The following is a 57671-nucleotide window of genomic DNA, read 5'->3' on the forward strand; positions in this document are numbered from 1 at the left end:
GTCAGTCCTTATCGGATTGAATTGGCAGTGATGGAGTTCCGGGAAATAGCTCCTCCATATAGACCGTACCCCAAACCGACACAGGTGGACAGGTAGAGTATACCAAGGCGCTTGAGAGAACTACGTTGAAGGAACTCGGCAAATTGCACGCGTAACTTCGGAAGAAGCGTGACCCTTTCGCGGGTAACCGTGGGAGGGTGGCACAGACCAGGGGGTAGCGACTGTTTACCAAAAACACAGGGCTCTGCGAAGCCGCAAGGCGACGTATAGGGTCTGACGCCTGCCCGGTGCTGGAAGGTTAAAAGGAGAGGTGCAAGCCTTGAATTGAAGCCCCAGTAAACGGCGGCCGTAACTATAACGGTCCTAAGGTAGCGAAATTCCTTGTCGGGTAAGTTCCGACCTGCACGAATGGCGTAACGACTTCCCCGCTGTCTCCAACGTAGACTCAGTGAAATTGAATTCCCCGTGAAGATGCGGGGTTCCTGCGGTTAGACGGAAAGACCCCGTGCACCTTTACTATAGCTTCACACTGGTATTCGCCAAGGCATGTGTAGGATAGGTGGTAGACTTTGAAGCGTGGGCGCCAGCTCGCGTGGAGTCATCCTTGAAATACCACCCTTATCTTCGTGGATATCTAACCGCGACCCGTTATCCGGGTCCGGGACAGTGTGTGGTGGGTAGTTTGACTGGGGCGGTCGCCTCCTAAAGAGTAACGGAGGCGCGCGATGGTGGGCTCAGAACGGTCGGAAATCGTTCGCTGAGTGCAATGGCATAAGCCTGCCTGACTGCGAGACTGACAAGTCGAGCAGAGACGAAAGTCGGTCATAGTGATCCGGTGGTCCCGTGTGGAAGGGCCATCGCTCAACGGATAAAAGGTACGCCGGGGATAACAGGCTGATGACCCCCAAGAGTCCATATCGACGGGGTTGTTTGGCACCTCGATGTCGACTCATCGCATCCTGGGGCTGGAGCAGGTCCCAAGGGTATGGCTGTTCGCCATTTAAAGCGGTACGTGAGTTGGGTTCAGAACGTCGTGAGACAGTTCGGTCCCTATCTGCCGTGGGTGTAGGAATATTGAGAGGATCTGTCCCTAGTACGAGAGGACCGGGATGGACGTATCACTGGTGGACCTGTTGTCGTGCCAACGGCATAGCAGGGTAGCTATATACGGAACGGATAACCGCTGAAGGCATCTAAGCGGGAAACCGACCTCGAAACGAGTATTCCCTGAGAGTCGTGGAAGACGACCACGTTGATAGGCCGGGTGTGGAAGCGCAGTAATGTGTGAAGCTTACCGGTACTAATAGCTCGATCGGCTTGATCGTTCTCATTGCTTGTGTCCATGGATAACGCCATGGCGCCAATTCCAGCTTCTTGTTTGTTTGTGCTTCGCCGACCTGGTGGTTCTGGCGGGGTGGCTGCACCCGATCCCATTCCGAACTCGGCCGTGAAACACCCCAGCGCCGATGGTACTTCGTCTTAAGACGCGGGAGAGTAGGTCGCTGCCAGGTCTGCAAAGCACAAGCAAGTTTCTTCTCTTTTCGAACCCTTTCTCGACCGTCCGCACAGGCGGTTTTCTCAACGGCCGAGTAAAATAATGGCGCGGGGTGGAGCAGCCCGGTAGCTCGTCAGGCTCATAACCTGAAGGTCGCAGGTTCAAATCCTGCCCCCGCAACCAAGATCAACCCGTTGTCCGCTTGGGCAGCGGGTTTTTTTGTGCCCAGATTCCGAGCCGGCGTCCCGCAGTCGCTCCGCATGGTTCACGAGCCAGACACTCGGCGAGGCATTGTCCGGGCGATATCGGCGGGAGTGGTTTGTGCCGTACGATCGACTAATGTAATCGGGCAGCGTGGAAACGGGCGCGGTTGGAATGGGAAAAGGCAAGACGGAACTCGTCATCTTCGATTGCGACGGCGTTCTGATCGACAGTGAAATCATCAGTGCGCGTATCCTGATCCGGCAGTTGGGCCGTGTCGGGGTGCATCTCGACTTTCCCTATGTGCAAAAGAATTTCCTCGGACGCTCCTGGACGAAGGTCGCGGCCGAAGTGCGCGTGAATTACGGGCTGGATCTCGATTCGGATTTCGAGGAAAGCTACCGTAGCGAGTTGCTTGCGGCCTTCGAAACGGAGCTGCAGACGGTCTCCGGTATCGAAACCGTACTCGAGGAACTCGACACGGCGGCTTGCGTCGCCACGAGCAGTACGCCGAAGCGGGCCAGCCGCTCGCTTCATTTGTCCGGACTTTCCCGCTATTTCGGCGATCGCCTCTTCACCGCATCACAGGTTGCCAACGGCAAACCCGCGCCGGACCTCTTCCTGTTTGCGGCAGCCACGATGGGCGTTGCGCCGGAGAATTGTCTGGTCATCGAGGACTCGACGCCTGGGCTTGCCGCCGCGCGGGCAGCCGGGATGGAGGTCTGGCGGTTTTGCGGCGGAAGCCATTTGCGCGACCTGTCGATGGAGGAACTCGTCGGTGATGGCGGCTACAGGCTCTTTGACAAATGGAGCGAGTTCTTTGAAATGGCTCCAAATCTGAGAAAACCAGCGAAAGTGACGGCTTACCGAGATGTCCAGCAAGATCGACAGTGAGAACAGCCGTCTCGATGACGCCGCGCGTGCCGGTTGGCTCTATTATGTCGCCGGCAACACGCAGGACGAGATAGCGCGCAAGCTCGGCGTTTCGCGGCAATCGGCGCAACGGCTTGTTTCGCTGGCGGTCAGCGAGCGGCTGGTCAAGGTGCGGCTCGATCACCCGATCGCCCATTGCATGGAATTGAGCGCCCGGCTCAAGGACGCTTTCGACTTGAAGATCTGCGAGATCGTCCCGAGCGATCCGGATGCGCCGTCCTCTATTATCGGAACCGCCCATGCCGGTGCGGCCGAGATGGAACGGCATCTGAAATCCCGACATCCCAAGATCATCGCGATCGGGACCGGCCGTGCACTGAGGGCCTGTGTCGAGCAATTGTCGCCGATGGACTGCCCGCAGCATTCCATCGTCTCCCTGCTCGGCAACATGATGTCGGACGGGTCGGCGACAGCCTACAACGTGGTCATCCGCATGGCGGAACGGGTCAACGCGAAGCACTACCCCATGCCGCTTCCTGTCTATGCCCGGTCCGAGGAAGAAAAACGCATCCTCCACAACCAGGAGCCGGTTCACAATATTCTCGAACTGATCCGCCAGGCCGATGTCACCTTCGTCGGCATCGGCAACATGGACGCGACTGCGCCGCTGCTCGTCGACGGCTTCCTGACGCGGGACGACATTCGGGCCTTCGATCGCGCTGGTGCGGCGGGCGAGATCACCAGTTGGGTCTATGATCGGCAGGGGCGTGTCATCGAGGGGCTCAGCAACGACCGGGTCAACAGCGCGCCGCTGGTCGTGGATTCGCCCAATCCGGTCATCGGAATCGCCGCGGGCGAAGTGAAGGTCAAGGCTATTCGTGCTGCGATGGAAGGCAAATTGATCAACGGCCTGATCACCAACGAGCACACAGCGGAGCAATTGCTCAAGGAGTGAGCAATTGTACACATACACCAAGTACCTGATATAAAAGAGATATATCGTTCCGGAAGGACGGCGCGCCCGAAATTCATGAATCGGGCTTGACTTGATATCGCGCCGATGTGAGTATTTGCTCGTAATCGTAGCAAATGCCCGTATTGGGCATTGGGAGGAAAATCATGAAAATTTTTGTTCGCGCCCTTCTGGGTGCGTCTGCGCTGTCGTTTGCCGTGTCGGGTGTTTCCGCTGAAACGCTGACGATCGCGACGGTCAACAATGGCGACATGATCCGCATGCAGGGTTTGACCGACGACTTCACCGAGAAGACCGGTCACACCGTCGAGTGGGTCACGCTGGAAGAGAATGTTCTGCGCCAGCGCGTCACCACCGACATCACCACCAAGGGTGGTGCATTCGACATCATGACCATCGGCATGTACGAAACCCCGATCTGGGGTGCGAACGGCTGGCTGGTTCCGCTCGACGACCTCAGCGAAGACTATGATGTCGAAGACATCCTGCCGGCCATGGCCGGAGGCCTGAGCCATGACGGCACGCTCTACGCGGCTCCGTTCTATGGCGAATCCTCGATGATCATGTATCGCACCGACCTGATGGAAAAGGCGGGCATGAGCATGCCGGAAGCCCCGACCTGGGACTTCATCCGGGAAGCCGCCGCGGCGATGACCGATCGTGACAACGACATCAACGGCATCTGCCTTCGCGGCAAGGCCGGCTGGGGCGAAGGTGGAGCCTTCATCACCGCGATGTCGAATTCGTTCGGTGCCCGCTGGTTCGACATGGACTGGAATGCCCAGTTCGACACCCAGCCCTGGAAGGACACGCTTGAGTTCTTCGTCGGCATGATGAACGAGTCCGGACCGGCCGGCTACGCGACCAACGGCTTCAACGAGAACCTGTCGCTGTTCCAGCAGGGCAAGTGCGGCATGTGGATCGATGCGACTGTCGCGGCGTCCTTCGTGACCAATCCGGATGAGTCGACCGTCGCCGACAGTGTCGGTTTCGCGCTCGCACCGGACAATGGCCTCGGCAAGCGCTCCAACTGGCTCTGGGCCTGGGCGCTGGGCATTCCTGCCGGCACGCAGAAGGCCGATGCAGCCAAGGAGTTCATCGAGTGGGCAACCTCGAAGGACTACATCCAGCTGGTCGCCGAGAATGAAGGCTGGGCCAATGTGCCGCCCGGCGCACGCACCTCGCTCTACGAGAATCCGAACTACAAGGATATACCGTTCGCGAAGATGACGCTCAAGTCGATCCTGACGGCCGATCCGAACGACTCCACCGTCGAACCGAGCCCCTATGTGGGCGTCCAGTTCGCGGCCATCCCGGAGTTCGCCGGTATCGCGACCGAAGTCAGCCAGGAATTCTCCGCTGTCTATGCCGGTCAGCAGACCGTCGATGAAGCGCTGGCAAAGGCGCAGGCCATCACCAACGACGCGATGGAAGCCGCAGGCTACCGTTAAGTCGCCTCCCGGACCGGAGGGCGGTTTCGACCGTCCTCCGGAGCCAAACGCGAATATCCTTTCCGTGCACCGTTGCCGACGGCAGGTCCCGTCAACAGAGGAGGTGTGTCCATGGCTACCCAGCACTCCCGTTCCGCAGCTCGCCTGATGATGGCGCCGGCGGTGATCCTGCTTCTGGGATGGATGCTCGTCCCGCTGACGATGACGCTCTTCTTCTCGTTCAAGAAATATCTCCCGCTCAGGGGCGATTCCCTGGGCAACGGGCTTGATTGGGTCGGTTTCGAGAACTACGTCCGCTTCGTTTCGGCAAGTTCCTTCTGGCCGAGCGTCATGACCACCTTGCTGATCGTCGGCGGCGTACTCGTGATCACCGTCGTCCTCGGCATCTTCCTGGCGATCTTGCTGGATCAGCCGATGTGGGGCCAGGGCATCGTGCGCATTCTGGTCATCGCCCCTTTCTTCGTCATGCCGACCGTCTCCGCGCTGGTGTGGAAGAACCTCTTCATGGACCCGGGCAACGGCTTTCTCGCCCATGTCTACCGTTTTTTCGGCGCAACACCCGTGGAATGGCTGAGCCAGGCCTCGCTGCAGTCGATCATCATGATCGTCAGCTGGCAGTGGCTGCCATTCGCGACGCTCATCCTTCTGACCGCGATCCAGTCGCTCGACAGCGAACAGCTTGAAGCCGCCGAAATGGATGGCGCGCCGATCCCGTCGCGGTTCATCTATATCGTGCTGCCGCACCTCGCCCGTGCGATCACGATCGTGATCCTGATCCAGACGATCTTCCTGCTGTCGATCTTCGCCGAGATCTTCGTGACCACCGGCGGCGCATTCGGCACCCGGACGCTGACCTATCTGATCTATCAGCGGGTGCTCGAGAGCCAGAATGTCGGGCTCGGCTCCGCCGGGGGCGTCTACGCAATCATCCTTGCCAATATCGTTGCCATCTTCCTGATGCGCATCGTCGGCAAGAACCTCGACGCGTGAGGAGGACAGACCATGGCCCGCGCAGTCACTACGCAACGCAAGACGATCAACACGATCATCGCCTGGACGATCGGCCTGCTGATCTTCTTCCCGATCCTCTGGATCATCATCCTGTCCTTCAAGGCGGAAGGTGATGCGATCAAGACACCGATCGCGGTTCTAACCTCCGGCTGGACGCTGGAAAATTACGGCGTGGTGCAGGAACGCTCGGACTACGCCAAGCACTTCTTCAACTCGGTGATCCTCGCCCTCGGCTCGACGATCCTCGGATTGATCATCGCAGTGCCGGCGGCATGGTCGATGGCATTCGTGCCATCCAAGCGCACCAAGGACATCCTGCTGTGGATGCTGTCGACCAAAATGCTGCCCGCGGTCGGCGTGCTCTACCCCATGTATCTGATCTTTATCGAGCTGGGTTTGCTCGATACCCGGATCGGTCTGGTTGTCGTCCTGATGCTGATCAATCTGCCGATCATCGTATGGATGCTCTACACCTATTTCAGGGAAATCCCGGGCGAGATCCTTGAAGCGTCGCGCATGGACGGGGCGAGCCTGCGCGAGGAAATCCTCTATGTGCTGACGCCGATGGCGATCCCCGGCATGGCCTCGACGGTGCTCCTGAACGTGATCCTCGCCTGGAACGAGGCTTTCTGGACCCTCAACCTGACGGCCGCCAAGGCGGCTCCGCTCACGGCTTTCATTGCCAGCTATTCCAGCCCCGAGGGGTTGTTCTACGCGAAGCTGTCAGCGGCTTCGACCATGGCGATCGCGCCAATCCTGATCATGGGCTGGTTCAGCCAGAAACAACTCGTCCGGGGCCTGACCTTCGGCGCGGTGAAGTGAGGAGCGAGAGATGGGACGCATTCAACTCAAGCAGGTCAAGAAGTCTTTCGGCGAAGTCACCGTCATCCCGCCTCTGGACCTGGAAATCAACGATGGCGAGTTCGTCGTCTTCGTCGGTCCTTCCGGTTGCGGCAAGTCCACGCTCCTGCGCCTGATCGCCGGGCTGGAGGACGTGTCGGGAGGCGTGATCGAAATCGACGGCTCCGACGCCACATCCATTCCGCCGGCCAAACGCGGTCTGGCGATGGTGTTCCAGTCCTATGCGCTCTATCCGCATATGACGGTGCGAAAGAACATCGCCTTTCCCCTGAGGATGGCCAAGATCTCCACCGAAGAGCAGGAAAAACGCATATCGAATGCGGCCGAGGTGCTCAATCTGACGCCCTATCTCGACCGCCGGCCGGGCCAGCTTTCGGGCGGCCAGCGCCAGCGCGTCGCAATCGGTCGCGCCATCGTCCGCGAGCCGGCGGCCTTCCTTTTCGACGAACCCCTGTCGAACCTGGATGCCGCATTGCGTGTTGGCATGCGGCTGGAGATATCGGAGCTCCACAAACGCCTGAAGACGACGATGATCTACGTCACCCACGACCAGGTGGAAGCCATGACCATGGCCGACAAGATCGTGGTGTTGCAAGCCGGCGTGATCGAGCAGGTCGGTTCGCCGCTCGAACTTTATCACACGCCGCGCAATCTCTTCGTTGCTGGCTTCATCGGCTCGCCGAAAATGAACCTCATCGGAGGTGCCGAGGCGGAAAAACACAACGCGCACACGATCGGCGTCAGGCCTGAGCATATCGAGGTCTCCGACCATGAAGGACCATGGCGCGGCACGGTTGGCGTGTCGGAGCATCTCGGCTCGGACACCTTCTTCCACATCAATGGAACCGGTCTTGCCGACGCCCTGACTGTCAGGGCGAGCGGCGAAGTCGGCCTCAATCGCGGCGACACGATCTTCCTGACGCCGCAGGCCGACAAGATCCATCGCTTCGATCAGCAGGGCCTGAGGATCGGATGAAACGGCTGGCGGGGAAGTCGGCGCTGATCACGGGCGCCGCTCGCGGAATAGGCAGGGCATTCGCCGAAGCCTATGTCCGCGAAGGCGCCCGTGTCGCGATCGCGGATATCGACATCGCGCGTGCGCACGAGACAGCCGCGGAAATCGGTGACGCCGCGATCGCCGTGGAGATGGACGTGACGCGCCAGGAGAGCATCGACGCCGCCGTGGCGAAGACCGTCGACATGCTCGGACGTATCGACATCCTCATCAACAACGCGGCTCTTTTCACCGCCTCGCCGATCGCGGAAATCCGCCGCGAGGACTATCAGCGTGTGTTCGACATCAATGTCGGCGGAACGCTCTTTACCCTGCAGGCGGTCGCGCGACACATGATCGAACGCGGCGGTGGCGGCAGGATCATCAACATGGCGAGCCAGGCCGGACGCCGCGGCGAGCCGCTCGTCGCCATCTATTGCGCCACAAAGGCGGCCGTCATCAGCCTGACCCAGTCGGCCGGCCTGAACCTGATCGAACACGGTATCAACGTGAACGCGATTTCACCGGGCGTGGTGGATGGCGAACACTGGGACGGGGTCGATGCGTTCTTCGCCAAATACGAGCACAAGGCGCCCGGCCAGAAGAAGAAGGAAGTCGGTGATTCCGTGCCATTCGGACGCATGGGAAAGGCCGAAGACCTCACCGGAATGGCCGTTTTCCTGGCCTCTGACGAAGCCGATTACATCGTCTCGCAAACCTACAATGTCGATGGCGGACAATGGATGAGTTGAAGCCATGACCAAGCTTTCTATCGCAAATCTTCCCGCCATCGATGCGGGTGTCGCCAAGCCTTCCTACAGGCGCGATGATCTTACGCCGGGCATTGTTCATGTCGGGGTGGGGAATTTTCACCGCGCGCACCAGGCAATCTATCTGCACCGGTTGTTCGAGACCGGGCGGGACCTGGACTGGGCCATCATAGGCGGGGGCGTCAAACCCTACGACGCGGCCATGCGTTCGAAACTGAAAGCGCAGGACTGGCTCACCACTGTCGTGGAACTCGATCCCGACGGATTTTCGGCCGGTATCTGCGGGTCCATGGTCGACTTCGCCGAGGTGGATCCGAAGGCGCTGATCGGCACCATGACCGGCCCGGAAATCCGCATCGTCTCGCTGACGGTGACGGAGGGCGGCTACTATGTCGATGCCAAGACGGGCGGGTTCGATGCTTCGCATCCGGACATCGTCGCGGACAGTGCCGACCCGACCCATCCGAAGACGGTTTTCGGTATCATCATCGAAGCGTTGATGTGCCGCCGTGAAATCGGGCTCCCGCCCTTTACCGTCATGTCCTGCGACAATCTGCCGGAAAACGGGCATGTCGCGCGTAACGCGGTGCTCGGTCTGGCGAAGTGTCGGGACGATGACGCCCATGACTGGATCGCCAGGAATGTCGCCTTTCCCTGCGGGATGGTCGATTGCATTACGCCGGCGACCGGGCCGCGAGAAATCGCGATCGTACACGACCAGTTCGGCATCGAGGATGCCGCGCCGGTGGTCTGCGAACCGTTCCGGCAATGGGTGCTGGAGGATCATTTTCCGCAGGGGAGACCCGCTCTCGAGACTGTCGGGGTGGAGTTCGTCGATGACGTCGCGCCCTATGAACTGATGAAGCTGCGCATCCTTAACGGCGGCCATGCGACCATTGCCTATCCGGCGGGGCTGCTCGGCATTCATTTCGTTCACGAGGCGATGCGCAACCCGCTGGTTACGGGCTTCCTCGCGAAGCTCGAACATGACGAGATCATTCCGACCGTGCCGGAAATTCCGGGGGTCAGCCTGACCGGATATTATGAGAAGATCGTCGAGCGGTTTTCCAACGCGGCCGTCGGCGACACGATCCCGCGGCTGTGCCTCGACGGGTCGAACCGGCAGCCGAAATTTATCCTGCCGACGATCGCCGCCCGCCTTGCCGCCGGCCAATCCGTCGATGGGCTGGCGTTGGAGGTAGCGTTGTGGTGCCGTTACTGCGCCGGGATCGACGAGGACGGCAAGCCGATCAAGATCGACGATATCGCGGCCGAACGGCTCAACAGGCAGGCGCTTGCCGCGCGCGACGAGCCGGGCGCATGGCTGTCGATGCACGACATTTTCGGCGATCTGTCCGGCGATCCGGTCTTTGCGGCCGCCTTCGGCAAGGCGCTGGCATCGCTCTGGTCGAACGGGGTCGCTGCTACGCTGCAAGCCTATATCAAATCCTAGGGCATCCGGTTTCGAACCACCTTCGGCCGGCGCCTTCCCGAGGGAGGCCGCCGGCCGATTGATTCATGTCATGGCTTGTCGGAGCCCTGCGCGCGATCCTGTATCCAGTAAATCAGTGTTCTGGACGAGGGAAACGCACAGTGCAGATGGAACAGGTGCCGACAGACCGGCTGGAGAACTTCCCGGTGACGTTTTTCGCTGTCGTGATGGGCATGCTCGGCCTGACCTTGGCGACGCATGCCGCCGAAACGGCGTTCGGCACCGGCGGCGTCATCTCGATGATCGTGCTGGCGGTTTCCGTCGCCATCATGGCTGCGGTGGCGATGCTCTATACAGCCAAGGTCTTCAGGCACCGTCCTGCCGTGGTCGAGGAGTGGAGCCATCCGGTCAAGGTCGCCTTCTTTCCGACGATCTCGATCTCGACCCTGCTTCTGGCAGTCGCGATCCTTCCCTACAGCATCGGAGCGGCGCATGTTCTCTGGATCGTCGGGACGATCGCACAGGGTATATTGACGCTCAGCGTCATCGCGAACTGGATCGGCCACCGGACTTTCCAGCAGATGCATCTCGGCCCGGCATGGTTCATTCCGGCCGTCGGCAACGTGATCGTGCCGGTCGCCGGAGCGATGCTCGGTTACCAGGAGATTTCCTGGCTGTTCTTCTCCGCCGGGCTGATGTTCTGGATCATCCTGCTGACGCTGGTGATGAACCGGCTGATCTTTCACGATCCGCTGCCGGCGCGGTTGCTGCCGACGCTCGTCATCCTCATCGCTCCGCCGGCGGTGGCCTTCATCGCCTATTTTCGCATGACCGGCGAAATCGATGCGTTCTCACGGATCCTGTTGAATTCCGGCTACGTCTTTGCCGCTGTCGTCGCGACACAGGCGCGCAAATTCTCAGGTCTTCCCTTCGCCCTGTCCTGGTGGGCGCTTTCCTTTCCGGTCGCGGCGCTGACGATTGCCTCCTTCCTCTATGCGGGGCAGGCCAGTTCACCGGCGCATGAGTTCGTCGCCGGTTTCCTGCTGGCGGCGCTCGTCGCGATTGTTGCGATGTTGCTGGTGAGGACCGCGCGCGCAATCGCGTCACGTAGGATCTGCCTGCCGGAATAGTCGCCGCGCAGGCGACATAGTGATTGTGCCGCACGCCGCCACGGGAGTAATCCGGGTGTTGAGGGCGTGCAGTTTTCAGGGAGGAAACCATGAGTACCGAAACCGATCGACCGATCAGCCGCTTTCCCGTGCCCAGGCTGGAAGACCTGCCCGAAGACATCCGCCTGCGGGTCGAGGCGGTGCAGGAGAAATCGGGTTTCGTTCCGAATGTGTTTCTTGCGCTTGCGCACCGGCCCGACGAGTTCCGAGCCTTTTTCGCCTATCACGATGCGCTGATGGAAAAGCCGGGAAATCTCTCCAAGGCGGAGCGCGAGATGATCGTGGTGGCGACGTCGAGCGCCAACCAGTGCCAGTATTGCGTGGTTGCCCATGGGGCCATCCTGCGTATCCGGGCAAAAAACCCGCTGATCGCAGACCAGATCGCCGCGAACTATCGCAAGGCGGATATTACGCCGCGCCAGAAGGCGATGCTCGATTTTGCGATGAAAGTCTCCGCGCGCAGCCATGACGTTGAAGAAGCGGATTTCGCGTTGCTTCAACAGCACGGCCTGACGGAAGACGACGCCTGGGACATCGCGGCGATTTCCGCGTTTTTCGGCATGTCGAACCGCATCGCCAATGTCACCTCCATGCGGCCGAACGACGAGTTCTACGCGCTCGGGCGCTGAGGCTTGCCCGAGCCCCGCCGCTCGCATTCGTCTTGTCGGGCGGGGGCCACGTGGCGTATCGGATGGACATGAACAGAGCGGATCGCAAAGAACGCCCCGAATTCCAGGGCTTGAAGCCTCGCCCGGCGAAGCCATCCGACCGCTCGCCCGAACGCTCGATGGAGTGGCTGGTTTCCGGCCTGAATCTGCTCGAGCAGGGCATCACGATCTTCGACGCCGATTTGCGGCTGATTCACGCCAACCGCACATTCCTGCGCCTTTACGATCTGCCGGACGAATATTCGGCGCCCGGGACGACATTCGAGGCGATCAACCGTTTCCTGGCCGAAAAGGGCGATTTCGGTCCCGGCGATGTCGACGAGCTGGTGCGCGAGCGTGTTGAACGTGCCGAGGCATTCGAGGATCATTATCTCGAACGCGTTCGTCCGAACGGGATGGTCATCGCGGTCGAGGGCCATGCGCTGGCCGATGGCGGCTGGGTCGCGGTCTATACCGACATCACCTCGAAGAAGAACTCAGAAGCGCTGCTGCGCGAGCGCGCCGACCGGCTGTCTCACAGCCTGCTGGAGCGCTCGGAACAACTCGAAGCAACGAACCGCGAGCTCAATGCGGCCAACCGGGCGCTTGAGGAGGTGAGCAGCCGCCTTGCGGAATCGGAAAGCCGCATGCGGACGATCACGCATTCCGTGCCGGCCCATATCGCTTACATCGATCGGGACCTCGTCTACCTCTTTTCCAACAACAAGCTGGCCGACATGCTGGGGTTCGACGATCTGCATTTCCAGGGCCGCCGGGTTTCCGAACTGTTCGATCCCGAAGACCTCGAAGTGCTGATGCCGGCCATCAATGGCGCGCTGGACGGGCGACCCTGTTCGGTCGATTTCCACCCGCGCGACGCCAATGGCGAGCACCGCCATCTTCGGTCCTCGCTGGTGCCGGAAAGGGACGCGAACGGCAAGGTGACCGGCGCCCATATCCTGTCCATCGATGTGACCGAGGAAAAGCGCGCGATGGATCTGATCGTGCATTCCAAACGCATGGAAGCGGCAATCGCGCTCACATCGGGGGTCGTGCACGATTTCTCCAACATCATGACGATCATTCTCGGCAATCTGAACAGGTTGTCGGACCCCGCGCTGGCGGGAGGGGAACGCGAGCGGATATTGCAGGCGACACGCCGCGCGGTCGAACGCGGCGGGCGGGTCACCGACCAGCTGATGAGCTTCTCGCGCAACGAGGATCTCGTACCGACCCTGTGCAACCTGAACCGGATCACCGAGGATCTGGTGCGCCTTTTCGCGGCTTCGCTCGACCCGTCGACGACGATCACCGTGACCGACACGGAGGGCGCGCTCGGCGTCTGCATGGACGAACGCGCCTACCAGGACGCGCTGCTCAACCTGCTGCTCAATGCGCGAGACGCCATCGGACATGCCGGATCGATATCCGTGGAGATCGCACGGACAGAAACCGGTGACGGCCCGGCGGTCACGGTGACCGTTCGCGACGACGGGTGCGGTTTTCCGGACGGGACGATCGACAGGGCCTGCGAGGCCTTCTTTTCGACCAAGCAGGGCGGGCGCGGGCGCGGGCTCGGCCTGTCCATGGTTCGCCGTTTCCTGCGGCGTTCCGGCGGGGGGCTGGAGATCGAGAGCGCGCCGGGCGAGGGCGCGGCGATCACGATGACGCTGCCGCTTGCCGGCGATGTGGCCCCGGAGATTGCCGCCCCGCGCGATACCAAGCGGATCGGCGCGCGGCCGGGCGGGCTCGCGGTGGTTCTCGACGACGAGGCGGAAATTCGCGAACTCGTCCGCGGATATCTGCTGAAGGCGAATTTCCAGGTCATCGAGGCATCGACAGGCGGCGAAGCGCTCGAGCTTCTCGCCAATCTGCCGAAGGTAGCGCTGCTGGTGAGCGACATCATGATGCCGGGATCGACGACCGGGATCGATGTCGCACGCGAAGCGCGGACGCTTCGTCCGGACTTGCCGTGCCTCCTGATCAGCGGGCTGGCGACGACGCATCCGGCGCTTGGCGAGGCGGAGAGGGAGTTCCACCTGCTCAAGAAGCCGTTCGGTGAAACGGACTTCATCGCCGCGCTCGACGCCCTGTTCGCCGAAGCTCTTCCGGTCAGCGCGGTCGGCGCATGACGGAAGCCGGGCACTATATCGCCGTCATCGAGGATGACCGGGATATCGCCGATATCCTGGAGGCGGCGCTGCAGCGCGCCGGATACGAGACGGAATCCTTCGACAGCGGCGCGTCGTTCATCCGCGCACTGGCGCGGCGGGAACCCGATCTTTGCCTGATCGACCTGTCGCTACCGGACCGCGACGGGCTTTCGATCGTAGCCGAGTTGCGCGACCGGCCCCGGATCGCTTCCATCATCGTCAGCGGGCGCGATGAGATCGGCACCAAGCTGATCGGTCTCGAACTCGGCGCGGACGATTACATCGTCAAACCCTTCGACGACAAGGAAATCGTCGCGCGCGTGCGATCCGTTCTGCGCCGGCTCAAGGGGATTTCGGGCCAGGACACGAAACGCCGCGTGGCGCGCTTTGCGGGTTGGACGGCGGATTTCGGGACCTTCGAACTGATCTCTCCAGCCGGCGAGCGAAGCAGTCTTTCGGGCGGTGAAGCCGGCGTTTTGCGGGTTTTTCTGGAATCCGCAAATCGGCTTCTGAACCGCGCGGACCTGATGGACCGTCTCGGTATCGACGCCGACACGAATTTCGACCGGTCGATCGACGTGCGGATTTCCCGGCTTCGCGCCAAGCTGGAGGAAGACCCGCGAAATCCGCGTTTTATCAAGACCGTCTATGGCGCGGGCTACCTCATGGTCGCCCAGGTGGAGTGGTCCTGACGCCGCGATTCCTGTCGCGCCGCAGCATTCCTGAAACAATTCGCAACATTCAGGCAAAAATCCCGCAACGATCGGGTGCTAGCTAAAGTCTCGGTTGAACGAGACCAAGTCTTGGACTTGACTGATACCGGCCGACCGGCGGGCGTTGAGGAGCGCAATGCGTCGGCAGGCTATTTTCGGGAGCGCTGGAGGGCGCGACCGGAAAAAGGGAGGAAGATAAGCATATGCCGTCCACGGTGCAGGCCGGGGCGAACGCCCCCGAGACCTTTCCGCAATATTTGCTGCTGAACGCGGAGCGTCATGCTTCGCGAACCGCCATGCGGCACAAGGACAACGGCATCTGGAAGAGCTGGACCTGGGCCGAAATGGCCGACGAGATCCGGGCTTTCTCCATGGGACTGGCCGCGATCGGCCTGAAGAAGGGCGACAAGGTCGCGATCGTCGGACACAACCGTCCGCGTCTCTACTGGGCATTCGCCGCTGTCCAGGCGCTGGGCGCGGTGCCCGTTCCCGTCTATGCGGATTCGGTCGCCGAGGAGATGACCTATGTCCTCGATCATGCGGGCGTGCACTTCGCGGTTTGCCAGGACCAGGAGCAGGTCGACAAGCTTCTGTCGATTACCGACAAGCTCAAGGATCTGCATCAAATCGTCTATGACGAGACGCGCGGCTTGCGCGATTACGACCACACCAACCTGCATTCGATCGACGCGATCGAGCAGGCCGGCCGCGATCTGGTCGCCGAGAAGGGCGATGCCGACTGGAAGAAGGGCATCGCCGACACCAGGGGCGATGACATCGCCGTCATGCTCTACACGTCCGGCACGACCGGGAAGCCAAAGGGCGTCATGCTGTCCTTCGACAACCTCGTGATCTCGGCGCGCAACGGCAACACATTCGACAATCTGACGAAGGACGACACGGTTCTCGCCTATCTGCCGCTTGCCTGGGTTGGAGACCATGTCTTCACCTACGCGCAGGCCTATGTGGCGGGCTACAGCGTCTGCTGCCCGGAAAGCCCGGAGACGGTGGACAGCGACCGTCGCGAGATCGCGCCGTCCTATTTCTTCGCGCCGCCGCGCGTTTTCGAAAACCTGCTGACCGCCGTGCTGGTGCGCATGGAGGATGCGGGCAAGACCAAGAAGCGCATGTTCGACTACTTCATGGCGCATGCGCGCCGGGTCGGCGAGCCGATCCTCAACGGCGAGACCGTCTCCTTTGCGGACCGGTTTAAATACTGGCTCGGGGAGTTGCTCGTCTACGGGCCGCTGAAGAACCGGATGGGCTTCACCCGGATGCGGGTTGGCTATACGGCCGGAGAGGCGATCGGCCCGGAGATCTTCCGCTTCTACCGATCGCTCGGCCTCAATCTGAAACAGCTCTACGGACAGACCGAGGCCTCGGTCTACATCACCGCGCAGCCGGATGGCGAAATCCGCGCCGATACGGTCGGCAGGCCGTCGCCCGACGTGGAAATCCGCATCGAGGAAAGCGGCGAGGTGATGTACCGGTCTCCCGGCGTGTTCGTCGGCTATTACCGTAACGACGAGGCGACGCGCGAGACGAAGACCAACGACAACTGGGTCCATACGGGCGATGCCGGGTTCTTCGACCATGAAGGCCATCTGAAGATCATCGACCGGGCCAAGGATGTCGGCAAGCTGAACGATGGCAGCCTGTTCGCGCCGAAATATATCGAGAACAAGCTGAAATTCTTTCCGAACGTCAAGGAGGCGGTGGCCTTCGGCGACGGGCGGGATTTCTGCGCCGTCTTCCTCAATATCGACCTGACCTCGGTGGGCAGCTGGGCCGAGCGCAACAACGTTTCCTATGCATCCTACCAGGAGCTGGCGCAGCACGCCCAGGTCTACGCGATGATGGAGGAGCACGTCCGGCAGGTGAACGAGGACCTCGCATCCGAAGAGATGATGGCCGGTTCGCAGATCGCCCGCTTCCTCGTTCTCCACAAGGAGCTCGACGCCGATGATGGCGAACTGACGCGCACGCAGAAAGTGCGCCGGTCGTTCATCGCGGAGCGCTACGCGCCGTTGATCGATGCGCTCTATGACGGCTCGACTGAGAAGTATGTCGATACCGAAGTGACCTTCGAGGATGGGCGCAAGGGCAAGATTTCCGCGACCGTCCAGATACGCGACATGGAGCGGCTGCCGGTTACCGGCGGGCACAAGGAGGCGGCGGAATGAACGTGCATATGCGTGAGGATATGTCGCTGCATTCCATGCGGGCTGATGACGGCATCGCCAAGGGTGAGGAACTGCTCAAGGTCGATAACATCTCGCTCTCCTTCGGCGGCGTGAAGGCGATCACGGATATCTCCTTCGACATCAGGAAAGGCGAGATTCGCGCCATTATCGGGCCGAATGGCGCCGGCAAGACCTCGATGCTCAACGTCATCAACGGCTTCTACTACCCGCAAGAGGGGACGATCACCTTTCGCGGCAAGAGGCGTCGCCGGGTTCGCCCGCATGAGACAGCTCGGGAAGGCATCGCGCGGACGTTCCAGAACATCGCGTTGTTCAAGGGCATGTCGACGCTCGACAACATCATGACCGGCCGGATCACGCTTCAGAAGCGCAATATGTTCTGGCACGGGCTTTGGACCGGGCCGGCCGAACGCGAGGAGATCGAGCATCGCGAGGCGGTGGAGAGGATAATCGATTTCCTGGAGATCGAGCATATTCGCAAGACCCCGGTCGGCAGGCTGCCTTACGGCTTGCAAAAGCGGGTGGAACTGGGCCGGGCGCTTGCGGCGGAACCGGCCCTGCTTCTCCTCGACGAACCGATGGCGGGCATGAATCTCGAGGAAAAAGAGGACATGAGCCGCTTCATCCTCGACGTGAACCAGCAATACGGCACCACGATCGCGCTGATCGAACACGACATGGGCGTCGTCATGGACCTGTCGGACCGCGTCGTGGTGCTCGATTACGGCAAGAAGATCGGCGACGGCACGCCGGACGAGGTTCGCAACAACCAGGATGTGATCGATGCCTATCTGGGGGTGCCGCATGAAGAAGCGTGACCGCGTGCATGGCGAGGGGAGATTGATCGGTTGAGCCCAGCGATCCTGAATTTCATCGAGACCTGCCTCAACGGGCTGATGGCCGGCGTGATGTATTCGCTCGTCGCGCTCGGCTTCGTCCTGATCTTCAAGGCGTCCGGCATCTTCAATTTCGCGCAGGGCGTCATGGCGCTGTTCGCGGCGCTGACGCTGGTCGGGTTCCAGACCGGGCAGGTTCCGTTCTCGCATCTGATCAACGCGATCTTCGGGACGGATATCCATCACTGGGGCGGCGGCATGCCGACGATCCTCGCCATTGTGCTGGCGATGGGCGTGATGGTGCTGCTCGCCTTCCTGCTCGAACGGTTCGTGCTCAAGTACCTCGTCAACCAGGAGCCGATCATCCTGTTCATGGCGACCATCGGGCTTGCCTATTTCCTCGAAGGGCTGGGCGATCTGATGTGGGGCGCCGACATCAAGCGGATGGATGTCGGGCTGCCGTCGGGAGGCTCGTTCTGGTGGGAGGACCTCACCCGCGCATGGGCTCCGGCGGATGCGGATTATTACGGGATGTATATCGACACGCTCGACGTCTCGGCCGCCATCATCGCGGCGATTCTCGTGACCGGGCTGACGCTGTTTTCGCAATATACGGCGACTGGCCGGGCGCTGCGCGCAGTCGCCGACGATCACCAGGCGGCCTTGTCGGTCGGTATCTCGCTTCGCCGCATCTGGGTCATCGTCTGGTCGCTGGCGGGCTTCGTTGCTCTTGTCGCCGGCATTCTGTGGGGCGCGAAGTCCGGCGTGCAATTCTCGCTGTCGCTGATCGCGCTCAAGGCGCTGCCGGTGCTCATTCTCGGCGGGTTCACCTCCATTCCCGGCGCCATCGTCGGCGGGCTCATCATCGGGGTCGGTGAAAAACTGGCCGAAGCCTATGTCGGGCCTTTGGTGGGCGGAGCCATCGAGAACTGGTTCGCCTACATGCTGGCGCTCGCCTTCCTGCTGTTCAGGCCGCAGGGCCTCTATGGCGAAAAAATCATCGAGAGGATCTGAGCCCAATGCTTTACCGCGAGGCCGGTGATTTCAAGACGACATACCGGGAGGACAACCAGACCTTCCCGATCAAGTCGGAACGCTATCTCTTCTGGGGCGCGATGCTGATCGCGTTCTGCGTGGTGCCCTTCTTCGTCAATTCCTATTGGGAAAAATCGGTCCTGGTGCCGTTGCTCGTCTGGTCGCTGGTGGCGCTCGGGCTCAATATCCTGACGGGGTATTGCGGGCAGGTCTCGCTCGGCACCGGCGCGTTCATGGCCGTGGGCGCGTTTGCCTGTTACAAACTGATGACCGCCTTTCCGGGCATGAGCATCTTTTTCGTGGTGATCCTTTCGGGCGGCGTCACGGCGCTGGTCGGGATGCTGTTCGGCCTGCCGTCGCTCAGGATCAAGGGCTTCTATCTCGCGGTCGCGACCCTTGCCGCGCAGTTCTTCCTGATCTGGGTCTTCAACAAGTTCGCGTGGTTCTACAACTACTCGGCGTCCGGCCAGATTACGGCGCCGGAGCGCACGGTCTTCGGCATCATCGTCACCGGTCCGAACGCGGCGCCATGGGCGACCTACCTGTTCTGCCTGACATTCCTTTTCATCTTCGCGTGGCTGGCGCGAAATCTGACGCGCGGCCGGATCGGCCGGTCATGGATGGCGATCCGCGACATGGATATCGCGGCCGAGATCATCGGCGTCGAGCCGTTGCGGGCCAAGCTGTCGGCTTTCGCCATGTCGTCCTTCTTCATCGGTGTTGGCGGAGCCCTGTTCTTTTCGGTCTATCTGGGGGCCGCCGAAGTCACCGAGGCGTTCGGCATCGACAAGTCGTTCCTCGCCCTTTTCATGGTCATTATCGGCGGGCTCGGCTCGATCCTCGGGTCGTTCCTAGGCGCGGCTTTCCTCGTGCTTATGCCGGTTTTCCTGAAGAACCTGTTCGTCGGATCGCTCGGATGGCCGACCGATGTCGCCGCGCATATCCAGATCATGCTGATCGGCGGACTGATCATCTTTTTCCTCATTGTCGAACCGCACGGGCTCGCTCAGCTCTGGCGGCTGACAAAGGAGAAGCTGCGCCTCTGGCCGTTCCCGTACTGACGGGCGCGATCGCGGCGCAAACCCTTTTTCGGAAGGGAGGAGAATGTCGAAAAACCGGAGGAGTTACGACATGAGACTGACGAAAATCGCAACAGTCGCGGCGGTCGCCGCGATGATGGGTGCGGGACCGGCCCTAGCCGACCTCGTGTTCCCGTCTCTCAGCTACCGCACCGGACCCTATGCGCCGAACGGCATTCCGTTCGCCGACGGTTACGCGGACTATCTGACGCTTATCAACGAACGCGATGGCGGCGTCGGCGGGGTCAAGATCGACAATCCCGAGTGCGAAACCGGCTACAATACCGAAAAGGGTGTCGAGTGCTACGAGTCGACGAAGAATGTCGGCACCGGCGCGCTGATCTACCAGCCGCTCTCGACCGGCATCACCTATCAGCTCATTCCCAAGGTGACGGCCGACGGCATTTCGCTGCACTCCATGGCCTATGGCCGTACATCGGCGATGAACGGCAAGGTGTTCAAGTGGGTGTTCAACTATCCGGCCAATTACTGGGACGGCGCGACCATCGCCGTGCATCATGCGGCCGACATGGAAGGCGGCAGCCTCGAGGGAAAGTCGATCGCGCTCGTCTACCACAACTCCGCCTATGGCAAGGAGCCGATCCGCACACTTGAGGAAATGTCCAAGGAGATGGGCTTCAAGCTGACGCTTATTCCGGTCGACCATCCGGGCCAGGAACAGAAGTCGCAGTGGCTTCAGATCCGCCGCGAACGTCCGGACTATGTCTTCATGTGGGGCTGGGGCGTGATGAACTCCGTGGCCATCCAGGAAGCGGCGAATATCCGCTATCCGATGGATCACTTCATCGGCATCTGGTGGTCCGGTTCCGAGCAGGACGTGCTGCCGGCGGGCGATGGCGCCAATGGCTACAAGTCGCTGAACTTCACGGGCGTCGGCACCGATTACCCGGTCTTCGACGACATCCAGAAATATGTCGTCGATGCGGGCAAGGCAGCCGGTGACGGAACCAATCTCGGTACGGTCCAGTACAACCGCGGCATGTATGCGGCGATGCTTGCCGTCGAAGCGGCCAAGAAGGCCCAGGAGCTTGCGGGCCATGCCGACATCAATGCCGCCGAGATGCGCGACGGCATGGAGGCTCTGGACGTGACCGACGCGACGCTCGAAGCGCTCGGCATGCCGGGCTTCGGCCCGACGGTCAGTGTCGATTGCGCGAACCATGGTGGTTCGGGCGCGGCGCTCGTCCAGCAGTGGGATGCATCGGCCAAGACGTGGAACGCGGTGACGGAGTTCATGCCGTCCGACCGTGAACTCGTCACCAAGCTGGCGATGGAGGATTCGGAGGCCTTTGCCGCCGAAAACAATATCGAACCACGCGCCTGCGAATAGGCCCAGCCTGAAACACCGGGACCGGCGTTTGTCGCCGGTCCCATCCAACCCTTTCCGGACGAACCGCCATGCTGCAAAAGGCCGAAGAAACCGCACCCCTTCTCGCGGTCAACAATATCGAGGTGATCTACAACCACGTGATCCTCGTGCTGAAAGGCGTATCGCTCAGCGTGCCGCGTGGCGGGATCGTCGCGATTCTCGGCGCGAACGGAGCCGGCAAGACGACCACGCTGAAGGCGATCTCCAATCTGTTGCGCGCCGAGCGCGGCGAGGTGACCAAAGGCACGATCATTTTCGACGGGGCGGAGATCCAGGACCAGTCGCCGTCGGATCTCGTGCAGCGCGGATGTATCCAGGTCATGGAAGGCCGCCATTGCTTCGGCCATCTGACCATCGAGGAAAACCTGATGACGGGCGCGTTCACGCGCAAGGACGGGCGCGGCGCGATCGCCGCCGATCTCGAGATGGTCTACGATTATTTTCCGCGGCTGAGGGAGCGCCGCAAGAGCCAGGCCGGCTATACGTCCGGCGGCGAACAGCAGATGTGCGCGATCGGCCGCGCGCTGATGTCCCGGCCGACCACAATTCTCCTGGACGAGCCGTCCATGGGGCTGGCCCCGCAACTGGTGGAAGAGATCTTCGAGATCGTGAGCAATCTCAATACCAAGGAAGGGGTGACCTTCCTGCTTGCCGAGCAGAACACCAACATCGCGCTGCGTTACGCCACCTATGGATACATCCTGGAATCGGGCCGTGTGGTGATGGACGGCGAGGCGAAGGACCTGCGTGAAAACGAGGATGTGAGGGAATTCTATCTCGGCATCGGCGGTGAGGGCCGGAAGTCCTTCCGCGATGTCAAACACTACAAACGACGCAAGCGCTGGCTTGCCTGAGGGCGGCGGCGAAATCGACGGGCAGTACCATGAGCGAGTATTTCGACGAACTGGAAACGCGCGATACCGAAGTGCGCGAGCAGGCGCTGTTCGAACGTCTGCCGCATTTCCTCGCCGCCGCGGTGGCGGTCACGCCGGGATGGCGAAAACGGCTTGCCGACGTCGACTTGAAAGCCGTGTCCTCGCGCGAAGCACTGGCTGCACTTCCGGTCCTGCGAAAGCCGGAGCTGATGGAAGCACAGGCCGCCGAGCCGCCATTTGGCGGGTTCGCCGATCCGACGACGCTTGACGGCAGCCGCGTCTTCATGTCGCCTGGTCCGGTGTGGGAGCCGCAACCGCCCGGGCTCGACCCCTGGCATTGTGCGCGCGCTTTCCATGCCGCGGGTATCCGCAAGGGCGATCTGGTGCACAATGCGCTTTCCTATCACATGACGCCGGGCGGCTTCATCCTCGACTCCGGTGCGCGTGCGTTGGGCGCGCGCGTCTTTCCGGCCGGCGTCGGCAATACCGAGCAACAGGTCGAGGCGGCGGCATTTTTGAAGCCGGATGCCTATGCCGGTACGCCGGACTACCTGAAGGTGATGCTCGACAAGGCTGACGAGACCGGCCACGACCTGTCGTCGATCAGGAAGGCGCTTGTTTCGGGCGGAGCGCTGTTTCCTTCGATGCGTGCGGACTATGCCGAACGCGGCGTTGCAGTCATGCAGGCCTATGCCACCGCCGATCTCGGCGTGATCGCATATGAATCGATGCTCGACGGTCAGCCGTTGCCGGGCATGATCGTCAGCGAGGACATGATCGTCGAGATCGTGCGACCGGGAACGGGCGAACCCGTGCCGGCGGGCGAGGTGGGCGAACTCGTCGTCACATCGTTCAACGCGGCCTATCCGCTGATCCGTTTCGGAACGGGCGACCTGTCGGCCGTTCTGGACGAGCGGTCTCCATGCGGACGCACGAACATGCGTATCAGGGGATGGATGGGGCGCGCCGACCAGCGGACCAAGGTCAAGGGCATGTTCGTCGATCCGAAGCAGGTCGATGCGGTGGTCAAGTCGGTGCCCGGCATCGCGCGGGCCAGGCTCGTGGTCGATCGTGCCGGAGACGGCGACGCCATGACGCTGATGGTCGAGGCCGCGCCGGGCGCGTCGCCCGATGTCGAGGCCTTGAGCAACGCGCTGATTGCCCATACGAAGCTGAAGGGGGCGGTGGAAATCGCTTCCGGGCTGGCCAATGACGGCAAGGTGATCGACGACCGGCGGGACTATTCGAAATAGGACAAGGCGTTCCGGCGCCGCAGTCCCATACCGGCCTTCCGGAGCGGGCAGCGGCTTGCCCGGATACGGGACACAGATCGAAAGGGAGGAAACATGCGCGAGATCGGGCATTTCATCGGCGGCAAACGCGTGGCCGGCACGAGCGGCCGTTTCAGCGACGTCTACAATCCGGCGACCGGCGAGGTCGAGGCGAAGGTCGCGCTGGCCAGCGGCGCTGAACTGAATGCGGCTATCGAAAACGCCAAGGCGGCGCAACCGGACTGGGGGGCGACCAATCCGCAGCGCCGCGCGCGTGTCCTGATGAAATTCGTCGATCTTCTCCATCGCGACATGGACAAGCTTGCGGAAGCTCTGTCGCGCGAGCATGGCAAGACTTTGCCGGACGCCAAGGGAGACGTGATCCGTGGGCTGGAAGTCGCCGAATTCTGCATCGGCGCGCCGCATCTCCTGAAGGGTGAATTCAGCGAGGGCGCGGGCCCCGGCATCGATATTCATTCCGTTCGCCAGCCGCTCGGCGTGGTGGCGGGTATCACGCCGTTCAACTTTCCGGCGATGATCCCGATGTGGAAATTCTGCCCGGCGGTCGCGGCTGGCAATGCATTCATCCTGAAGCCTTCGGAGCGCGATCCGTCCGTGCCGATGATGCTGGCCGAACTGATGCTCGAAGCAGGCCTGCCTGCCGGGATCCTCAATGTCGTCAATGGCGACAAGGAAGCCGTCGATGGCATTCTGGACCATCCGGACATCGAGGCTGTCGGTTTCGTCGGATCGACGGCGATCGCCGAATATGTCTATTCGCGCGGCTGCGCTGCGGGCAAGCGGGTGCAGTGTTTCGGCGGGGCGAAGAACCACATGCTGATCATGCCCGATGCCGATCTCGATCAGGCCGTGGATGCGCTCGTTGGCGCAGGCTATGGCGCGGCGGGCGAGCGTTGCATGGCCGTCTCCGTGGCGGTGCCGGTCGGCGAGGAGACGGCGGACCGGCTGATGGAAAAGCTCACGCCGCGTGTCGAGAACCTCAAGATCGCGCCCTACACCGCCGGCGATGACGCCGATTTCGGGCCGCTGGTCACCAAGGCGGCGCATGACCGGGTCAAGGGCTACGTGGACAAGGGCGTGGAGGAAGGCGCCGATCTCGTCGTCGACGGCCGCGATTTTTCCATGCAGGGCTACGAGGACGGCTTCTTCATCGGCGGCTGTCTCTTCGACAACGTCACCAAGGACATGACGATCTACAAGGAAGAGATCTTCGGTCCGGTGCTTTCCGTCGTGCGCGCCAAGACCTACGAGGAAGGGCTCGATCTCGCGATGAGCCATGAATATGGCAACGGTGTCGCGATCTTCACGCGGGACGGCGATGCGGCCCGCGATTTTGCGGCGCGCATCAATATCGGCATGGTCGGGATCAACGTGCCGATCCCGGTGCCGCTCGCCTACTACACGTTCGGCGGCTGGAAACGCTCGGGCTTTGGCGATCTCAACCAGCATGGGCCTGACGCATTCCGCTTCTATACCAGGACCAAGACGATCACGTCGCGCTGGCCGTCCGGCATCAAGGACGGCGCGGAGTTTGTCATTCCGACGATGGGCTAGGCGATGAATTTCGAGCTGACGGAAGAACAAAGCGCCATCCGGGAGATGGCGCGCGCCTTCGCGGATGACAATCTCGCACCGAAGGCGATCGAATGGGACGAGACGGGGCATTTTCCCGAAGATGTCGTCCGCTCCGTCGGCGAATTGGGGCTTGCCGGCATCTATGTTCGCGAGGATGTCGGTGGCTCCGGCCTTGGCCGGCTCGACGCGGCGCTGATCTTCGAGGCGCTGGCGCATGGCTGCCCCTCAATCGGCTCCTTCATCTCGATCCACAACATGGTCGCCTGGATGATCGACCGTTTCGGCACCGAGGAGCAGCGGCAGGCCTGGTTGCCGAAACTGTGCGCGATGGAGCTGATTGCGTCCTATTGCCTGACCGAGCCGGGCGCCGGGTCCGACGCGGCGTCGCTCAAGACGAAAGCCGAGCGCGACGGCAATGGCTGGCGGCTGAACGGCGCCAAGGCCTTCATCTCGGGCGGTGCGTATTCCGACCTCTATCTGGCCATGGTGCGCACCGGCGGTGACGGGCCCGGCGGCGTTTCGGCGATGCTGGTCGAGGACGGCACGCCCGGTCTCTCCTTCGGCGCGAATGAACGAAAGATGGGTTGGCGCGCGCAGCCGACCGCGCAGGTTCAGTTCGACGACTGCAAGGTGCCGGCGGACCATCTCCTCGGCGAGGAAGGCAAGGGATTTCGATATGCCATGGCGGGCCTCGATGGCGGCCGGCTCAACATCGCGGCAAGCGCGCTCGGCGCGGCGCAATCGGCGCTGGACAAGGCGCTTTCCTATGCGAAGGACCGCAAGGCGTTCGGCAGGCCGATCGCGGATTTCCAGTCGCTGCAGTTCAAGCTTGCGGACATGGAAACCGAATTGCAGGCGGCGCGCATCTTCCTCTACCAGGCGGCGTCGAAGCTCGATGCCGGTGCGCCGGATGCGACGAAGCATTGCGCCATGGCCAAGCGTTTCGTCACCGACACCGCCTTCAATGTTGCCAACGAGGCGCTGCAAATTCATGGCGGTTACGGCTATCTCGCCGATTTCGGCATCGAGAAGATCGTTCGCGATTTGCGCGTGCACCAGATTTTGGAAGGCACCAACGAGATCATGCGCGTGATTGTCGCGCGCCAGATGCTGGCGGAGAACTGAGGTGAGCATCGACGAGGATATCGATATCCGTGAGGCCGGGCGCTGCGGGCGGATCACGCTGACCCGGCCAAAGGCGCTGAATGCCCTGAGCTACGAGATGGCGATGGCGGTCGACGGTGCGCTGGACCGGTGGGGCGATGGCGGCGCGGTCGATCTCATCCTTGTCGATGCGGAGGGCGACCGGGCTTTTTGCGCCGGGGGCGATGTCGCGGAACTCTATCGATGCGGTCTGGACGGCGATTATTCCTACGGTCGAAAGTTCTGGGCGGACGAGTACCGGATGAACGCCAAGATCGGCGAGTGCGCCGTTCCCTATGTCGCGATCATGGACGGAATCGTGATGGGCGGCGGCGCCGGGATTTCGGTGCATGGCACGCATCGCGTCGTCACCGAACGCTCGATGATCGCCATGCCGGAAAGCGCCATTGGCCTGATCCCCGATGTGGGCTGTTCGCTGCCTCTGGCGCAGGCTCCGGGACATCTGGGCGAGTTTCTGGCCATGACCGGGTGGCGGATGAATGGCGCCGACGCGATCCATGCGGGCTTCGCCGATATCGAGGTCGCTTCGGCCGATCTTGCCGAACTGAAGTCGCAACTTGAGAAGACAGCCGATCCGACCGCGATCGGCGCATTCGCGCGCGACGGGAGCGAAGCGACGCTCGCGCCCCATCTCGATGCGATCGACCGGCATTTCGGCCAGGAGACCGCGCTCGACTGCCTGTTGTCGCTGGAGGCCGATCCGTCGGATTTCACCCGGAAGGCGGCGGAGATGATCCGCCGGGGCTGCCCGCTTTCCGTTGCATGCTCATTCGATCTGGTTCGAAACGCGCGGACGCTGGCGAGTGTCCGGCAAGCGCTCGTCCACGAATACCGGTTCACGTTCCGCGCGATGTCGGACGGAGATTTCCTGGAAGGCGTGCGGGCGCAGGTGATCGAGAAGGATCGCGATCCGAAATGGCAGATCCGGCGGCTGGAGGATGTGTCGCGGGCAAAGATCGACGCCACGCTCGCGCCGCTCGGAGATGACGAATTGGAAATCTGAGGGAGGAGACCGCATGAGCAGGATCGCATTCATCGGCCTTGGCAATATGGGACTGCCGATGGCCGTCAATTTGGCGAAGGCCGGTCACGAATTGCATGTCTTCGACACGGTCGCCGCGGCTGTCGAGAGCGCCAGGACGGAAGGCATGATGGCCGCCGCGAGCGCGGCGGACGCGGTTGCCGACGTCGAGATCATCGTCACGATGCTGCCGAACGGTCCGATCGTGTTGAAGGTCTTCGAGGATATCGTACCGGCGGCGCAGAAAGGCGCGGTGATCATCGATTGCTCGACGATCGACGTTGCAAGCGCAAAGAAGGCGCATGCCATGTCCGAAGCCGCCGGCCTTCTGCCCCTCGATGCACCGGTCTCGGGCGGGATCGCGGGTGCTGCAGCCGGGACGCTCACCTTCATGGCGGGGGGCTCGAAGGAGGCTTTCGCCAAGGCCGAACCAGTATTGAGCGTCATGGGCGGCAAGCTGGTCCATTGCGGTGGGGGCGGGGCCGGACAATCGGCCAAGATTTGCAACAACATGCTGCTCGCCGTCTCGATGATCGGGGCCTGCGAATCCTTCGCGCTGGCCGAAAAACTGGGCCTGTCCGCGCAGGCGGCCTACGACGTGATATCGACCTCTTCGGGCTTTTGCTGGTCGGTCAACAAATACTGTCCGGTTCCCGGCATCGGCCCCGAAAGCCCGGCGGATAACGACTACAAGCCGGGCTTCGCGGCCGAACTGATGCTGAAGGATCTCGGTCTTTCGCAACAGGCTGCGGGAGAAACGGGGCAAGCGACCCCGATGGGCGAACACGCCATGCATCTATACGAAACCTTCCTGAAGGAAGGCGGTGCCGGCAAGGATTTCTCGGGTATCATCGAATATCTCAAAACGGCCGCGCGCGGCTGACGGGAAACAGGGAGGAACGCATGAACCTCGGTATGTCCGACAGGGTCAGGCCGCTCGTCGAGCGGGTCCGCGCGATGATCGAGGACGAGATCGCGCCGCTCAGTGACGAATACGAGGCCGAGGTCGGGCAGCATCCTTCGGGAGACAGGTTCGCGCATACGGACCGGCAACTGGAAATCCTCGACGAACTCAAGACGAAAGCCAAGGCGCGTGGTCTGTGGAATTTCTGGCTGACCGACAGCGAGAAGGGCTATGGCCTGACGACCGTCGAATACGCCTATCTTGCCGAAGAGATGGGCAAGGTCGACCTGGCGGCCGAGGTGTTCAACTGCTCGGCTCCCGACACCGGCAACATGGAGGTCCTCGAACGTTACGGCAGCGAGGCTCACAAGGCGCGCTGGTTGGCGCGGTTGCTCGAAGGCGAGATCCGTTCAGCCTATCTGATGACGGAGCCGGGCGAGGCGTCGTCCGATGCGACGCAGATCGCCATGGCGGCGCGGCGCGACGGCGATGCATGGATCCTGAACGGCGAGAAATGGTGGGCGAGCGGGGCCGGCGATCCGCGCTGCGCCGTCTATATCGTGATGGCCTGTACCGATCCGGATGCGGACAAACACAGCCGCCATTCCATGTTCGTCGTGCCCGCCGACACGCCGGGCATCGAGGTGCTGCGGCCGATGCATGTCTTCAATCACGACGACGCGCCGCATGGGCACATGCATATCCGGTTCTCCGATGTGCGTGTTGCCGCGGAAGACCTGATCCTCGGCGAGGGGCGGGGCTTCGAGGTTGCGCAGGGACGGCTCGGGCCGGGACGCATCCATCATTGCATGCGGGCAATCGGACAGGCCGAAAAGGCGCTGGAACTGCTCTGCCGCCGTGCGCTCGGGCGTGAGGCTTTCGGGCGAAGGCTCGCCGATCTCGGCGCGAATTACGACATCATCGCCAATGCGCGCATGGAGATCGAGCAGGCGCGGCTGCTTTGCCTCAAGGCGGCCTGGATGATGGATACCGAAGGAACGCGCGCCGCGCAGCCCTGGATCAGCCAGATCAAGGTCGTCGCTCCGCTGATGGCGCTCAAGGTCATCGACGAGGCCATGCAACTGCATGGCGGCGCCGGGATCAGCCAGGATTTTCCATTGGCCAGGATGTGGACCCGGGTGCGCACGCTCCGCTTCGCCGATGGGCCGGACGCGGTTCACCGACGGCAGGTGGCGCGCATGGAACTGCGCAAATATTCGAACGCCAAGGTCTGAACCGTGCCGCACGCCTCGGCGCAGCTCGACACCGACGCGATCGCCGCCTGGCTGACGGCCAATCTGCCGGGCTTTCGCGGCCCGGTCACGGCCGAGAAGTTTCCGAGCGGCCAGTCCAATCCGACGTTCCGGCTGGAGACGTCCGGCGGGACCTATGTGCTGCGGCGGAAGCCGCCCGGCACGCTGCTGAAATCGGCGCATGCGGTGGACCGGGAGTTCCGTGTCCAGAAAGCGCTGGCACAAACCGACGTACCCGTCGCGCGGATGCATGTGCTTTGCGAGGACGACAGGGTGATCGGGTCGGCCTTCTATGTGATGGAGGAGGTGCATGGACGCAATTTCGACGATCCGCGCCTTCCGGGTGTCGATCGCGCCATGCGCTCCCGCATCTATGACGAGATGAACCGTGTGCTCGCCGCGATCCACCGGGTGGATATCGACGCGGCCGGGCTGGGCGATTTCGGTGCGTCGGGGAATTATTATCGACGCCAGATCGATCGCTGGTCGAGGCAATATCGCGCAAGCGAGACGGAAGAAATCCTCGACATGGAAGCGCTGATGGGATGGCTCGATGCGAACGCGCCGGAAGATGACGGCCGGCGCGCGCTGGTGCATGGCGACTACCGGATCGACAATCTGCTTTTTGCACCCGACGGTCCGGAATGCCTGGCCGTGATCGACTGGGAGCTCTCGACGATCGGCCACCCTTTCGCCGATCTCGCCGCCATGATCATGCAATGGCGCTTGCCCGCCGGCGCGGAGGCGCGGGGCCTTGCAGGCGCCGATCGCGAGGCGCTTGGCCTGCCGTCGGACGAAGCGTTTGTCGAGGCCTATTGCCGGCGAATGGGGATCGCGGCGATCGACAATTTCGGCTTCTATCTCGCCTTCAGCTTTTTCCGCATGGGTGCGATCCTGCAGGGGGTGAAGAAGCGCGCGCTTGATGGCAGCGCGTCCGATCCGAAACGCGGCCTGAGGCTCGGTGCCTATGTTCCGCAATTTGCCGCTTACGGACTGGATGCCGCGCAAAACGCATGATGCGGATGTCGGTTCATGATGCCCGCCGGGTCAGTCGCCTTCAGGCGAAGGCGCAGGAGACGCTACCGAACGGGCCGAAATCCGCGTGGATTTCGCTGCCCTGCGGGCATTCGACCGGTCTTATGAATGAGCCCGACAGAATGATCTGCCCCGGCTCTATCGCCTGTCCATACAAGGCCATGCGATGCGCCAGCCAGACAATGCCTTTGACCGGATCGTTGAGCACGCCGGCGCCAAGGCCGGTTTCCTCCACCTCGCCGTTGCGCGAGACGATGGCGCCGGCCCAGCGCAGATCGAAGGCGTCCACGGCGTGTTTCTCATTGCCGAGCACGATGCCGGCATTGGCGGCATTGTCGGAAATCGTGTCGCAGATCTTGCGCGTCGCACCGGTTTCCGGGTCGGCGCGAAGGATGCGGGTGTCGAGGATTTCGAGCGAGGGCGCGACGTAGTCGGTGGCGGCGATCACGTCGTCTCGCGTGACGTCGGGCCCCGCGAGCGGCGCCTTCATGACGAATGCGATTTCGGCCTCGATGCGCGGCTGGATGTACCGACCGGCGGGCACTGTCGCGCCGGTGTCGAACAGCATGTCGTCGAAGAGGACGCCGCTGTCGGGGATGTCGATGTTCAGAGCGGACTGCATCGCCTTCGAGGTGAGACCGATCTTCCAGCCGATCACCGTACGACCGGCGTCCAGCTTGCGGCGGACCAAAGCGGCCTGAACGGCATAGGCGTCGTTCATCGACATGTCGGGATGGCGTTTGGTCAAAAGCCCGATCTGTGCGCGCGCCTCGTCAGCCAGGAAAAGGTCATTGGCGGCGTTTTCGATCTCGGTTTCGCTGAGGCTCATATCTCGTCCGCCACGCCGTTTGACAGAATACCGATTCCCTCGGCCTCCACTTCGACCACGTCTCCGGGTTTCAGAAACAGGGGCGGATCGAAACGGGCGCCCGCGCCTGTCGGCGTGCCGGTGACGATGATATCGCCGGGAACCAGCGTGGTGAAGGTCGAGATATAGGCGATCTGCCGGGCGACCGGGAAGAGCATCCGGCCGGTCTGGTCGTCCTGTCGCGTCTCGCCATTGACGCGGGTGGTCAGGTGGACATCGACGATCTGGGATGGATCACGGAAAGGCACCAGCCACGGCCCCATCGCGCCGGACGAATCGAAGTTCTTGCCCTGCGTCACGTTGAACTTTGCATGGCGCACCCAGTCGCGCAGCGTCCCCTCGTTGCAGAGCGTCAGCGCGGCGATATGACCGAGCGCCTCGTCCTCGGGAATGTGACGGCCGCCGCGGCCGATGACCACCGCGATTTCACCCTCGTAATCGAGCTTGTCGGACGCTTTCGGCCGGATCAGCGGCCGGTCGTGTCCGGTGAAGGATCGCGGGAAGCGCACGAAGAGCGACATGTTGGGCGGCGCGTCCTGGCCGTCCTTGTACTCGGCGTTGCGGTCCGGGAAGTTGACGCCGACGCAGATAATCTTTTCCGGTGCCGGCACCGGGATCTCGTACCGGAAACTCCCGGCGTCATGCGTCACCGGACGGCCCTTCGCCGCCTCGACAAGCGTTTCGAGCGCTCCCGCCTCGATCACCTCGCGAAGGGTCGGCCATTGCGGGAAGTCCGGCGACAGCGCGATCATGCCGCCATCTGTGACGGCGCCATAGAAGCTCTGGCCACCGGCCGAAACGGTTGCGATGCGATCAGCCATGCGGCATCTCCAGATTGCGGGCGATTTCGACGATGACATCGCCGGCGGTTTTCACGTCCTCCTCGGTTGCAGAGAACGCTCCGACGGTGAAACGGATCACGAGAGCGCCGTCGACGCGGGTCTGTGTCAGGTAGATGCGGCCGTCGTCGTTGATCGCCTGGACCAAAGCGAGGTTGAGTGCATCGGGTTCCGCGCCGTCGCGCATGTAGCGGAAGGAAAACAGTGAGAGGACCGGATCGGTCACGATCTCGAAGTCCGGTTCGGCGCCCAACCGCCTGGCGAGCGCTCCCGACCAGTCGACGTGATTGCGGATCATTTCGCGCAGGCCGTCGAGGCCGTAGGCGCGGACAAGGAACCAGATCTTGAGCGCGCGGAACCTTCTGCCAAGCGGCACCGACCATTCGGAATAGTTGATGATGCCCTCGGCGCCATGGGTCTTCAGATATTCCGGCTGGATCGCCAGCGTGCGCACGAGATCGTCCGGCGAGCGGATGAAGTGTGCCGAACAGTCGAACTGCGCGCCGAGCCATTTGTGCGGATTGAAGACGACGGAATCGGCATCTTCGATACCTTCCCAGTAATGACGGAATTCCGGGCAGATCATTGCCGCGCCGGCCCAGGCCGCGTCGACATGGACGTAAAGGCCGTGTTCGCGCGCCACCGGCATGATCGCGGTCAGGTCGTCCATAGCGCCGACGCCGGTGCCCCCGATACAGGCGATGATGCCCGCCGGCAGGAAACCGTCCGCGATGTCCGCGCGGATGGCTTTGTCGAGCGCGTCGGCGTCCATGCCGCGGTTTGCGCCTGTTGCCGGAATGCGGCGCAGATTTTCCTCGCCGATCCCGGCAACCCATATAGCGCGGTCGATGGAGGTGTGGACCTCGCGGGAGCAATAGACGCGGAGCTGCTTCTGGCCGGCGAGGCCGGACGTATTGCCGGCCCAGCCGAGCGCTCTTTCGCGCATCGTCAACACCGCGGCGAGCGTGGCCGAAGATGCGGAATCCTGGATGACGCCGGCAAAGCCTTCCGGCAGGCCGATCGCCTGACGCAGCCAGTCGAGCACGACCGTTTCCATCTCGGTCGCGGCAGGGGAGGTCTGCCACAGCATGCATTGGGGCGCGACGGTGGAGACGAGATACTCGGCGAGCACCGATGCGGGCGCGGCATTGGCGGGGAAATAGGCAAAGAAGCGCGGATGCTGCCAATGCGTGATGCCGGGCATCACGATTGTCTCGAAATCGGCGAAGATTGTCTCCATCGACTCGGCGGCATCCGGCGGCGATACGGGCAGGGCGGCCGCGACTTCACCTGGCTTCGTCTGCGCGCGGACCGGTCGGTCGCGGAGGCCTTCGTGGTAATTGACGGCCCAGTCGGAGACCCTGCGGCCCCATTGTGCGAAATCGCTCCAGCGCATGATGTCTCCTACGGCGCGACGATGGGTTGGGCGGCGAGGCTCGGCTCGAGCACCTCGGTGCCTTCGAACAGACTGCCTTCCTCGAACCAGGAACGCGGCGCGGGCGCGCCCCACAGTGTCTGGCGCTGCGGATCCTTCAGATCCCACTTGATCGGCTCCAGATCGGGATCGACCGTCTGGTAGTCCGAGCAATAAATCTCGATGCGGTGACCGTCGGGATCGCGAATATAGAGGAAGAAGGCGTTGGAGATGCCGTGGCGCCCCGGACCGCGTTCGATATTGGAGACCCAACCCGTTGTCGCCATCAAGTCGAGCAGGTCGATGATGTTGAGCGGGGTCGGCACCCAGAAGGCGGTGTGGTGCAGGCGCGGGCCGCGGCCATTGGTGAAGGCGATGTCGTGCACGCCGCCCTTGCGGTGCGTCCATGCGGCCCAGAGCCGGCCGGTCTCCTCATCGGCGGTGTATTCGGTCACCCGGAAGCCGATCTCGTTATAGAAGGCGACGGATTCATCGACATTCGGCGTGAAGCAGTTGAAGTGATCGATACGCAGCGGCTTCACGCCCTTGTAGAGCTTGTATTGCTGGTGGATCGGCGGCAGCCGGTCCATACGCGAATAGAATTCCAGCGGGATGCCATGCGGATCGCGGGTGCGGAAGGTGCGCGACTGGTAGGGGCGTTCGACCCACTCGACGGGCAGGCCCTTGCCCTTGAAGAAATGCTCAGCCTTGTCGAGGTCTTCCTCGTCGAAGACCTTGAAGCCGAGATCGCGAGCGACGGCGGTTTCGCCCTTGCGCAGCACGATGCAGTGATGCCCGCGTTCCTCCATGGCGCGCAAATAGATCGTGTCGGCGTCCTCGTCGGTCACCTGCAGGCCGAGCGTATCGACGTAAAAGGCGCGGCTTTTCGCGAGATCCGTAACCGCGAGTTCGACATGCGACAGGCGCACGATGTTGAAGGGCGGATAGAGGACAGGTGCGGGTATCGACATTGATTTTCTCTTCGAATGAACTCGCCGCGTTTCAGGTGACGGGGAAGATCACGTTGGTCTGCCCCGTGCCGGAGCTCGGGAAGTACTCCGTGACAACCTCGCATTTGCCCTTATAGGCGTCCCAGCCGAGCGCGCCATAAAGCATCGCCGTATCGTGCATCGAGCCTTCGCCCGAACAATGGTGCGCGTAGTCGCCGAGCATCTTCAGGAAGGTGGCGTGATCGCCGCGTTTCCACATGTCCAGCACCATGAGGTCGACCTGACGGTTGAACTCGGACGAGATCGTGAAGGTGCCGTTGTTCGGCTCATAGTCCTTGTTCGACCAGATCTTGTGGGAGAGCGAGCCGGAGGCGAGGAGCAGAACTTTGGAGTCGCTGGCATCGACGGCGGCGCGGATCGCTTCGCCGACGGTGCGACTCTCGTCATGGTCGTGGACGGTGCAGAAGGCCGAGACCGAGACCACTTTCATGTCATGCTCGCGGCTCATGAAATGCATCGGAACCAGCGTTCCATATTCGAGATCGAGCGAATCGAGGTGATGGGAAAGCGTGTAGACGCCGAGATCTGTCGCCTTCTGCGCAATGGCGTCGCCCAGTTCGGGGTTGCCCGGATGGTCATAGGGCATGTCGCGGATGAACTGCGGAAACTCGCTGGAGGTCAGCAGGCCCTTGAAGCGGTGATTGGCATTGATGTGGAAGCCGGCATTCACCAGCCAGTGCGTATCGCAGATCACCGCCGTGTCGGCGCCGAGCGCCTTGGCGCGACGGGCGATTTCGAGATGGCCGTCGATTGCCGGCTGGCGTTTGCCCTTGATCGGCCCGTCCTGTTCCGACATCTGCAGCGTCGGCACATGCGTGACCTTGGCGGCCAGTACGATTTCACCCATTTTCGCGCCTCCCCGTTGGGTTTGTTCGGTTGCTAATCACTTACCGAGCTGCGGGATGTGATGCTGGCCGGTGGCGAAGCCGATATGCTTCTGCTCCATGTAGAATTCGAACGACCAGTCCCCGCCGTCGCGGCCGATGCCGCTCGCCTTGACCCCACCGAAGGGAGTCGGCAGATGGCGCACATTCTCCGAATTCACCCAGATCATGCCGGCCTCGAGCTTGTTGGTAAAACGCAGCGCTCGCGTCAGGTCGTTGGTCCAGACATAACCGGTCAGGCCGTAATCGACGCCATTGGCGATCTCCAGCGCTTCGTCCTCGTCGGTGAAGGTGATCGCCGTGAGAACGGGCCCGAAGATCTCTTCCTGCGCGATGCGCATGTCCGGCTTCGCGCCGGTAAACAGCGTCGGCTTGACGAACCAGCCCTTGTCGCCGGTCGCTTCGCCGCCGGCGGCGATGGTGGCCCCGTCGGATTTCGCGATATCGAAGTAGGACGTGACCTTGTCGAGATGGGTCTTGTGGATCAGCGGACCGATTTCGGTTGCGGGATCGAGCGGGTGCCCCACCCTGATGCGGTTGACGCGCTCGACCAGCTTCTTCTGGAAGTCTTCGGCGATGCTTTCCTGCACCAGCAGCCGCGAGGAAGAGGTGCAGCGCTCGCCATTGAGCGAGTAGATCATGAAGATCGCGGCATCGAGTGCGCGGTCGAGATCGGCGTCGTCGAAGACGATGACAGGGTTCTTGCCGCCAAGTTCGAAATGGACCCGTTTCAGGGTGTCGGCACCCTGTTTCATGATCATCGAGCCGGTCTTCGATTCGCCGACGAATGCGATGGCCTTGATGTCGCGATGCTCGGTCAGCGCCTTGCCGGCCTCCTCGCCGAAACCGTTTACGAGGTTCCAGACACCGGCGGGCAGACCGGCCTCCTCGGCGATTTCCATCAGGATGCGGGCGGTGACCGGCGAGAATTCGGCCGGCTTGTGGACGACCGTGCAGCCGGCGGCGAGCGCCGGCGCGATCTTCCATGTCGAGAGCATGAAGGGCGTGTTCCAGGGCGTGATGATGCCGACCGGACCGATCGGAACGCGCGTGGTGACATTCATCAGGGTCGGCGAGGGAAGCGTCTGGCCGTCACGGGCGGATGGTGCGCGGTCGCCGAAAAACCGGAAATTCTCCGCGCCACGCAGGGCTGCCTTGGACATGAAGCGATGCGCCTGGCCGGTATCCCAGCATTCGGCGATGGCAATCTCGTCGGCGCGCGCGACGATGCGGTCGGCGATGCGGTGCATGATCTTCTTGCGGTTCGAGGCATCGAGATCGCGCCAGGCGGGAAAGGCCTCCTTTGCCGCTTTCGCGGCCGCATCGATATCTTCCGCGCCGCCCCGCGCCACCTTGCAGATCAGGCTCTCGTCGACCGGCGAGTGATTGTCGAAAGTCGCGCCGGATGCCGCGGGACGGGCCTCGCCACCGATCTGGTTGAGGATGCCGTCCTGTCTGAAACGGGCAAGATAGGTCTCGAGTTTTTCGAGGTTCTGTTCGAGCGAGGACAAGAGGTCAGCCTTCCTTCAGATGGTCTCTGATCGTGTTCAGTTTCGGACTCAGTTCCGGGTCGATGTCGCGCATCTCCATCGAAAGCGCCATGGGACGCGAGGCGAGCGCAGGCGCGAGGAACTCTCTTGCCGCGGCGAAGAGGCGCTCCGTCGCCATCTTGCGGGCCTCGAAGCTGCGTCCGCCGCGCAGGCGCACCGATATGTCGATATAGCCGTGACGGGGGTCGCCGTCGGCGATCGCCACATGATCGGCACGGAATGCGCGAACCCGAATGCCCGCCATTGGAAAAACGCCGGTCTCGATGCCGGTCTTGCGCAGCAATTCGCACAGGGCGGCGATATCGACTGCTTCTTCGAGATTGCCCGAATAGTCGATGGCGATATGCGGCACGGACCCCTCCCAGGTCGTCAATATAGTTAACTTGTTAACTTCATGGGCGTGACGAGTCAAGTGACCTTGGGTGAAGATGGATATTGCACTTGCGCGCTCCGAAAGGCACAAGGTCTGACATGGACGAACAAGAAAGTGACGGTGTGAAGCGGGTTTCCATTTCGACGGAAAAGTCGCTTCCGATTGCTCTCTTGCGCGCCCGCGAAAGCGTTATGGGTCCGATCCGCTCGATGCTGGCCAATGCGGGTGTCACCGAACAGCAGTGGCGGGTGCTGCGGGTCCTCGACGAAAATACCAGCATGGATCCGACGGAAATCGCCGAGCGGTCCTGCCTGTTGCTTCCGAGCCTGACGCGCATTCTCCAGACCCTTGGCGAAAAAGGCTATGTCGACCGTTCACCGCATCCGACCGACGGGCGGCGGCTGAGGATCACGATCACGCCGTCGGGCCGGAGATTCATCGCGTCCAACATGGCCGAGAGCGAGCGGATCGCCGCGCGCCTGGAAAGCCATCTCGGCAAGGACAAGATGGAGTTGCTGCTCGATCTCCTGAACGAACTTGACGGCTTGCGGCTCTGACATCCGGTTCCGCTTTTTGCGCAGGCGTTATATATATACTAGCCGACGCAGAATATTCAGGACTATCCAATGGCCGGCCAGACGGACACGGTAATCGACGCGATACTGACTGCCATCGATGACGGCGAGATCGGTCCGGGCGAGGTTATCGACGAACAGGCGCTGATCGCGAGGCACGGCGTTTCGCGCACGCCAGTCCGCGAAGCGCTGATCCGGTTGGAGACCGCCGGCCTCGTGCAAAGGCATGCCCGCAGGGGCGCGGTGCTGTTCAAACCGACGCTGGAGGAATTTCTTGGCATCATCGAGGTCCATGCGCGGCTGGAGGCGCAGGCGGCAGGCCTTGCCGCGCGCCGGCTGACGCCCGGTCTCGCCAAGGAGCTGGAAGATATCGTTTCGGCTTGCGAAGCGCATGCGAAGGAATACGGCAGCAGCCGGCCGGAGGACTATTACCGGCTCAATCTTGGCTTTCACGAGGTGCTCGCACGGGCTTCGGGCAATCCCTTCCTGATCGACCTGATCAAGATGAACGCGCGAAAGCTGATGGGCTATTACCGCGCGCGCTACCGCTATCCCGGTTCGGTGGAGGCCTCGGCGAAGGAGCACCGCGATATCGCGGAACTGGTCACCGCGCACAGGCGCGAGGAAGCGGAGGCCGCGATGGAGAGGCATTTCAACTATGACCGGGGAACGGTCATGGACCTGTTGGCCGCTGTCGGTTAGCTGGGGACTAGCCGGATTGTCCGGCCGTCGTCAGTCCTGGCTATGCGCATTTTCCTGCCATTGTCCCGATAGTTCGATCATCGCCAACAGTTTGAGCGTATTGCCGTAATAGTCCTCATCCGCGAGGGGAATGGCGGTGAGCGCGTACCAGAGGGCATCGATCCAGCGTTGATCTGCGTCGTGATCTTCGCTTCCAGCGATCGCTGCGGCGGCGAACATTGCCAGGAAGGCGGCCGAGCCGGTGGATTGATCTTCCGGGATTCTGCCGTCGAGCCGGTATGTGGTCGCAATCCGGAGCGGGTCTCCTGCCGTCGCATTGCGGATCCAGCGATTGATCAAGACGAGATGCGCGGCTGCGCGTGCGTCGCCTGTCTCGAGAAGATCAAGTGAAAGCCGCCAGGGAAAGCGAAGCGCGTTCCACGAAAACTGGCCGTCGCCCGCCCCTTCCAGCAAGAACGGATTTGCGGGCCTGGGGTTCTCGGGAAGTCCCACCAGAAAGTCCGGCACCAGACCGGTCTCTTCGGCGTAGTCCCTGGAGATGCGCCCCCAAACGGCATAGCCGCGATCGCGAATGGCTGTCCAACGGGCGGACAAGTCTCCCGTTGCGCTCGAAAAGACCGCGAAACTCGCCGGCATGAAGTCGGATGAGCGCGAGCTTTGCGCAAATTCCTCGTCCGTTGCCCAATCGCCCAGCCGCATCATCGCGTCATCGGTGACGTCACGTTCCAGAATTGCCCTTTGCGCCACGTCGAAGTCTTCGCCATAGCCGCCCCACAGCCTGTCGGCCAGATGCAGGGCCAACGCCGTATCAAGATCGCCGTCCGTTGCCGACATCTCCCCGCCATCCGGGGCATCTTCGCAGTCCCTTGTCTGATTCCAGGCCATCAGCCCCGGACCGGAGGCAGCCTCGTGTGCGCCATAAAACGCGGCCATTCCCGCGAATTGCTCCCGCGCCGCAGGGTCGCGCGACGCCATTTTGACGAGCGCGAGCATGCCGTATCCATGCGCCTCGGAAATTGTGAGTGTGCTGGTGCTGCTGCCACCCCAAGTCATCTTCCCATCACCAGAAGTATCGACATATGCGCCGCCGCACCCTTCGCGCAAATAGGTCCTCTTCCAATCGGCCCAGAACGTGTCCAACGCCGTCAGTCGATCGGCCTGCGGCAGCGACGGGAATAAGGGGTGGGCCTGAAGGTGCACTTGCAGGATTAAACACCATGCGAGAACGAGAGCGATGCGGATCAACAGACGGATTCCTGCCAAAGGGACTGTGCCGGATGCTGTTCTTCCACGCAATGACACACAATTCGTCATTGGTCTCAAGCAATAGGTGGGACCGGTCAGCGCGCTTCGGTCGTGGAGAATGCGGTCGCCTGTTCGAAAAAGCGCGCGATTGTTTCCGCGAAGTTCTGGTAATCGGCTCTATCGGAGAGCGAGGCGCGCGCTTGCGTGACGACGTCTTTCGGCAATTTGCCGGCATATTCCTCGATGAGTGCGGCCACGAAATCTGACGACATTTCCGGGTGGTTCTGGGTCGTGAAGACTCTATTGCCGATCGCGAAGCCGCCGACCGGACAGGCCGCCGATGCGAGCAGGACGCGGGCACCCTCGGGCAAATCCGTCACCTGCTCGATATGCGCGCCATACTGCGCGATCTGGTCGCCGACGGGTTCCATCCATGCGGGTCGATCCATGACATCCGACCTGGTCAGGCCGAAGACCCATCCTCCCGGATTGTGTTCAACCTTGCCGCCAAGCGCCAGCGCGATGGCCTGATGGCCGAAGCATGCGCCGAAAAGCGGGATTTTGCGTGAAACGATCTCGCGGATCGTCGCGAGCAGCCGATCGATCCAGTCGGCGCCATCATGCACCGAGGCGGGGCTGCCGGTGATGATGAAGCCATCGAAGGCCGCAAGATCGTCGGGAAAGACGCCGTCCTTCACGGAATAGGTTTCGCAGCGCCAATCCGGGCGTGCGCTATGGATCAGCGCGGCGAATTTTTCGCCGTCTTTCGGATGCGCTTGCGCGAAGGCGCTCTCATCCGTGTTGGTCATCAGGATCGCGAGGTGCACGGTCGGCCCACAAAAACTGGTTTACATATTTATGAGGTCGCATAATATACATAAAACGGCAACTGGAAAGGATGCATCGTGACAGTCTGGGTTCCGACCGATGACGGCCATGCCGATCTTTCCAGTCACGACGCTTTCGTCGATGGCCCTCCCCACAACACTTTCGCGCGCATGCGCAAGGACGATCCGCTGAGCTGGACCGAGTGGGACGGTGGCGAGGGTTTCTGGTCGGTCACCCGGCATGAAGACATCCTTGCCATGAACGGCAACACGCAGGTGTTCTCCTCGGCGAGGGGCATCCGCATGGAAGACCAGTCCTACGAGGAATATCTGGCGCGCCGCACCTTCCAGGAGACCGATGCGCCGGAGCACATGAAGACGCGCATCAAGGTGGCCAAGGCGTTTTCGAAGCCGGTTATCGCCGGCTTCGAGCAGGATATTCGCGACCTTTGCGACGAGATCCTCGATCAGGCGTTGCCGCTCGGCACGTTCGACGCGACGAAGGAGATCGCGCGACAGTTGCCAATGCGCATGCTGGGCCGGATCATCGGTACGCCGGACGAGGACCTGCCCTGGCTGGTCGAGAAGGGTGACGCGCTGATCGCCAATACCGATCCGGACTTCACAGATCACGTGCTCGACAGGATGGACACGGATGCGTACCGGATGATGCCCTTCAATTCGCCGGCCGGGGCCGAACTCTACGAATATGCCCGGGACCTGATGGAGAAAAAGGCGGCCGCCGGCGACACCGAAGGCGTATTGCACCTGATCCTGCAGCCCGGCCGCGACGGCGAAACGATTTCAGAGACCGAGTTTCGCAACTTCTTCTGCCTGCTGGTCGCCGCGGGAAACGATACGACGCGCTATTCCATCGCCGCCGGCATTCAGGCGCTTTGCCATCAGCCGGAACTTCTTGAGCAGATGCAGACGGATGAAACGGTCTGGGAAACCGCGCCGGACGAGATCATCCGCTGGGCGACGCCGGCGCTCTATTTCCGCCGCACCGCGACGCAGGATTTCGAGCTTCACGGCAAGACGATCCGCGAAGGCGACAAGGTGCTGTTGTGGTTCGCGTCGGGCAATCGCGACGACACGGTTTTCGACACGCCGTTCCGCGTGGATATCCGCCGCACGCCGAACAGGCACATGTCCTTCGGCCAAGGCGGGCCGCATGTCTGTCTCGGCATGTGGCTGGCAAGGCTGGAAGTGCGGGTGCTTTTTCAGGAACTCGCCCGCCGCATCCGGCGGATAGAGCCGGCGGGGCCGCACAAATTCCTTCGCTCCAATTTCGTCGGTGGTATCAAGAGCCTGCCCGTCACAGTGGAAATGGCTTGAGGACAGTGTCATGAGAACAAGACTGCGCGCCGTCTTTTGCGATCACCTGAGCATTGTGCGCGGCAAATATTTGCCGGGCTCGAAAATCGGCGACGCATCGACGCGATTCTGCCGCTCGACATTCGGAGTGCATTACGATCGCGATCTTCTGAACGCGCCTGGCGCGATGATGATGCAGGGCATGCCGGACATGGAGCTGAAATGGCGCCATGACGACATACGCGACAGTTGGGACGCGGACACGAAGATCGTCATCGGAGACTTGTATGACGATGCCGGCGAGCCACTGGAGCTGTGCCCGCGCGGGGCGCTGAAACGCGCCGTCGCAGACTGGCGGAAAAGGGGGCTTTCGCCGAAGGTCGGGATCGAGCTCGAAGCCTATGCGCTGGTTGCCGACGAGAAGGGCAGTCTTGTGCCCTATGACAGTCCCGGCGGCGTGGTCTACGGCACCGGCCCCTTCGCCGATCCGTTGCGGTTCAACGATCGCATCTGGGAAGTCGCCGACGAGCTGGGCTTCTCGCTCGACATGGTGACGGCGGAATATGATTCGCCGCAGTTCGAATACACGCTGACCTTCGACGACGCGGTGAAGGCAGTGGATGATATCGTGCTGTTCCGCCTGATGGCGCGCGAAATCGCGCTGGAATACGGCGTCATCCTGAGTTTCATGCCGAAGCCGATCGCCGAGTGCGGCGGGTCGGGCATGCATATCAACTTTTCCTTTGTCGACGAGACCGGCGGAAACGCGTTGTCGACGGGCGAAAAGGGCGGGCCCGACCACATGAACGATCTCGCGCGGGGGTGCCTCGCTGGGCTTTTGCACCATCACAAGGGATTGGCGGGGCTTATCGCCCCGACGGCGAATTCCTATCAGCGCCTGCAACCGGGATCGCTGTCCGGCTACTGGCGCAACTGGGGTGGCGATCATCGCAACGTGACGACCCGCATCTCGTCCGAAGGCGGGCCGAAGGCAAGGCTCGAACACCGCACGGCCGATGCGTCGGCCAATCCCTATACGGCGACGGCGGCGATCCTGCAGGCGGCGCGGCTTGGCGTGGAAAACGGCTACGCGCTGCCGCCGATGGAAACCGGTGACGGTTTCGACCGGACCGATGCAAAGGAAGGCACGGCGACCGATCTGAAGGGCGCGGCGGCTGACCTGAAGGCGGATACGGTTCTCGCCGACGCAATAGGCGCGGGTCTGGTCGCCAACCATGTCTTCATGAAGGAAAAGGAAGCAAAGAAGACGCGCGACCTGGAAGGTGACGCGTTGCGCGATTTCTACGTCTATTTTGTGTGAGGCCGGAGCGATGAAGGTAACCTGGAAACTGGCCGACGGCCGCGAGATAACCGGAGACGTGGCCAACGGCCTCAACCTGATGGAGGCGGCGGTGGCGAACAATGTGCCGCATGTCGTCGGCGAATGCGGTGGCAATCTTTCCTGCGCCACATGCCATGTCTATGTCGACGATGCATGGCAGGACGCCACCGGCGAGGCCGGCGAATACGAGGATGCAATGCTCGATGTCGCGGAGTCGGAGCGCCTGCCGTCGAGCCGGCTGTCCTGCCAGATCACCGCTTCGGACGAGCTTGACGGCCTGGTTCTGATCGTTCCCGAGCCTTGATCCCTTCCAATTGAAATCAACTGGAGACCCGCCCTCTTGTCAGAGGGTGTCGTATGCTGACCGCATACCAAATTGACATCGACAAGATAAGACTATCTTGGCAGCGTCAAATTGTTACGGCGATTGCTTCCGTCAAGCCGCGGAGAAGCCCGCGTCCAGCGCATCGACGATCTTCTGCACGTCCTCAACGGTCAGGATCAGCGGCGGGGACATGATGATGTTGGGGCCGGAAACGCGGACCATCACGCCAGCCTCGTAGGTTGCCTCGTAGATCTTGCCGATGGTTGCCTTGTCGATCGGTGTCTTGGCCGCGCGGTCCGAAACCAGCTCCAGCGCGCACATCAGGCCGTGGCCTCCGCGCACATCGCCGATCAGGTCGTGTTTTTCGGCAAGGCCGTTCAAGCCGGCAAAGAGTTCCGCGCCGCGCGCGCCGGCATTGGCCGCGACATCCAGACGTTGGGTCTCCTTCAGGCAGGCGATTGCCGCGGCCGCGCCGACCGGGTGTCCGGAATAGGTATAGCCATGGCCGATGGCGCCGCGTCCGGATGTATCCTGTTCGAAGACATCCGCGATCTTGTCGTTGAGCATGACGGCGCCGAAAGGGAAATAGCCGTTGGTGATCGCCTTGGCGGTCGACATCATGTCCGGCTTGACGCCCCAGTGGCGCGACCCAGACCAGTCGCCTGTCCGGCCGAAGGCGGTGATCACCTCGTCCGCAATCAGCAGGATGCCGTTTCGGTCGCAGATTTCGCGAACCATCGGCATGAAGCTCGCATGGGGCGGGATCACACCGCCCGCGCCCAGAACCGGTTCCATGATGAAGGCGGCGATGGTGCCGGCCCCCTGGAACGCGATCTCGTCTTCCAGCGCCGTGGCGCAGAGCTGCGCCAGCTTTTCGGGGTCCGTCTCGTTGAACGGGTTACGATAGGTATAGGGCGCCGGAATGTGGAAGCAGCCCGGCAGCAGCGGTTCGTACTGGGTGCGGAAATTGGCGTTTCCGTTCACGCTTGCGCCGCCGAAATGGGTGCCGTGATAGCCCTTTTTCAGGCTCAGATACTTGGTGCGCCCCGATTCGCCGCGGACCTTGTGATACTGGCGCGCGAGCCGTAGCGCGGTTTCGACGCTGTCCGATCCGCCGGATGTGAAGAAGGCGCGGGTGAGGCCGTCGGGCTCGAAGAACTCACGCAGCATCCAGCTCAGTTCGATGACCTGGTCGTTCGAGGTGCCCCGGAAGGTCGAGTAATAGGGCAAGGCATCCAGTTGCGCGGCGATCGCCTGCTTGATCGGTTCGCAGGAGAAGCCGAGATTGACGTTCCAGAGACCGCCGACGGCATCCAGCACTTCCTTGCCGTCGATATCGCGGATGCTCACGCCGTCGCCTCCGACGACGATCTTGGGCGGATTGGCGAGGCTGTCGGCCGGATGCGCCATCGGATGCCACATGTGCCGGGCGTTGTTTTCCTTCAGGAAGTTGGAATCCTTCATGGCATCCTCACTGTGTTGAGTTCGAGCAGCGCCATTGCGGCGGCGTAGCTCTCTTGCGGTTTGCGGACATCGAAATGAACGGTCCGAAGCCCGGCCATCTTCGCGCCCTCGATATTGCGGCGCTGGTCGTCGACGAAGACGCATGCGTCCGGCGGCAGGCCCAACTCGTCGAGGCAGGCTTCATAGGCGCGCGGATCGGGCTTCAGTATCCCTGTATAGGTGGCATCGACAATGACGTCGAAGTCGCCGAGGAAGGGCAGTTTCTCACGGAAATCGGCCCCGTAGAAAAGATCGAGTTCGTTCGACAGGATCGCGAGCTTCACGCCGGCGGATTTTGCCGCCGCCAGCGTGTCGCGGAATTCCGGCCGGATCACCGCTTCGGGATCACCGCCGCGCGCCGCGCGCACGAAGTCCGCCATTTTAGTCCAGTCCGCGCCGACCAGCGCGCCGGTTTCCCGCGTCCGCCGCATCCAGTAATCGCGTTCGGAAATCCGGTCTGCCTGCATGTCCTGCCAGAGCGGATCGTTGTCCGGATCGAGCGGTCCGCGCCATGTCAGGGTGCCGGGCGCAAGGCCGAGTGCGGCTTCGCTGAGGTCGTGGGTCTCGAAGAGCGTGCGCGTGACGACACCGCCGAAATCGAGGATCAGACCCTGAGGATCAGGCCGCGTCATGCCACAACCTCTCGATTTCCTTCGGCGCCGCGCCGCCGAGCGCCCGCGAGACCGCGACGCCGCCGGACTTCAGGGCGGTGACGATCCGGTCGCGCATCTCGTCCGTGGCCCGCGCGCAGGGCAGTGCGACGGCGAGCGTGCCGGTCGCCCGGCTATCGGAATCGAAGATCGGCACCGCGAAGGAGAAGACATCGGATTCGAAGCCCTCGTCGGAGGTGCTGTATCCGCGTACTCTCGCCATTTCGACATGGCGGTGCAGAGCATCCGGGTCCGTGATCGTCTTGTCGGTGAAGCTGCGCACCGGTTTTTCGGTCACCTCGCGCAGAAGATTGTCCGGGCCGAAGGCGAGCATTGCGAGGCCCGAAGAGGTCGCGTGCAGAGGCAACATCTCGGCAGCGTCGAAATAGACCCGCGTGCCATGGATGGCGACATCGGCGTGATAGAGCGGCGACATGATGTTTCCCTGCAAGAGCGAGACATGCACCAGCTCCCCCAGTTCCTCGGACATGGCACGCACGATGGGGGCCACGGCCTTGCGTGCCGGAAATGTGTGCTCGCGGACATTCGCCAGACGCAGGATCGCGGCGCCGAGGCGGTAGTTGCGGGTTTGGGGATTCTGTTCGAGGAAGCCGTTCTCTTCCAGTTCGCTGAGATGGCGATAGACCGTCGCCTTGTCCTGTCCGGACATGCGCTTGAATTCAGTCAAGCCGATCTCCGGCTTGGCCACCGAGAAATAATTAAGCAAATTCAGGGCTTTGGTAATCGTGCCCATGGCGGTCCGCGTTTCCTCGCTTCGGTCTTGTCGCCGCGACCGGCGCCGAATTGCCAGCAATCGTTGACAGAAAACAAATTCACGATCAATATATTTTTGCACCGTTGGTTTAAATAATGAACCAGTCGGCGACAACAGGGAGTGGTGACCATGATCAAGAATTCCATCGCCGCCGGCGTATTTGCCGCGGCAGCAATTATGGCCCCGTCCATGGCGGCGGCCGAGTATCCCGAAAAGCCCGTAAACTTCATCGTGCCGTGGCCTCCCGGCGATCTCGAGGACGTCCTGACCCGCATGATCGCCGAGGATTTCCAGGCCGAGTACGGCGTGGCGGCGGCTGTCGTGAACAAGCCGGGCGGCGGCGGCGGACCTTTCCCGGGCGCCATCGAAGTCGCCAATTCGCCGGCCGATGGCTACACGATCGGGTCCTTCGTGATTGGCGTCCCGGTGGTCGGCCACACGATCGACATCCCGGACCTGACGCCGGCGAAGTTCGATCCGCTCGGCATCTTCCTCACCTATCCCTTCGTGATCGCAACCAGCAATGACGCGCCTTACTCCTCGATGGAGGAACTGGCCGCCTATGCCCAGGACAACGACGTGGCGCTCGGCCATTTCGGCGACGTGCTGACGCCGACCCAGGTGACAAAGGCCTTTGCAAAGAACGCCGGGTTCGAATGGGGGTCCGACGCGGCCTTCGACGCGCTGGATTGTAACACGCTCGCCTCGGGCGACGCGGATGTGATCAACACGACGCTGCAGCTGATCCTGCCCTGCCTCGACCAGGTGAAGGTGCTGACCTCGATCACCGACGAGCGCATTCCGCTGGTTCCGGACGCACCGGCCATCGGTGAACTCGACGACTCGCTGAACATCGCGCTGTGGAACGGGCTGTTCGTGACCAAGGACACGCCGCAGGATGTCCGCGACAAGATCATCGCGGTCGCCAAGAAGACGGTGATGAGCGAACGCGCCCAGGCCGTCGCGAAGGAAACCGGCGCTTTGATCTACTGGCAGGATGCCGATGAAAGCGAGGCGCGCATCGCCGGCGACATCGAGACCGTCGAGCGTATCGGCGAAATCCTCGGACAATAAGACCTTGACGGGCCCGGCATTGCCGGGCCCGTTTTGTATCGACCATCGGGAAAGCGACTGTGGAAAGCGAACGCGAACGACGATTTCCGGGACCGAGACGGGGGCAGCTTCTCTTTGCGATAGCCCTGCTTGTCTTCGCCGCTTTCCTGCTGTCGCAAACGCCCAACCAGACTCGCTGGGTGGCGAAGACGGATTTCTTCGCCCAGCCACGTTTCTGGCCGGCGGTCGGCTTGATTTCCATGGTTGTTCTCGGCGGATTGCATCTGGTCGGGTTGCCGTGGCGGCGCTTCCAGCGCGCGGATTTCATCGAGGCGCGCAAATGGTCGACGGCACTCGAATACGCGGCGTGGTTCATGGCTTATGTTTTCGCCGTGCCCGTGATCGGATATCTGCCGACAACCGTGATCTTCGTGCCGCTGCTTGCCCGGCGGCTCGGATATCGCAGCGCCAGGATGCTGCTGGCGAGCATCGTCTTCGCGGTCGTCACGGTGGTGGTATTCAAGAGCATTCTCGCGGTGAAAATTCCCGGCGGCATGATCTACGAATATCTGCCGGGCGCGATCCGCAGCTTTTTCATCCTGAATTTCTGATGGCGTCATGGACCTGATCCTGTCGAGTCTCGAAATCCTCGCGCGCTGGGACGTGATCCTGGCGCTGGTCGTCGGCTCGGTCGGCGGTGTGCTGATCGGCGCAATCCCCGGTGTCGGACCGGCGGTCGCGATTGCGATCCTTCTGCCGGCGACTTTTTCGATGGATCCCATCGTCGGCCTGACCGTGCTGCTCGGCATCTACGGCTCGTCGATGTATGGCGGGGCTATTCCCGCCGTGCTGATCAACACGCCTGGCACCGCCGTCAACGCGCTGACCACCTATGACGGCTTTCCGATGACGGCGCGCGGGGAGCCGCGCCGGGCGCTTTCCCTTGCCTATTCCTCGTCCTTCTTCGGCGGCATCGTGTCGGTGATCTGCCTGATCCTGTTCGCGCCGGTGCTGGCGAAGGTCGCGCCGATGTTCGGCAGCCGCGAGATTTTCCTCGCCGCGCTGCTCGGCATCATTCTCGTCATCGTCGCGCATCGCGGCCAGAGCCTGATCGCCGGCGCGCTTGCGGGCTTCGGCATCTTCATCCAGACCATCGGGCTGGAACCGGTGAAATATTCCAAGCGCTTCACCTTCGACCAGTCCTTCCTGTCGAGCGGAATCGACCTGATCGTCGTGGTGCTCGGACTGTTCGCGCTGAGCCAGGCTTTCGTGCTGCTCACCAGCGAAGACGAGAAGATCCGCACGACGCGGTTGCGCGGCGGGCTGTTTCAGGGATTTCGCGAACTGGCGCGCCACCCGCGCGTCGCCTCCGTTTCCGCCGGTTTCGGCGTGATCATGGGCATGATTCCCGGCGTCGGCGAATTCACCGCGCAGTTCCTGTCCTACACCTATGCCCAGAAGACCTCGAAGCGCCCGCAGGATTTCGGACACGGATCCTCCGAGGGGCTGATCGCCGCCGAGACGGCCAACAACGCCGTGCCGGCGGCGGCCATGGTGCCGCTTCTCGCGCTCGGCATTCCGGGCGAGGCGCTGACAGCGATGATGCTGAGCGTGTTCTATGTGCACAATGTCGTGCCGGGGCCGGGCCTGTTCCAGAACTCGATGGATTTCATCGTCGCGCTCTACATGGCGCTGCTGATCCTCAACGTGCTCGTCGTGATCTTCCTTCTGGTCGCCACGCGGCCGTTGATCCAGGTTGTGAAAATCCCGAACCGCTTTCTCGGTCTTTGCGTCCTGACGCTGTCCTTCGTGGGGGTCTATTCGCTTCGCAACTCGGCGACGGACTGCATCATGGCCGCCGTGTTTGGCATGATCGGCTATGTGCTGAAGCGGCTTTCGCTGCCGATCGTGCCGATCATTCTCGGCATGGTGCTTGGCGGCATCATGGAGGTGAAGCTTCGCGCCGGCATGGCCCGGGTGAAGGAGCCCTTCGATTTCATCGACCGGCCGGTCGCGATGATCCTGTTTCTCGCGATCCTCGCCGTCCTCGCCATCCATGCCCGGCATGTCTGGCTCGACCGCAAATCGCTCAAGGAGGCCGAATGGCAGACCAAGCACAGATCGACGCGCTTCGGCGCACTCCTGTTCCGCCGCAAGGGCTCCTTGTCGCGGGCGCGCGGCAGGAAGGTGAAGGCGCGCCACTCGACGTCATATCGCCGATCGACGGGACGCGACTGACCACAATCGCGGACGCCACGCCGGCCGAAGTAGACCGCGCCGTCGCCTCGGCGCGCGTGGCCTTCGAGGATCGTCGATGGGCCGGACAGCCGCCCGCGGCGCGTAAAAAGGTCATGCTCAAATGGGCGGAGCTGATCGAGCGCGAGGCGCTGGAGCTCACCGTTCTCGGCGTGCGCGACAACGGCACCGAGTTCGCCATGGCCTTCAAGGCCGAAGCCGGGTCCGCCGCCGCGACGATACGCTATTACGCAGAGGCGCTCGACAAGGTCTATGGCGAGATCGCACCGACGGCCGACACGCATCTCGGGCTGATCCATCGCGAGCCTGTTGGCGTGGTGGGAGCCATCGTCCCGTGGAACTTCCCGCTGATGATCGGCGCATGGAAGCTCGGACCCGCGATCGCCGCCGGCAATTCCGTGGTTCTCAAACCTGCCGAAACCGCGTCTCTGACGCTGCTGCGGATCGCCGAACTGGCGCTTGAAGCGGGGCTGCCGGAGGGCGTGCTGAATGTCGTGACCGGGCGCGGCGCAGTCGCAGGCGAGGCACTGGCGCTCTCCATGGATGTCGATGTTCTCGTGTTCACCGGCTCGGGCGCGGTCGGGCGGCGGCTGCTGGAATATTCCGCGCGGTCCAACCTGAAGCGCGTCTATCTCGAACTGGGCGGCAAGTCGCCATCGATCGTCTTCGATGACGTGAAGGACATCGCACAGGCGGCGAAGGTGACGGCGAGCGGGATGTTCCGCAATTCCGGCCAGGTCTGCGTCGCCTGTACGCGGCTTTTGGTGCAACGCGGCGTGCAGGACGATTTCGTTTCGGAACTCGCGAAGGCCGCGGACGCGCTGAAGGTCGGCGATCCGCTCGATCAGTCGTCGCAGATCGGCGCGATCAATTCGGAGCGGCAGCTGGAACAGAGCCTCGATTTCGTCGAGACCGCGACGAAAGAGGGCGCGTCGCTCTATCATGGCGGGAAACGCATTCTGCAGGAAACCGGCGGCTATTACATGGAGCCGACGATCTTCACCGATGTCGGGGCACGGGACACGCTCGCGCAGCGAGAGGTCTTTGGCCCTGTTCTCGCGGTAACGGGCTTCGACACCGAGGAGGAAGCGGTCGCGATCGCCAACGGGACCGAATACGGGTTGTCGTCGGGGGTGTGGACCAGCGACCTGTCGCGGGCGCACCGCATGATCCGTGCCGTGCGGGCCGGGGTCGTCCACGTCAACACCTATGGCGGTTCAGACCTGACCGTGCCGCTCGGCGGGGTGAAGCAGTCGGGCAACGGGCACGACAAGTCGCTGCATGCCTTCGACAAATATGTCGATCTGAAAACAGCATGGATTCAGCTATAGAGACGTTCATCGCTTCGTGGAATCGATGAACGTCTCCAACTATTTGTTTTACGCAATTCCGGGCGAAAAACCGGTATCCACTTTTTCTGGAATTGCTCCGGAGGAGGACCAATGACCGACAAGACCATTCTCGTCGTCGGAACCTACGACACCAAAAACGACGAACTGTCCTACATGGCGGATTGCATAAGGGGGCAGGGCGGCAAGGTCGTGACGATGGATGTCAGCGTGCTCGGCGATCCGGTCGAGCCAGCGGATCATTCCAAGCATGACGTGGCGGCCGAGGGTGGTAGCACGATCCAGGCGGCAATCGACTCGGGCGACGAGAACCATGCCATGCAGATCATGGCGACGGGCGCGGCGGCGCTGACCGCGCGGCTGCATCGCGAGGGCAGGATCGACGGGGTCATCGTGCTGGGTGGCACGATGGGCACGGACCTCGCGCTCGATGTCTGCGCCGCGCTGCCGCTGGGCGTGCCGAAGTTCGTCGTTTCGACGGTCTCGTTCTCGCCACTTCTGCCAGCGGAAAGGCTGGCGCCCGATATCCAGATGATCCTGTGGGCCGGCGGGCTCTACGGCCTCAACTCGGTGTGCAAGTCGTCGCTCAGCCAGGCAGCGGGCGCCGTGCTGGGCGCGGCGCGGGCGGTGGAGCCGCCGAAGCGGGACCGGCCGCTAATCGGCATGACCTCGTTCGGCAAATCGGTGCTGACCTACATGGTGAGGCTGAAGCCGGAGCTGGAAAAGCGCGGTTACGAAGTGGCGGTGTTCCATGCGACCGGGATGGGCGGGCGTGCCTTTGAGGCGCTGGCGGCGGAAGGGGCCTTTGCCGCCGTGTTCGATTTCGCCACGCAGGAGGTCGGCAACCACATGATGGGCGGATTGTCCGCCGGTGCCGACAGGCTGACCAATGCCGGCCGCAAGGGCATTCCGCAACTGGTTGCACCGGGCTGTATAGACCTGATCGATTTCGTCGGCTGGCAGCCCTTGCCGGAGCGCTTTCGCGAGACGCCGTCGCACGCCCATAACCGGCTGCTGACCTCGATCGTCCTGGAGCCGGACCAGCGTCGTGAGGTTGCGCGGGAACTGTGCAGTCACATGGCGATGACGGAGGGGCCGACAGTGTTTCTCCTGCCAAAGGGCGGTTGCCACGAATGGGACCGGCCGGGCGCGGATCTGAACGATCCCGACGGGCTGGCGGCATTCTGCGACGAGATGGTGACGGCCTGTCCGGGCAATGTCGAGTTGAAGGCGCTCGACTGCCACATCAACGATGCGGAATTCTGCGAGACGGCGCTGGCGATCTTCGATGGCTGGGTCGAGGCTGGGATCGTGGAGAAGCCGGGCGGCTGATGTCGCCCGGTCTTGTAAGCAGCGACTTACGCCTTGCTCAGCTCTTTCGCATGCAGCCAGTCGGCGTGCTGCGGCGCGCGCTTGGTCTTCGACCATTCCTCCAGCATGTCCCACTTCACCGAGTCGAGGCGCTTGAGCATTTCCTCTTCCTCCGGGTCGGGGCAGGCCAACTCGATGCGGTGGCCGCTCGGATCGAAGAAATAGATCGAATGGAAGATCGAATGGTCGGTAACGCCGAGCACGTCGACGCCATTCGCCTCCAGATGCTCCTTGTATTCGATCAGGGTCGCGCGGTCCTTCACCTTGAAGGCGATGTGCTGCACCCATTTCGGTGTGTTGGGATCGCGGCCCATCTCCGGCTTGGTCGGCAGTTCGAAGAAAGCGAGCACGTTGCCGTCGCCCGCATCCATGAAGATGTGCATGTAGGGATCGGGCTCATGCGTCGAAGGGACATGGTTCTCGGCGATGGCGAGAACGAAATCCATCTTCAGCATGTCGCGATACCATTCGACGGTCTGTTTCGCGTCCTTGCAGCGATAGGCGACGTGATGGATCTTGTCGATCTTCAGTGTCATGACCTTTTCTCCTCCTCGTTTTGCGCCTTCGCGGCGGCAAGGGCTTCCCGCAAAATCTCCCGGTCGCCGACATGGTTGGACAGAATCAGGATAATCCGGGCGTTGAACGCGTCGCTCTCTGCCTTCGACAGTCCCTCGTGGGCGGCCAGCAGATCGGCGTAGAAATCGTCCGGCGCGGCGATGTTGGGTTTGGTGTTCAGTGCGGCCATCGTCATGCCCTCCCGGTCGCGGTGCGGATGGCGGTCTTCACCGCCGCCTCGTCGAAGGACGGCCAGCGGGCCGCCACGTGCTGGTCGGGCCGCAAAAGGTAGACGGCCGAGCCCGCGTCGCCGAGATAGCGCGCCGCGAGATCGCCGCTTGCATCGTCGGCGGCGGAGATGCGCAGCGCGGTCGCGGCGATGCCGCCATCCTCGACCTGGTCGGGGATATCCGCGTCAATGGCGAGCAACTGGAATTCGTTGCCCAATTTGTCGAGCAGGAAGCCGTCGCCCAGCGGCGCGTCCGGGCAGGGTGCGCCTGGCCGTGTGCGGGCCGGGCCGCCGGCGAGCGCGTCCGCACCGTTGAGCGGCGAATCGTCATAGACGCAGGGCACCGACAGTCTACCGGAATTCACCAACGGACGGGCGAAGTCGTAGCGTTCGGAGAGATCCAGCGCCGCGTCGCGAAAGATGCGGCTGATCTCCGATTTCGGGGTGATGAAGTCCGTGGAGCGGGACGAGTTCATGATGTTCTCGTCCGCGCCGTGGATGCGCTCTACATCGTAAGTCTCCAGCAGTCTGTCCGGCGCAAGGCCGTCCATCACCAGCTTCAGCTTCCAGCACAGATTGTCGGTATCCTGCAGGCCGGAATTGGCGCCGCGCGCGCCGAAGGGAGAGACCTGGTGGGCGGCGTCGCCCGCAAAGATCACGTGGCCGTGCCGGAACTTCTCCATGCGGCGGCACTGGAAGGTGTAGATCGACACCCATTCCAGCTCGAACTTCACATCGTCGCCGAGCATCGCCTTGAGCCGCGGGATGACGTTTTCAGGCTTCTTTTCCTCGTCCTTGTCGATGTTCCAGCCTAGCTGGAGATCGATGCGCCAGACGCCGTCAGGCTGCTTGTGCAGAAGTGCCGACTGGCCGCGATTGAAGGGAGGATCGAACCAGAACCAGCGTTCCGTCGGAAAATCGGCGTCCATCACGACGTCGGCGATGAGGAAATTGTCCTCGAAGACGCGGCCGACGAAATCGAGGCCCATCATCGCGCGGATCGGCGAGCCCGCACCGTCGCATGCGATCATCCAATCGGCGCTCATCGTGTAAGGACCGTCGGGCGTATCGATCGACAGCGCGACGCCGTTTCCCTTTTCGGTGACGGAAACGACCTTGTTGCCGCCACGCAGTTCGATGGGCTTGCCCTGCCGCTGCAGTTCGAATGCGCGTTCGACCAGATATTGCTCGAAATAATACTGCTGCAGGTTGATGAAGGCCGGGCGCTTGTGTCCCTTCTCGGGAAGCAGGTTGAAATCATAGACCTGCCGCTCGTCGAAAAAGACCTTGCCGACATTCCAGACGACACCCTTGTCGACCATCGGGTCGCCGCAGCCGAGACGGTCGAGGATTTCGAGCGGGCGCTTGGCGAAGCAGATCGCGCGCGAGCCCCAGGAAACCTTGTCGTTCTCGTCGAGCACGACGACCGGTATGTCCATCTGGGCGAGGTCGATCGCCGCGCCAAGGCCGATGGGCCCGGCGCCGACAATCACGACTGGATGGTGCGCGTTGGCGCCCGGATCCTGGTCGGGCGACTTCGCATAGGGATAAAGCGGCGTCTCGAAGATCTTCTTGCCGCCGGTTTCGACTGTCTGGTCCACGGTCACTCCTCCCGTCTTGCCATTAGCTCCTGCGATCAGCCCTGGAGATCCGCCCACAGGGCCGCGTCACGTTCCGCCGTCCAGATGCGCGGCGTGTCTATGCCCAGCGCTTCGTCATAGGCGCGCCCCACATTGAAAGGCAGGCAGTGCTCGTAAATCGCGTAGTCGGAGAATTTCGGATCGCATTCCGAGCGGCAGGCGTCCCAGGCCTCCTTCAGCGAGCCGCCGCCCTGGGCTATGCGGGCGACCGGCCGGTAGGTCGATGAAACGAAGTCCGCCGTGTTGGTCAGCGCCTTGTTGACCATGTCCTTGCCGACCAGCGCGTCGCCGCGGCCGGGCGCGATCGCCTCGACGTCGAAAGCGCGGATCGCTTCCAGCGTCGCCGGCCAATCGTTGAAATGCCCGTCGCCGCAATAGCAGGCCGAGTGGTACTCGACGATGTCGCCGGTGAACATGACGTTCTCGTCCGGCACATGGATGACGATGTCGCCGGCGGTGTGAGCCCGGCCGAGGAAACGAAGATCAACACGGCGCTTGCCGAGATAGACGGTCATGCGGTCGTTGAAGGTCGCGGTCGGCCAGGTCAATGGCGGCACCTTGGCGATGTCGTCATAGCCCATGAACAGGCGCGGGAAACGCATGAATTCGGACTCACGATCCTCCGCACCGCGCTCGACGACCATGGAGCGCGCCTTTTCGCTCATGATGACCGTCGGCGCCTTGTAGGCGGCGGCACCGAGCACGCGCACGGCGTGATAATGGGTCAGCACCAGATGGCTGATCGGTTTGTCGGTGACGGAGCGGACCTTTTCGATGACCTTGTTGGCGAGCTCCGGCGTGGCCTGCGCCTCGACGATCATGACCGAGTCGTCACCGATGATGACGCCGGTATTCGGATCGCCCTCGGCGGTGAAGGCCCAGAGGTCGCGTCCGATCTCGGTAAAGGAGATTTTCTTTTCGGCGAGGTCGCCGGCAGAAGCGAATTGCTTGGCCATCAGTCGGTTCCTTCGTATTTTTCGACGGTTTGTTCGATTGCACCGAAGATCGAGTGGCCTTCGGCATCCTTCATCTCGATGCGCACTGTGTCGCCAAAGCGCATGAAGGGCGTTTTTGCTTCGCCCTCGAGGATCGTCTCGATCATGCGGACTTCCGCGAGGCAGGAATAGCCGAGGCCGCCATCGGCGACGGGCTTGCCCGGGCTGCCGTCCGCATCCTTGTTGGAGACGGTGCCTGACCCGACGATGGCGCCTGCGCCGAGCGGGCGGGTCTTGGCGGCATGGGCGACGATATCGGGGAATTCGAATGTCATGTCGACGCCGGCATTGGCGCGGCCGAGCGGCTTGCCGTTCAGATCGACGCAAAGCGGCAGGGTCACCTTGCCGCCGTCCCAGGCGTCGCCCAGCTCATCCGGCGTCACGGCGACAGGAGAAAAGGCGGAGGAGGGTTTCGAATGGAAAAAGCCGAAGCCCTTGGCGAGTTCGCCGGGGATCAGGCCGCGCAACGAAACGTCGTTGACGAGCATGACGAGACGGATCGTGTCCTTAGCCTGCGCGGGCGTCGCGCCCATCGGCACGTCACCGGTGATGACGGCGACTTCGCCCTCCATGTCGATACCCCAGGCTTCGTCGGCCATGACGATCGGCGCACGGGGCGCGAGGAAGGCATCGGAACCGCCCTGGTACATCAGCGGGTCGCTCCAGAAGCTTTCGGGCAACTCTGCGCCGCGCGCCTTTCGGACCAGTTCGACGTGATTGACGTAAGCCGAGCCATCCGCCCACTGATAGGCGCGGGGCAGCGGCGACAGCGCGTCGTGCTCATGGAAGCGCTCGGTCGGCACGGCATCGTGCGACAGGCTTTCGGCCAGCGCCTCCAGCTTCGGGGCGACATGCTCCCAGTCGTCGAGGGCGGCCTGCAGGGTGGGCGCGATGGCGGTCGCGTCCGTGCAGTGCGTGAGATCGCGGGAGACGACGACCAGTCGGCCGTCGCGGGTTCCGTTGTCGAGGGTGGCGAGTTTCATCGGTCCGTCCTTGTTATCCTTGGCGGTGCGGTCGGGCGAGCGTGCGGGAGGATGCGATCGCATGCCGCCGTCGCCCATCCTCCCGTATCATGAGCGGTTCGCATCGCAATCAATTCGTTCGTAATGGTTACGTTTGTAACTAACAACCGGTTTTTGCCACGAAGGGCGCAAAGACGGATCGAGAAGAGGAAAGAGGGGCGTTCCCGGTCCGCGCGGTCAGGCGATCCGGACGACCTTGGAATCGCCGGCCGGGTCTTCGATGATCGCGCGTTCGACGCGATTGCGGCCGGCGCGTTTGGCGGAATACATCGCCTGATCGGCGGCCTCGATCATCGCCCCGAGCGGTATGTCGGTGTGGGTGCTGGTCACGCCGGCGCTCACCGTTGCCGGGATCGACTTGCCTTCGATAGACGCATTGCCTGACGCGAAGACAGAGCGGACACGCTCGGCGATCACATAGGCTGTCTCGATTGATGCACCGGGCAGGACGACGAGAAACTCCTCGCCGCCATAGCGGCCGAAAAGGTCGTTCGGCCGAAGCGAAAGCCGTACCGTGTCGGCGAAATCACGCAGGATGCGATCGCCGACCTGATGGCCGAACGTATCGTTGATCAACTTGAAGCGGTCGAGATCGA

53 protein-coding genes, 1 tRNA gene, 2 rRNA genes and 2 pseudogenes (2 of these 58 only partly in view) are annotated in these 57671 nt (G+C 62.4%); 40 read left to right on the plus strand and 18 right to left on the minus strand.

Annotated elements, in window-relative coordinates; translation table 11 throughout:
- The 30 genes and pseudogenes from LC343_RS16035 to LC343_RS16170 all read left to right on the plus strand — a co-directional run.
- Positions 1 to 1325, plus strand: a 23S ribosomal RNA gene (locus LC343_RS16035) (it extends 1497 nt beyond the left edge of the window).
- Positions 1326 to 1396: 71 nt separating this feature from the next.
- Positions 1397 to 1511 (plus strand): 5S ribosomal RNA (gene rrf / locus LC343_RS16040).
- Between the two features lie 90 nt (positions 1512 to 1601).
- A tRNA-Met gene (locus LC343_RS16045) sits at positions 1602 to 1678 on the plus strand.
- Positions 1679 to 1870: 192 nt separating this feature from the next.
- Positions 1871 to 2590, plus strand: a complete 720-nt coding sequence (locus tag LC343_RS16050; RefSeq protein WP_223478175.1) for an HAD family hydrolase — start codon at positions 1871 to 1873, stop codon at positions 2588 to 2590.
- Complete coding sequence (locus LC343_RS16055; protein ID WP_223478176.1) at positions 2568 to 3524, plus strand: sugar-binding transcriptional regulator; 957 nt, start codon at positions 2568 to 2570, stop codon at positions 3522 to 3524. Before LC343_RS16050 ends, LC343_RS16055 begins: the two co-directional genes overlap by 23 nt.
- A 164-nt stretch (positions 3525 to 3688) precedes the next feature.
- Positions 3689 to 4993, plus strand: coding sequence for an ABC transporter substrate-binding protein (locus tag LC343_RS16060; protein WP_223478177.1), 1305 nt, complete (start codon positions 3689 to 3691; stop codon positions 4991 to 4993).
- 111 nt (positions 4994 to 5104) lie between these two features.
- On the plus strand, positions 5105 to 5983 hold the full coding sequence (locus tag LC343_RS16065; RefSeq protein ID WP_223478178.1) for a carbohydrate ABC transporter permease: 879 nt from the start codon (positions 5105 to 5107) through the stop codon (positions 5981 to 5983).
- 12 nt (positions 5984 to 5995) lie between these two features.
- Positions 5996 to 6826, plus strand: a complete 831-nt coding sequence (locus LC343_RS16070) for a carbohydrate ABC transporter permease (protein ID WP_223478179.1) — start codon at positions 5996 to 5998, stop codon at positions 6824 to 6826.
- Positions 6827 to 6836: 10 nt separating this feature from the next.
- Entirely contained in the window at positions 6837 to 7841 is a 1005-nt protein-coding gene (locus tag LC343_RS16075; protein ID WP_223478180.1) for an ABC transporter ATP-binding protein, read from the plus strand.
- Positions 7838 to 8611 (plus strand): L-iditol 2-dehydrogenase, encoded by a 774-nt coding sequence (locus tag LC343_RS16080; protein ID WP_223478181.1) that lies wholly within the window; start codon positions 7838 to 7840, stop codon positions 8609 to 8611. The genes LC343_RS16075 and LC343_RS16080 overlap by 4 nt, the downstream gene beginning before the upstream one ends.
- A 4-nt stretch (positions 8612 to 8615) precedes the next feature.
- Positions 8616 to 10082, plus strand: coding sequence for a mannitol dehydrogenase family protein (locus LC343_RS16085; protein ID WP_223478182.1), 1467 nt, complete (start codon positions 8616 to 8618; stop codon positions 10080 to 10082).
- 146 nt (positions 10083 to 10228) lie between these two features.
- The gene (locus LC343_RS16090; protein ID WP_223478334.1) at positions 10229 to 11191 is read left to right on the plus strand and encodes an SLAC1 anion channel family protein; all 963 of its coding nucleotides are present in this window, start codon (positions 10229 to 10231) and stop codon (positions 11189 to 11191) included.
- A gap of 89 nt (positions 11192 to 11280) precedes the next feature.
- Entirely contained in the window at positions 11281 to 11859 is a 579-nt protein-coding gene (locus tag LC343_RS16095; RefSeq protein ID WP_223478183.1) for a peroxidase-related enzyme, read from the plus strand.
- A gap of 62 nt (positions 11860 to 11921) precedes the next feature.
- Entirely contained in the window at positions 11922 to 14009 is a 2088-nt protein-coding gene (locus LC343_RS16100) for a PAS-domain containing protein (RefSeq protein ID WP_223478184.1), read from the plus strand.
- A pseudogene (locus LC343_RS25365) lies at positions 14006 to 14296 on the plus strand (response regulator); the annotation flags it as partial. The gene LC343_RS16100 and the pseudogene LC343_RS25365, both read left to right, overlap by 4 nt.
- Positions 14276 to 14375: pseudogene (locus LC343_RS25370) on the plus strand (response regulator transcription factor); the annotation flags it as partial. The pseudogenes LC343_RS25365 and LC343_RS25370, both read left to right, overlap by 21 nt.
- 32 nt (positions 14376 to 14407) lie before the next feature.
- On the plus strand, positions 14408 to 14722 hold the full coding sequence (locus LC343_RS25375) for a winged helix-turn-helix domain-containing protein (RefSeq protein ID WP_425419992.1): 315 nt from the start codon (positions 14408 to 14410) through the stop codon (positions 14720 to 14722).
- A 224-nt stretch (positions 14723 to 14946) separates the two neighbouring features.
- The gene (locus LC343_RS16110) at positions 14947 to 16926 is read left to right on the plus strand and encodes an AMP-dependent synthetase/ligase (RefSeq protein WP_223478186.1); all 1980 of its coding nucleotides are present in this window, start codon (positions 14947 to 14949) and stop codon (positions 16924 to 16926) included.
- Between the two features lie 35 nt (positions 16927 to 16961).
- Positions 16962 to 17765 carry an ABC transporter ATP-binding protein gene (locus LC343_RS16115; protein WP_223478335.1) on the plus strand — a complete coding sequence of 268 codons (804 nt, stop codon included), beginning with the start codon at positions 16962 to 16964 and terminating at the stop codon, positions 17763 to 17765.
- A gap of 78 nt (positions 17766 to 17843) precedes the next feature.
- A complete protein-coding gene (locus LC343_RS16120; protein ID WP_223478336.1) occupies positions 17844 to 18797 on the plus strand; it encodes a branched-chain amino acid ABC transporter permease in 954 nt (317 codons plus the stop codon).
- A gap of 5 nt (positions 18798 to 18802) precedes the next feature.
- Positions 18803 to 19879, plus strand: coding sequence for a branched-chain amino acid ABC transporter permease (locus tag LC343_RS16125; protein ID WP_223478187.1), 1077 nt, complete (start codon positions 18803 to 18805; stop codon positions 19877 to 19879).
- Between the two features lie 70 nt (positions 19880 to 19949).
- Positions 19950 to 21248 (plus strand): ABC transporter substrate-binding protein, encoded by a 1299-nt coding sequence (locus tag LC343_RS16130; RefSeq protein ID WP_223478188.1) that lies wholly within the window; start codon positions 19950 to 19952, stop codon positions 21246 to 21248.
- 68 nt (positions 21249 to 21316) lie between these two features.
- Complete coding sequence (locus tag LC343_RS16135; RefSeq protein WP_223478189.1) at positions 21317 to 22141, plus strand: ABC transporter ATP-binding protein; 825 nt, start codon at positions 21317 to 21319, stop codon at positions 22139 to 22141.
- A 29-nt stretch (positions 22142 to 22170) separates the two neighbouring features.
- Positions 22171 to 23415, plus strand: a complete 1245-nt coding sequence (locus LC343_RS16140) for a phenylacetate--CoA ligase family protein (protein ID WP_223478190.1) — start codon at positions 22171 to 22173, stop codon at positions 23413 to 23415.
- A 93-nt stretch (positions 23416 to 23508) separates the two neighbouring features.
- Positions 23509 to 25008, plus strand: a complete 1500-nt coding sequence (locus LC343_RS16145) for a CoA-acylating methylmalonate-semialdehyde dehydrogenase (RefSeq protein ID WP_223478191.1) — start codon at positions 23509 to 23511, stop codon at positions 25006 to 25008.
- Between the two features lie 3 nt (positions 25009 to 25011).
- The gene (locus LC343_RS16150) at positions 25012 to 26154 is read left to right on the plus strand and encodes an acyl-CoA dehydrogenase family protein (RefSeq protein ID WP_223478192.1); all 1143 of its coding nucleotides are present in this window, start codon (positions 25012 to 25014) and stop codon (positions 26152 to 26154) included.
- A gap of 1 nt (position 26155) precedes the next feature.
- A complete protein-coding gene (locus tag LC343_RS16155) occupies positions 26156 to 27196 on the plus strand; it encodes an enoyl-CoA hydratase/isomerase family protein (RefSeq protein WP_223478193.1) in 1041 nt (346 codons plus the stop codon).
- 13 nt (positions 27197 to 27209) lie between these two features.
- A complete protein-coding gene (gene mmsB, locus LC343_RS16160; protein ID WP_223478194.1) occupies positions 27210 to 28097 on the plus strand; it encodes a 3-hydroxyisobutyrate dehydrogenase in 888 nt (295 codons plus the stop codon).
- Positions 28098 to 28117: 20 nt separating this feature from the next.
- Positions 28118 to 29353, plus strand: a complete 1236-nt coding sequence (locus LC343_RS16165) for an acyl-CoA dehydrogenase family protein (RefSeq protein ID WP_223478195.1) — start codon at positions 28118 to 28120, stop codon at positions 29351 to 29353.
- Between the two features lie 3 nt (positions 29354 to 29356).
- Positions 29357 to 30388: a phosphotransferase family protein gene (locus tag LC343_RS16170; RefSeq protein WP_223478196.1), complete on the plus strand. Its 1032-nt coding sequence runs from the start codon at positions 29357 to 29359 to the stop codon at positions 30386 to 30388.
- Positions 30389 to 30428: 40 nt separating this feature from the next.
- On the opposite strand, the gene hpaH is transcribed toward LC343_RS16170, so the two are convergent.
- From hpaH to LC343_RS16205, 7 genes are read right to left on the minus strand one after another with little or no spacing between them, the layout of a single operon-like run.
- The gene (gene hpaH, locus LC343_RS16175; protein WP_223478197.1) at positions 30429 to 31235 is read right to left on the minus strand and encodes a 2-oxo-hept-4-ene-1,7-dioate hydratase; all 807 of its coding nucleotides are present in this window, start codon (positions 31233 to 31235) and stop codon (positions 30429 to 30431) included.
- Positions 31232 to 32095: a fumarylacetoacetate hydrolase family protein gene (locus LC343_RS16180; protein ID WP_223478198.1), complete on the minus strand. Its 864-nt coding sequence runs from the start codon at positions 32093 to 32095 to the stop codon at positions 31232 to 31234. The genes hpaH and LC343_RS16180 overlap by 4 nt, the downstream gene beginning before the upstream one ends.
- A complete protein-coding gene (locus tag LC343_RS16185) occupies positions 32088 to 33509 on the minus strand; it encodes a pyridoxal phosphate-dependent decarboxylase family protein (protein WP_223478199.1) in 1422 nt (473 codons plus the stop codon). Before LC343_RS16185 ends, LC343_RS16180 begins: the two co-directional genes overlap by 8 nt.
- Before the next feature lie 8 nt (positions 33510 to 33517).
- Positions 33518 to 34498, minus strand: a complete 981-nt coding sequence (hpaD, locus tag LC343_RS16190) for a 3,4-dihydroxyphenylacetate 2,3-dioxygenase (protein WP_223478200.1) — start codon at positions 34496 to 34498, stop codon at positions 33518 to 33520.
- A gap of 31 nt (positions 34499 to 34529) precedes the next feature.
- Positions 34530 to 35384: a 3,4-dihydroxyphenylacetate 2,3-dioxygenase gene (gene hpaD / locus LC343_RS16195; protein ID WP_223478201.1), complete on the minus strand. Its 855-nt coding sequence runs from the start codon at positions 35382 to 35384 to the stop codon at positions 34530 to 34532.
- A 36-nt stretch (positions 35385 to 35420) separates the two neighbouring features.
- Positions 35421 to 36932 (minus strand): 5-carboxymethyl-2-hydroxymuconate semialdehyde dehydrogenase, encoded by a 1512-nt coding sequence (gene hpaE, locus LC343_RS16200; protein WP_223478202.1) that lies wholly within the window; start codon positions 36930 to 36932, stop codon positions 35421 to 35423.
- 4 nt (positions 36933 to 36936) lie between these two features.
- Positions 36937 to 37323 carry a 5-carboxymethyl-2-hydroxymuconate Delta-isomerase gene (locus tag LC343_RS16205; RefSeq protein ID WP_223478203.1) on the minus strand — a complete coding sequence of 129 codons (387 nt, stop codon included), beginning with the start codon at positions 37321 to 37323 and terminating at the stop codon, positions 36937 to 36939.
- A 119-nt stretch (positions 37324 to 37442) separates the two neighbouring features.
- Between LC343_RS16205 and hpaR the strand changes: the two genes are divergently transcribed.
- Positions 37443 to 37901, plus strand: a complete 459-nt coding sequence (hpaR, locus tag LC343_RS16210) for a homoprotocatechuate degradation operon regulator HpaR (RefSeq protein ID WP_223478204.1) — start codon at positions 37443 to 37445, stop codon at positions 37899 to 37901.
- A 69-nt stretch (positions 37902 to 37970) separates the two neighbouring features.
- Positions 37971 to 38621: a GntR family transcriptional regulator gene (locus tag LC343_RS16215; protein WP_223478205.1), complete on the plus strand. Its 651-nt coding sequence runs from the start codon at positions 37971 to 37973 to the stop codon at positions 38619 to 38621.
- A gap of 30 nt (positions 38622 to 38651) precedes the next feature.
- On the opposite strand, the gene LC343_RS16220 is transcribed toward LC343_RS16215, so the two are convergent.
- The gene (locus LC343_RS16220; RefSeq protein ID WP_223478206.1) at positions 38652 to 39866 is read right to left on the minus strand and encodes a glycosyl hydrolase family 8; all 1215 of its coding nucleotides are present in this window, start codon (positions 39864 to 39866) and stop codon (positions 38652 to 38654) included.
- Between the two features lie 95 nt (positions 39867 to 39961).
- Positions 39962 to 40675 (minus strand): type 1 glutamine amidotransferase, encoded by a 714-nt coding sequence (locus LC343_RS16225; protein ID WP_223478207.1) that lies wholly within the window; start codon positions 40673 to 40675, stop codon positions 39962 to 39964.
- A 96-nt stretch (positions 40676 to 40771) separates the two neighbouring features.
- Here LC343_RS16225 and LC343_RS16230 point away from each other — a divergent pair, with 96 nt between their 5' ends.
- From LC343_RS16230 to LC343_RS16240, 3 genes are read left to right on the plus strand one after another with little or no spacing between them, the layout of a single operon-like run.
- Positions 40772 to 42031 (plus strand): cytochrome P450, encoded by a 1260-nt coding sequence (locus LC343_RS16230; protein WP_223478208.1) that lies wholly within the window; start codon positions 40772 to 40774, stop codon positions 42029 to 42031.
- Between the two features lie 10 nt (positions 42032 to 42041).
- On the plus strand, positions 42042 to 43331 hold the full coding sequence (locus tag LC343_RS16235; protein ID WP_223478209.1) for a type I glutamate--ammonia ligase: 1290 nt from the start codon (positions 42042 to 42044) through the stop codon (positions 43329 to 43331).
- Positions 43332 to 43341: 10 nt separating this feature from the next.
- Positions 43342 to 43656 (plus strand): 2Fe-2S iron-sulfur cluster-binding protein, encoded by a 315-nt coding sequence (locus LC343_RS16240; protein ID WP_223478210.1) that lies wholly within the window; start codon positions 43342 to 43344, stop codon positions 43654 to 43656.
- Between the two features lie 132 nt (positions 43657 to 43788).
- Here LC343_RS16240 and LC343_RS16245 read toward each other — a convergent pair whose 3' ends face one another.
- The 3 genes from LC343_RS16245 to LC343_RS16255 are packed head-to-tail and all read right to left on the minus strand — an operon-like array spanning position 43789 to position 46584.
- Positions 43789 to 45141, minus strand: coding sequence for an aspartate aminotransferase family protein (locus LC343_RS16245; RefSeq protein ID WP_223478211.1), 1353 nt, complete (start codon positions 45139 to 45141; stop codon positions 43789 to 43791).
- On the minus strand, positions 45138 to 45812 hold the full coding sequence (locus LC343_RS16250; RefSeq protein ID WP_223478212.1) for an HAD-IA family hydrolase: 675 nt from the start codon (positions 45810 to 45812) through the stop codon (positions 45138 to 45140). Before LC343_RS16250 ends, LC343_RS16245 begins: the two co-directional genes overlap by 4 nt.
- Complete coding sequence (locus tag LC343_RS16255) at positions 45799 to 46584, minus strand: IclR family transcriptional regulator (RefSeq protein WP_223478213.1); 786 nt, start codon at positions 46582 to 46584, stop codon at positions 45799 to 45801. The genes LC343_RS16250 and LC343_RS16255 overlap by 14 nt, the downstream gene beginning before the upstream one ends.
- 150 nt (positions 46585 to 46734) lie before the next feature.
- Between LC343_RS16255 and LC343_RS16260 the strand changes: the two genes are divergently transcribed.
- The 5 genes from LC343_RS16260 (at position 46735) to LC343_RS16280 (ending at position 52595) form a co-directional block, all read left to right on the plus strand.
- Complete coding sequence (locus LC343_RS16260; protein WP_223478214.1) at positions 46735 to 47679, plus strand: tripartite tricarboxylate transporter substrate-binding protein; 945 nt, start codon at positions 46735 to 46737, stop codon at positions 47677 to 47679.
- Between the two features lie 59 nt (positions 47680 to 47738).
- Positions 47739 to 48269 (plus strand): tripartite tricarboxylate transporter TctB family protein, encoded by a 531-nt coding sequence (locus LC343_RS16265; protein WP_223478215.1) that lies wholly within the window; start codon positions 47739 to 47741, stop codon positions 48267 to 48269.
- 7 nt (positions 48270 to 48276) lie between these two features.
- A complete protein-coding gene (locus LC343_RS16270; RefSeq protein ID WP_223478216.1) occupies positions 48277 to 49896 on the plus strand; it encodes a tripartite tricarboxylate transporter permease in 1620 nt (539 codons plus the stop codon).
- Positions 49779 to 51245: an aldehyde dehydrogenase gene (locus LC343_RS16275; RefSeq protein ID WP_223478337.1), complete on the plus strand. Its 1467-nt coding sequence runs from the start codon at positions 49779 to 49781 to the stop codon at positions 51243 to 51245. Before LC343_RS16270 ends, LC343_RS16275 begins: the two co-directional genes overlap by 118 nt.
- Positions 51246 to 51356: 111 nt before the next feature.
- Positions 51357 to 52595: a Tm-1-like ATP-binding domain-containing protein gene (locus tag LC343_RS16280; protein ID WP_223478217.1), complete on the plus strand. Its 1239-nt coding sequence runs from the start codon at positions 51357 to 51359 to the stop codon at positions 52593 to 52595.
- Between the two features lie 26 nt (positions 52596 to 52621).
- Here the strand turns inward: LC343_RS16280 and LC343_RS16285 are convergent, their stop codons facing one another.
- The 6 genes from LC343_RS16285 to LC343_RS16310 all read right to left on the minus strand — a co-directional run.
- On the minus strand, positions 52622 to 53164 hold the full coding sequence (locus tag LC343_RS16285; RefSeq protein WP_223478338.1) for a VOC family protein: 543 nt from the start codon (positions 53162 to 53164) through the stop codon (positions 52622 to 52624).
- Positions 53165 to 53166: 2 nt separating this feature from the next.
- Entirely contained in the window at positions 53167 to 53379 is a 213-nt protein-coding gene (locus LC343_RS16290; RefSeq protein WP_223478218.1) for a DUF2783 domain-containing protein, read from the minus strand.
- Positions 53380 to 53381: 2 nt separating this feature from the next.
- Positions 53382 to 55019 carry an FAD-dependent oxidoreductase gene (locus LC343_RS16295; RefSeq protein ID WP_223478219.1) on the minus strand — a complete coding sequence of 546 codons (1638 nt, stop codon included), beginning with the start codon at positions 55017 to 55019 and terminating at the stop codon, positions 53382 to 53384.
- 35 nt (positions 55020 to 55054) lie between these two features.
- Positions 55055 to 56014, minus strand: coding sequence for an MBL fold metallo-hydrolase (locus LC343_RS16300; RefSeq protein WP_223478220.1), 960 nt, complete (start codon positions 56012 to 56014; stop codon positions 55055 to 55057).
- A complete protein-coding gene (locus LC343_RS16305; RefSeq protein WP_223478221.1) occupies positions 56014 to 57036 on the minus strand; it encodes a fumarylacetoacetate hydrolase family protein in 1023 nt (340 codons plus the stop codon). Before LC343_RS16305 ends, LC343_RS16300 begins: the two co-directional genes overlap by 1 nt.
- Positions 57037 to 57252: 216 nt before the next feature.
- A protein-coding gene (locus tag LC343_RS16310; protein ID WP_223478222.1) for a GGDEF domain-containing protein crosses the window boundary here: on the minus strand, positions 57253 to 57671 show its final stretch. The gene runs 772 nt beyond the window's last position; the window shows 419 of its 1191 coding nt (coding positions 773–1191); its start codon lies off the right edge, out of view; it ends in the stop codon at positions 57253 to 57255.

This window comes from Oricola indica, from assembly GCF_019966595.1.
GTDB lineage: Bacteria > Pseudomonadota > Alphaproteobacteria > Rhizobiales > Rhizobiaceae > Oricola > Oricola indica.

Bases quoted from the DNA above. Each gene is read 5' to 3' on its own strand.
- LC343_RS16115 (WP_223478335.1), top strand. From the start codon at position 16,962: ATGCGGGCTGATGACGGCATCGCCAAGGGTGAGGAACTGCTCAAGGTC.
- LC343_RS16235 (WP_223478209.1), top strand. From the start codon at position 42,042: ATGAGAACAAGACTGCGCGCCGTCTTTTGCGATCACCTGAGCATTGTG.
- LC343_RS16260 (WP_223478214.1), top strand. From the start codon at position 46,735: ATGATCAAGAATTCCATCGCCGCCGGCGTATTTGCCGCGGCAGCAATT.
- LC343_RS16050 (WP_223478175.1), top strand. From the start codon at position 1,871: ATGGGAAAAGGCAAGACGGAACTCGTCATCTTCGATTGCGACGGCGTT.
- LC343_RS16245 (WP_223478211.1), bottom strand. From the start codon at position 45,141: ATGAAGGATTCCAACTTCCTGAAGGAAAACAACGCCCGGCACATGTGG.
- hpaR (WP_223478204.1), top strand. From the start codon at position 37,443: ATGGACGAACAAGAAAGTGACGGTGTGAAGCGGGTTTCCATTTCGACG.
- hpaH (WP_223478197.1), bottom strand. From the start codon at position 31,235: ATGAGCCTCAGCGAAACCGAGATCGAAAACGCCGCCAATGACCTTTTC.
- mmsB (WP_223478194.1), top strand. From the start codon at position 27,210: ATGAGCAGGATCGCATTCATCGGCCTTGGCAATATGGGACTGCCGATG.
- LC343_RS16080 (WP_223478181.1), top strand. From the start codon at position 7,838: ATGAAACGGCTGGCGGGGAAGTCGGCGCTGATCACGGGCGCCGCTCGC.
- LC343_RS16140 (WP_223478190.1), top strand. From the start codon at position 22,171: ATGAGCGAGTATTTCGACGAACTGGAAACGCGCGATACCGAAGTGCGC.
- LC343_RS16125 (WP_223478187.1), top strand. From the start codon at position 18,803: ATGCTTTACCGCGAGGCCGGTGATTTCAAGACGACATACCGGGAGGAC.
- LC343_RS16085 (WP_223478182.1), top strand. From the start codon at position 8,616: ATGACCAAGCTTTCTATCGCAAATCTTCCCGCCATCGATGCGGGTGTC.
- LC343_RS16240 (WP_223478210.1), top strand. From the start codon at position 43,342: ATGAAGGTAACCTGGAAACTGGCCGACGGCCGCGAGATAACCGGAGAC.
- LC343_RS16300 (WP_223478220.1), bottom strand. From the start codon at position 56,014: ATGGCCAAGCAATTCGCTTCTGCCGGCGACCTCGCCGAAAAGAAAATC.
- LC343_RS16055 (WP_223478176.1), top strand. From the start codon at position 2,568: ATGTCCAGCAAGATCGACAGTGAGAACAGCCGTCTCGATGACGCCGCG.
- LC343_RS16215 (WP_223478205.1), top strand. From the start codon at position 37,971: ATGGCCGGCCAGACGGACACGGTAATCGACGCGATACTGACTGCCATC.
- LC343_RS16150 (WP_223478192.1), top strand. From the start codon at position 25,012: ATGAATTTCGAGCTGACGGAAGAACAAAGCGCCATCCGGGAGATGGCG.
- LC343_RS16070 (WP_223478179.1), top strand. From the start codon at position 5,996: ATGGCCCGCGCAGTCACTACGCAACGCAAGACGATCAACACGATCATC.
- LC343_RS16305 (WP_223478221.1), bottom strand. From the start codon at position 57,036: ATGAAACTCGCCACCCTCGACAACGGAACCCGCGACGGCCGACTGGTC.
- LC343_RS16130 (WP_223478188.1), top strand. From the start codon at position 19,950: ATGAGACTGACGAAAATCGCAACAGTCGCGGCGGTCGCCGCGATGATG.
- hpaD (WP_223478200.1), bottom strand. From the start codon at position 34,498: ATGTCGATACCCGCACCTGTCCTCTATCCGCCCTTCAACATCGTGCGC.
- LC343_RS16090 (WP_223478334.1), top strand. From the start codon at position 10,229: ATGGAACAGGTGCCGACAGACCGGCTGGAGAACTTCCCGGTGACGTTT.
- LC343_RS16100 (WP_223478184.1), top strand. From the start codon at position 11,922: ATGGACATGAACAGAGCGGATCGCAAAGAACGCCCCGAATTCCAGGGC.
- LC343_RS16165 (WP_223478195.1), top strand. From the start codon at position 28,118: ATGAACCTCGGTATGTCCGACAGGGTCAGGCCGCTCGTCGAGCGGGTC.
- LC343_RS16135 (WP_223478189.1), top strand. From the start codon at position 21,317: ATGCTGCAAAAGGCCGAAGAAACCGCACCCCTTCTCGCGGTCAACAAT.
- LC343_RS16095 (WP_223478183.1), top strand. From the start codon at position 11,281: ATGAGTACCGAAACCGATCGACCGATCAGCCGCTTTCCCGTGCCCAGG.
- LC343_RS16185 (WP_223478199.1), bottom strand. From the start codon at position 33,509: ATGCGCTGGAGCGATTTCGCACAATGGGGCCGCAGGGTCTCCGACTGG.
- LC343_RS16180 (WP_223478198.1), bottom strand. From the start codon at position 32,095: ATGGCTGATCGCATCGCAACCGTTTCGGCCGGTGGCCAGAGCTTCTAT.
- LC343_RS16075 (WP_223478180.1), top strand. From the start codon at position 6,837: ATGGGACGCATTCAACTCAAGCAGGTCAAGAAGTCTTTCGGCGAAGTC.
- LC343_RS16065 (WP_223478178.1), top strand. From the start codon at position 5,105: ATGGCTACCCAGCACTCCCGTTCCGCAGCTCGCCTGATGATGGCGCCG.
- LC343_RS16110 (WP_223478186.1), top strand. From the start codon at position 14,947: ATGCCGTCCACGGTGCAGGCCGGGGCGAACGCCCCCGAGACCTTTCCG.
- LC343_RS16270 (WP_223478216.1), top strand. From the start codon at position 48,277: ATGGACCTGATCCTGTCGAGTCTCGAAATCCTCGCGCGCTGGGACGTG.
- LC343_RS16280 (WP_223478217.1), top strand. From the start codon at position 51,357: ATGACCGACAAGACCATTCTCGTCGTCGGAACCTACGACACCAAAAAC.
- LC343_RS16120 (WP_223478336.1), top strand. From the start codon at position 17,844: ATGGCCGGCGTGATGTATTCGCTCGTCGCGCTCGGCTTCGTCCTGATC.
- LC343_RS16060 (WP_223478177.1), top strand. From the start codon at position 3,689: ATGAAAATTTTTGTTCGCGCCCTTCTGGGTGCGTCTGCGCTGTCGTTT.
- hpaD (WP_223478201.1), bottom strand. From the start codon at position 35,384: ATGGGTGAAATCGTACTGGCCGCCAAGGTCACGCATGTGCCGACGCTG.
- LC343_RS16290 (WP_223478218.1), bottom strand. From the start codon at position 53,379: ATGGCCGCACTGAACACCAAACCCAACATCGCCGCGCCGGACGATTTC.
- LC343_RS16145 (WP_223478191.1), top strand. From the start codon at position 23,509: ATGCGCGAGATCGGGCATTTCATCGGCGGCAAACGCGTGGCCGGCACG.
- LC343_RS16225 (WP_223478207.1), bottom strand. From the start codon at position 40,675: ATGACCAACACGGATGAGAGCGCCTTCGCGCAAGCGCATCCGAAAGAC.
- LC343_RS16255 (WP_223478213.1), bottom strand. From the start codon at position 46,584: ATGGGCACGATTACCAAAGCCCTGAATTTGCTTAATTATTTCTCGGTG.
- LC343_RS16250 (WP_223478212.1), bottom strand. From the start codon at position 45,812: ATGACGCGGCCTGATCCTCAGGGTCTGATCCTCGATTTCGGCGGTGTC.